This is a genomic window from Bradyrhizobium sp. dw_78, from assembly GCF_018449525.1.
GTDB lineage: Bacteria > Pseudomonadota > Alphaproteobacteria > Rhizobiales > Xanthobacteraceae > Bradyrhizobium.
Genome location: NZ_JAAVUS010000004.1, coordinates 171442 through 226124, shown reverse-complemented (window position 1 = coordinate 226124; position 54683 = coordinate 171442). Strand labels below are relative to the sequence as shown.

The following is a 54683-nucleotide window of genomic DNA, read 5'->3' as shown; positions in this document are numbered from 1 at the left end:
GTGCGGTACGGCCTGCGGGTGCCCGGCCGCAGCATCGGCGAGATGTACGAGAACACCCGCGCCGAGGGTTTCGGCCCGGAAGTGCGCCGCCGCATCATGATCGGCACCTATGTGCTGTCCGCCGGCTATTACGACGCCTATTACCTGCGCGCGCAGAAGGTGCGCACCCTGATCAAGAAAGACTTCGAGGATTGTTTCGCCAGGGGCGTACACGCGATCCTGACGCCGGCGACGCCGTCGGCCGCGTTCGGCATCGGTGAAAAAGGCGGCGTCGATCCGGTCGAGATGTATCTCAACGACATCTTCACGGTGACGGTGAACATGGCGGGTCTGCCGGGCATCGCGGTTCCCGCCGGCAAGGATTCGCAGGGCCTGCCGCTCGGCCTGCAATTGATCGGCCGTCCGTTCGATGAAGAGACGCTGTTCTCGCTCGGCGAGGTGGTCGAGCAGGCGGCGGGACGATTTACGCCGTCGAGGTGGTGGTGAGCACGGCGGATTTCAAAGCTAGCCTGCCGGGCGCGGCGCCCGCGCCAGACCTCGACGCGCCGCTCGCCGCACTGTGGTGGGCCGCGAAGGGCCGATGGGACGAGGCGCACCGGATCATCCAGGACGAAGACAGCGCCGACGCGGCCTGGGTCCATGCCCATCTGCATCGCGTCGAAGGCGATCTCGGCAATGCCGGCTATTGGTACCGGCAGGCCGGCAGACCGGTGGCGCAGGATTCGCTGGAAGCCGAATGGGAGCGGATCGCCGCCGACTTGATCGGGAGTGGAAGAGCATGAGCGTGATGGGCCGGAATCTGATCAAGGGCGCCACCGGCGACTGGGAAATCGTCGTCGGCATGGAAGTCCATGCCCAGGTCACCTCGAATTCAAAACTGTTCTCCGGCGCCTCGACCGAATTCGGCGGTGAGCCGAATTCGCATGTCTCGCTGATCGATGCGGCGATGCCGGGCATGCTGCCGGTCATCAACGAGGAGTGCATCAGGCAGGCGGTCCGCACCGGCCTCGGGCTGAACGCCAGGATCAATCTGCGCTCGGTGTTCGACCGCAAGAACTATTTCTATCCGGATCTGCCGCAGGGCTACCAGATCAGCCAGTACAAGTCGCCGATCGTGGGCGAGGGCGAGGTGATCGTCGAGCTCGCCGGCGGCGAGACCGCCACTGTCGGCATCGAGCGGCTGCATCTGGAACAGGACGCCGGCAAGTCGCTGCACGACCAGAGCCCGACCATGTCGTTCGTCGACCTCAACCGCTCCGGCGTCGCCCTGATGGAGATCGTGTCGAGGCCGGACATCCGCTCCTCGGAGCAGGCCAAGGCCTATGTGTCGAAGCTGCGCTCGATCCTGCGCTATCTCGGCACCTGCGACGGCGACATGGAGAAGGGCAGCCTGCGCGCCGACGTCAACGTCTCCGTGCGCAAGCCGGGCGGCCCGCTCGGCACCCGCTGCGAGATCAAGAACATGAACTCGATCAACTTCATCGGCCAGGCGATCGAATACGAAGCGCGCCGCCAGATCGAGATCATCGAGGACGGCGGCACGATCGGCCAGGAAACGCGGCTGTTCGATCCGAACAAGGGCGAGACCCGCTCGATGCGCTCCAAGGAGGAGGCGCACGACTACCGTTACTTCCCGGATCCCGATTTGTTGCCGCTGGAGTTCAGCGAAGCCTTTGTCGCCGGTCTCAAGGCCGATCTGCCGGAACTGCCGGACCAGAAGAAGGCGCGCTTCGTCGCCGCGTTCGGCCTGTCGGCCTATGACGCCGGCGTGCTGGTGGCCGAACGGGAGAGCGCGGAATTTTATGAAGCGGTGCTGACGGCGCTTGCCAACAAGGAGCGCGACGGCAAGCTCGCGGCCAACTGGGTCATCAACGAGCTGTTCGGGCGCCTCAACAAGGAAGGCCGCGACATCCCGGCGTCGCCGGTATCGGCGGCGCAGCTTGCGGCAATCGTCGATCTGATCGGCGAGGGCACGATCTCCGGCAAGATCGCCAAGGACCTGTTCGAGATCGTCTGGCAGGAGGGCGGCGATCCGCGCGCACTGGTCGAAGAGCGCGGCATGAAGCAGGTCACCGACCTCGGCGCGATCGAGAAGGTGGTCGACGACATCATCGCCGCCAATCCGGACAAGGTCGCGCAAGCTCGCGAGAAGCCGCAACTGATCGGCTGGTTCGTCGGTCAGGTGATGAAATCATCCGGCGGCAAGGCCAATCCGCAAGCCGTGAACGACCTGCTCAAGTCGAAACTTGGCATCTGAACGGCGCGCGACGTCGCATCGGCGTCGTCGCAGCAGCGTCGCATCAGGATGCGCGGATACTGCGTCGCTCGCCGCCAGGTTCGCTGTTCATTGTCACCGCGCGACCATCGGGCCTCTCCGAATCGGCCGTCTGCGATTCGCGCCAAAACCGGTTTTGGCGAACCGTGGCGAGACCTAACGCCGTGGCGAGTGAAAATTTTTTCATTGCCAAAAAGGGCGACTCAGACTCCGCACAAGGCGCCTTCGCCCCCTGCCGGTGAGTCGTGATCGTGCCGATCATGCGAAGAACTTCGTCTATGCAAATTACAAAAATGCCCGTGGCACAGGCGTTTCCTTCGATCTTGACAAATGCAAGTGTCGGATTTCCGCACACTACTTGCATCGTCGCGCAGAAGAACTTGTGTGTTGCGGATCACGGCGCGGTGCGCGCGCTGTCATTGCTCCGTCAACACTTCCTTAAGCTGGACGCTGTTTTTTTCAATGTGTTGGTGTATTCGGGAGATAGTGCATTTCGATTCCCGAATGCACGCAGCGGTTAAGCCATCTCACTACATTGGAGGGCACTATGGCTAAGAAGGCAAAGAAGGCGAAGAAAGCGAAGAGCGCAGTGAAGAAGACTGCGAAGAAGACCCGCAAGGTCGCCAAGAAGAAGAAGTAAATCTCGCTTAAGAAAATGCCGGCGGCTTGATGCCGGCGACGTCACAAGAGCCTGAAGGACGATTTGCTCTCCGGAGCAGGTTTCAGCCCGGCGGCTCTGGTCGACGAAAGAGGGTGTCGGCGAGACATCAGGTCAAACGGCTGGATCGTCCTTTCGAAGAGTTCGCTCCAAAAGAGCTCGCTCTGAGAACACCGGTCCGGCAGAAGAAACGAGTTTTCTTCGTTCGGTGCGGATCCGTGGTCCGCAATTTCATCGGGCGTAAAGCCTCAGGTGAAATCTGGTCCTGACGTGTTCGCCGACGCCCTCGTTCCTGTTGGCGCCAGGTTTGGCGCTGCGATCTCCCAAATTCCATTTCGGCCGCCCGCATCCGCGTGGTGACGCTGGTTTCGGCGGTGACAGTTGGCTGCACCTGGACGGACTTGCCCGACAGGGCCGCATGCGCGGCCAGTTGCGGCGGATGGTTATCGTTTCGCGAAGCCTGAGGGTAAACGGAATCCGCCGACGGGCCGGTAATCCCTGTCAAACCGGCACTTTTGCGATTTCACGGGGCGCGCAGCCGGGCGCGGCATTCACACTCGATTCATCCCGATACTTAAACTGCTCTTCAAACTTGATCGTCATGGTTATCCCGACAGCCGGTCAACGGCGCGGGAATAACAGGACGTTTCAAGCTTTGGACAGGGCCGCGCTCGGCAAGCGGGACGGCGCAAAAATCAAAAAGGAGAAAAGGGATGTTTCAGGGACAAATCGATCTGGAGACGGCGACGCCGGTGGAAGCCAATGCGATCCCGGACGCGCTGTTCGAGCGCGGCCTGTACTGGGCCAGCGGGCGCTCCGGCGTGGTCAATCTGGTCGCCGCGCATAAGTGGTTCAATCTTGCCGCCTTGAAGGGCCGCACGGATGCGATTGCGCTGCGCCGCGAAGTTGCCGAGATGATGTCCGAGGCCGAGATCGCCGCGGCCCAGCGCGAAGCCCGGGCCTGGATGACGGCGCACTGAACCAACAATCGGTGGGCGTTTGCCCGCTGTCGCGGACTTCAAACGAATTCAGGGGCCTGCGGATTGATTCCGTGGCCCCCGAACAACGATATTACTATCGGATTTCCCGCCGATGGTGGTGACGCGGTAGCCGTGGCCGTGGCTCTTGCGCGAAAGCGAACCACGGATTGGCGCCGCAATACGAGAACGTGCCCGACGCCGTGGCCTCGCATTGCTGATAGCTGCTGAATTCACAGAGACCCGGTGTGCCATATTCCCTGCCTTGTAAGCAGTAGGGATATTCGGCTTCCTCCGTATAACCGAAGCCGGCCGCCGAAGCTGGCGAACCAGCAAAACCGAGAACGCCGAGCGTTGCGAGAAGTAAAAGGCTGCGCATGGACCCTCCTTGATAGGGTAGGCATTTTGATAGGGTAGGCATTTATTTTGATACGCTCGATACTTATTCTTTGTTTGCCTGCAATCAATGACTGCTCTGTTGCTGAGTTCTGTTTAACGGCTAACAGAATCGTGAGCCTTTAAATTCCGCGGCGTTTTCGGCGGCGATGTGAAGCCTCGCTATGGCACGGCATTCTCGTGCCTCGGGTACGACCTGTTACCCATATTTGAGAAGGGTACCCATAATAGCATGAGGGCCGGGCACAGAAGCTTGCTGGCGGAGACGGAGGGATTCGAACCCTCGATAGGGCTTTACAACCCTATAACGGTTTAGCAAACCGCCGCCTTCAGCCACTCGGCCACGTCTCCGGCAAGGCCGATATGCCCGACACGGGGGCGAGCCGCAAGCGGCAGATTTGAGGCGGGCGGGTTTCTGGACGATGAGCGTCCTGGTTTTGAAGATTCGGTTAAAGGCTCCGAGCCCGATATCGACGGTCCGAGTGGCCGTGCTTTCAGAATCTTTCAGCCCTGTCGGCGCGGAATGCCGGGTTGGGCCTTATCCAAAAGCCGATAGATTTTTGAAGATTCCTGGGGAAATTCGAGTCGGTCAATGCTGTTTCCAGTTGCCTGATTCGGTGTCGATCGGTGCGTGAACGAGGGATAGTTGGCCGGGCCAGCCGATCAGGGCCGCAATTCTCGGCAAATCGGCCCTATAAAAAACTGTCATAAAAAACAAACACTTGCTGCAGCGTCGAGGGCGCATTTGCGTGCCATTTGTGCAACACCCATCCAAAAACAGATTAGCGTGAGTGCTCTGAAGTGGTTCCTTTGTTGCGTGTGCAGGGGCCTTCGGTAATTGTGATGTTGCGACGGAGGGGGGCATCCCGAGGTCGTCCCGTTTTAGGTAGCTCGCTTAAGTCCCTCGCGTTCATGCGGGTGTGTCCGAAGGCGCGATGCGACTGTGAGCGGGTTTTGGGGGACGGGGTTACCAACCTCAGGGCGCTTTGCCCGGCGGATACGGAACCCTCCCTGTAGAGCAACTTGGAGGTTACCATGAAGACGATTAAGAGCCTTATCCTCGGCTCTGCGGCGGTTGTTGTCGCCGTGGGCGGGGCACAGGCGGCTGATCTTCCCGTAAAGGCCAAAGCGGTCGAATACGTGCGGATCTGCTCCCTGTATGGTGCTGGATTCTTCTACATCCCGGGCACCGACACCTGCGTCAAGATCGGCGGTTATCTGCGTGCCGACCTGACCGTCAACGGCGGCAACGGCGGTGCGCCGTTCACCTCCGGCAGCGGTGCGTATCATGACCGCTACACCAACTACTATAACGACTACTCGCGCTTCGCTCTGACCTTGGATACCCGCACCGCGACCGAATATGGCGTGGTCCGTACCTTCGGTCAGGCCGACTTCACCTTCGGCACCGAAGGCTTCAACGGCATCAACCAGCAGTCGACGCTCAACACGAACTCGGCGCAGGGCAACGTCAGCAGCAACTACGCTGGTCAGGGCTCTCTCGGCGTTGAATACGCCTTCATCCAGTTCGCGGGCTTCACCTTCGGTAAGTCGGCTTCGGCCTACACGACCCCGTGGCAGGGCTATCCGGGCAATATCAGCGGTTCTCTGGTTGGCGGCTACGACACTGTCACCGGCATCAACAACGTGCAATACACCGCCCAGTTCGGCAACGGTGTGTCGGCCTCGTTCGGTGTCGACGACAGCAGCGCCAACGACTTCAACCGTACGCAGTTGCTCGATGCTGCTGCGACTAACGCCGCTGCCGGCAACTGGGGCCTGTACGGTGCGCCGACCTCCGCCGTTACGTCGGTCGGTACGGCCTATACCGGCACTTACATTCCTGACTTCGTCGGCAACGTCCGCGTCGATCAGGCTTGGGGTGTCTTCCAGCTGTCGGGTGCGCTGCACTACGTCGATGGTGGCTACTTCCAGAACGCCAATACCCTGGGTGGCCAGTTTGCCAATGGCTCGCCCAACACCAACGCCATGGATTCCGGCCATCCGGACGGCAAGTTCGGTGGTGCCGTCAGCGCGGCCTTGCAGATCAAGAACCTCCCGACGGGTCCCGGCGACGACATCAAGATCGAAGGTACCTGGGCTAAGGGTGCGACCAAGTATGCTCTTGGTACTTCGGGTGCGCTCGGCGGTTCGTACTTCATGATCAAGAACGCCACCGGTGGCGTTGGCGGTGACATCTCGATCGGTGCCATCAGCGACGGTATCTATGGCGGTCCGGGCAAAACCGGCATCCAGCTCACCGACTCCTGGGGCTTCCGTGGTGCGTTCAACCACAATTGGGATCCCTACTGGTCGAGCAGCCTGTTCGGCGCTGTTGCCGGCGTACACTACGGCAGCACGGCAAAGACCCTGTGGTGCGGCAACTATGCCCTTGCTGCTACGAGCGTGGCTGGTATCACGAACTGCGATCCCGGCTTCACCTTGTCTCAAGTCGGCGTGACCACCCGCTGGACCCCGGTCAAGAACCTGACGTTCTCGAGCGAAGTCATGTACGCCTATCTCGACACCAACATGAAGGGTTCGGTGACTGGTACGGTGACCTCTGCCTACCCGCTCACGACTGGTACCTACCAGTTCAAGAACATGGGCACCGTGGAAGTCGAATTCCGCGCTCAGCGTAACTTCTGATCCCGAAAATCTGACACGATCCAAAAGAACCCCCGGCAAGGAATTGCCGGGGGTTTTTCTTTGCGTGGTTTGCCGGGGATGTAGGTTCCAAGAGTCGTCCGGCAGTCGCGCGGTGCTTCGGCCAAATTGGTTGCGGGTGTTCAGAAGCCTTGTCGGTTCTGACGGAATCAGAATCAGGCTCTTATATCTTTGATGTGCTTCCTTCGCGCGAACCGGAAGTCACCCCGCGATCCAGGTCCGGGGCAGGTTCTCGCTCGAAACGGCATCGATCGATTTGGAAATGAAGGGGCTTCGCAAGGAAAGACCGACCGGCCGCCTATTCCAGGGAGCCGCGATGCAGGTCGGCTTCGATCTGAAGCCGCGTTCCGCCGCCAAACCGCGCCCGATAGACCTGCAAGTTCTCCATGATGCGCTGCACGTAATTGCGGGTCTCGGAGAATGGAATCTGTTCGACCCAGTCGACCGCGTCGACATTGGGATCGCGCGGATCGCCATAGCGTTCGATCCACTTCTTGACGCTGCCGCGGCCGGCATTATAGGCCGCGAACGTCATGATATAGGAGCCGCGGTAATCCTCCAGCAGGCCTCCGAGTTCGGCGGCGCCCAGCGCTGCGTTGTAGACGGGATCGGCCTTCATCCGCTGGATATCGAAATCCACGCCGTATTTCTTGCAGACATAGCGGCCCGCGTCCGGCGTCACCTGCATCAGGCCATAGGCCTGGGCCGGCGAGACCACCGCCGGATTGAAGGCGCTTTCCTGCCGGGCGATCGCGAAGACGACGCTCTGCTCGACGTCAGGCCCGATCGACTTGAACGACGGGATGCCGTTCACCGGATAGGCATAGAAGTCGAACGGCAGCCCGCGATTGAGCGCAGCCTTGCCGAGCAACAGCGTGCCGCGCGCATCGCCGTTGCGGGAGGCCAGTTCGCCGAGTCCCACCAGCGCGTCGGGATCGCCATTGTCGCCCATGTCGGCAAAGATCGGGACCGCGATCTCGCGCTCGTCCAGCGCGTATAGCAGTTGCACGGCGCGTACGATTTCCAGCCGCTCGACATTGCGTCCGCGCGCGGACGGCGCGCCCTTCAGTTCGATTTGCGGCAAGCCGAGTTTCGCGCGCGCCAGCTGGCCGTAGTAGCTGGTTGATTGTTCGGCCGCCGACGCATAGGCCGCGCGGGCCTCCTGCGGGCGTCCGGCAGCCTCGGCGGCCCGTCCTTGCCAATAGCCGGCGCGCGCGAGCGCGGTCGGATTGGTGCTGCCGACCCCGATGCGGACAAAATGCTGCGCGGCCGTCGCCGGATCCTTCAGGAAACGCAGGGCAATCCAGCCAGCGGTGAATTCCTGCTCGGTCTTGTAGATGTCGCGTGCGGGAAGGGCTGCGTCGCGCGCGATCAGATAAGCGGTGCGGTACTCGCCGATATCGAGCATCTTGCGCGACATCAGCCGCCGCTCGATCCACCATTCGTCGACATTGTACAGGCGGCCAGGGTCCCGTGGCGCGCTCAGCATCAGTTGTGCGGCTTCCGCGAATTTCTCTTCGCGGCGAAGCAACTGGATCCTGGCGAAGATGTAGCCGGCATCGCCGTGCAACTCGCGCGGCACCTGATCGAGCAGGGCGCGCGCATTGGACGCCTTGTGCGAGGATGCGATGCGCGCTTTCGCCAGCGCCAATTCGCCGCCGCCAAGCCGCTTTGCGGCGCGCAACGCGATGTCACGCTCGTCGCCATAGAGGAAAAAATCCATCCTCGCCTTGTGGTCGCCGGGCACGATCAGGGCGCCGAACAGGTCAAGCGCGCTGTTTTCGGTCTCCTCCGACATCGGATCGTTGCGCCAGGCATCGCGCACCAGACGCTCTGCATTGGCCCGGTCGCCGCGCGCGAGCATCGCCCGCGCCAGGGCGAACTTGCCCTTGGCCGACAAGGGCTGTTCATTTGCGAACCATGACGTCACGGTGGCGTCGTCGCGATGGTCGTCCCACAGCGCCGCCTCGAGACGCCGGCGCAGGAAGGTCTGCGAGGGCCAGCTCGGGTTGGCCTCGATGAATGCGCGGTAGCGTTCGACCGAGGCGCCATTGTCGTCGCTGCGCAGGATGATCCATTCGGCAAGCTTTCTTGCGACCGGATCGGATATCGCTGCTTCGACCTGCGTCGCATCCACCGGCTGGTGCTTGCGTACGAGATCGATGACATTTTCCAGCGCGTCGGCGTCGGCCTGCGAGGTCGATGACGTCGCCGCCACGGCGGCCGGGATGATCGGCTTGCGTGCCGTCGCCGGCGGCAGAGCCGCATGCTGACGGGTTGCGGGTGCAAGCGCAGGAGCGATCGGCGCGGTGGTCCCCAGGGACGCCACGTTCTTGGTCGTGCCGGTTACGCTGGCCGTCGCGGTGGGCGCGGTCTTTGCCGTGGATTTGGCCGCGGTTTTGGGGATGGCGTTGCGCGAGACCGGCCGCGGCTTCGGCAGCGGAACTTTGGATGCGGCCGCGGCTTCTGTTGCCAATGCCGACCATGCGATGGTGAGCGCCAGACCCGTCGCCAAAACCCTCGACAGAGCCGTCGTGGACAGGGCCGTCAATCGCAAGGCGTTTGGGCGGGTGAACTGGATCACGGCCTTCCTTCGCAGCGAATCATCAATAGATGATGCTCTAGGTCCATTTGAGTAAATATTCGGGAAAAATGCCAAAAACGCTGGAATTTTAGCTGTCTGCTCCATTACCGCGGCAAAATCGGGGCCGGGACCGGCTGGCGGGGGCCCTTTCGCCGCAACTTCAGACTCGATATGAATTGACCTTCATCGGTTTTATGAGACGGCAAGCCGCACGCGCTCGGAGGAAGTCCATGGCAGCCAAGACGAGTTTTCGGGGGTCATTGACCGCCTTGGTGACGCCATTCAAAGACGGCTCGCTTGATGAAGCGGCTTTCCGGGCGCTGGTGAGTTGGCAAATCGCCGAGGGTACCCACGGGCTGGTTCCCGTAGGCACCACCGGCGAAAGCCCGACACTCAGCCATGACGAACATAGGCGCGTCGTCGAATGGTGCATCGACGAGGCCAGGGGCCGCGTGCCCGTGATCGCCGGCGCCGGTTCCAATTCCACCAGGGAAGCCATCGAACTCGCCAAGCACGCCGAAAAGGCCGGCGCCGACGCGGTGCTGGTGGTGACGCCGTACTACAACAAGCCGACCCAGGAAGGCATGTACCAGCACTTCAAGGCGATCAACGACGCGATCGGAATTCCGATCCTGATTTACAACATTCCGCCGCGGTCGGTGGTGGATATGTCGGTCGAAACCATGACGCGGCTGTTCGAGTTGAAGAACATCGTCGGCGTCAAGGATGCGACCGCCAATCTGGCCCGGGTCTCGCAGCAACGCCACGCGATGGGGCCGGACTTCATTCAGCTCTCCGGCGAAGACATGACCGCGCTCGCCTATATGGCGGCAGGCGGACATGGCTGCATCTCGGTGGTGGCCAATGTGGCGCCGAAGCCCTGCGCCGAATTGATGACCGCGGTGTTGAAGGGCGACTACGCGTCAGCCCTCAAAATCCAGGATCGCCTGGTCCCGCTGCACGACGCCATCTTCAAGGAGCCGGGCCTCGCCGGCGCCAAGCACGGACTCAAGCTGTTGGGCCGCGTCCATGAAGAGGTGCGCCTGCCATTGATGCCGGTGACGCCGCCGACCGGTGCGGTGATCCGCAGCGCGATGATGTATGCGGGATTGATCAACTGAAACACCGATCAACACCGGCCTGCTTTTTTGCCTGTAAATCTTACCGTTCGGGATATTGAAGAGAGGGGGAGTGCAGATGCTCAAGGAATTCCGCGAATTCGCGATGAAGGGCAACGTGGTCGATCTCGCGGTCGGCGTCATCATCGGTGCGGCCTTCGGCGCCATCGTGAACTCGCTGGTCAGTGACGTCATCATGCCGATCATCGGAGCGATCACCGGCGGTCTCGACTTTTCAAACTACTTCATCCCGCTGGCCAAATCGGTGACGGCAAATAACCTTGCTGATGCGAAAAAGCAGGGCGCGGTGCTGGCTTACGGAAGTTTCATCACCCTGACGCTCAACTTCATCATCATCGCTTTCGTGCTGTTCGTCGTGATCCGCCTCATGAACAAGCTGAAGCGGAACGAAGAAGCCGCGCCCGCCGCGCCGCCGAAGCCGACCCGGGAGGAAGAACTGCTCACCGAGATCAGGGATCTCCTCAAGAAAGCTTGACGTGGCCGAAAAGAACGAACGCGCAATCAAGGTTGTTGCCGAAAATCGCAAAGCCCGGTTCAACTATGCGATCGAGGACACGCTGGAGGCCGGCATCGCGCTGACCGGCACCGAGGTCAAGTCGATCCGCAACGGCAAGACCACGATCGCGGAATCCTACGCGGATTCCAAGGATGGCGAGATCTGGCTGATCAACGCCAATATCCCGGAATATCTGCAAGCCAACCGTTTCAACCACGAGCCGAAACGGCCGCGGAAGTTGTTGCTGCATCGAAAGCAGATCAACAAGCTGATGGGCGCGGTCGATCGCGACGGCATGACGCTGATCCCGCTCAAGCTTTATTTCAACGAGCGCGGCCGCGCCAAGCTGTTGCTGGCGGTAGCCAAGGGCAAGAAGCTGCACGACAAGCGCGAGAGCGAAAAGAAGCGCGACTGGGGCAGGGAGAAGGGGCGCCTGCTGCGGGCGCGTGGATAAAACGGCGAATGGAGAGGAGCGAATGGCGAATAGGGAAATAATCGTCCATTGGTTCTATTCGCCGCTCGCGGATCGCTATTCGCCACTTTGAGGAACGCAAAATGGTTCAACCCAACCTGCTCGAGGTCGACTGGAGCAAAATTCCGGCGCCCGCCGATGACGGCGCGGCGGCGCATCTTGTCGGCATGACGATCCCACCAGTCGGGCTGGTCGCGACCGACGACAGCTCGGTGACGCTGGCGGCGCTGCCGGGGCGCACGGTCGTATTCGGCTATCCCAGGACCGGCGAGCCCGGCAAGATAGGGCTGGTCGATGACTGGGACATGATTCCCGGCGCGCGGGGCTGCACGCCGCAGACCTGCGCGTTCCGCGACCTGTTTGCGGAATTGAAGGCCGCGGGCGCCCGGCATGTGTTCGGTCTCTCGACGCAGAGCAACGGGTATCAGGCCGAGATGGCGTCACGGCTGCATCTGCCGTTCCCGGTGCTGTCGGACGAAAAGCTGGTGCTGACCCGCGCCCTCAACCTGCCGACGATGGAAGTGGCGGGGTTGACCCTGATCAAGCGGCTCGCGCTGATCATCGACGATGCGCGCATCACGCATGTGTTCTATCCGGTGTTTCCGCCCGATCGGAACGCCGGCGACGTGCTGGCCTGGCTGAAGGAAAATCCGGTTTAGCGCCTTTTCGGTTCTGACGGAGTCGGAACCGAGACTCTCTACTTTGGTCCGATGCGTTTTCTACGCGCGAACCGGAATCCACTTCGCTCGAAAACGCTATGGCTATCCGTCGAGGTCCGCCCGCACCCTGGCGAACACGTCGCGGAACATCTTTGGCGTCAGCACGCGCGTGTTGGTGTTGTAGCGCGAGCAATGATAGCTGTCGTAGAGCTTGATCGCGCCGGCCTGATGGACCCCGCCATGCGTAAAGGGTGCGGTGGCGGCGCGAAGCTTCAATGTTTTCAGCAGTGAATCATGGGCGATCCGCCCCAGCGCGACGATCGCGCGCAGCTCCGTCATGGCCGCGATGGTCGCGGACAGGAAGGGTCGGCAGGTATTGATTTCCGCGGGCAGCGGCTTGTTCTGCGGCGGCACGCAACGGACCGCGTTGCTGATCCGGCAATCGACCAGTGTCAGTCCGTCGTCCGGCCGCGCCAGATAGGTGCCCTTGGCAAAGCCATATTCCAACAGGGTCGCATAGAGCAGGTCGCCGGCGTAGTCGCCGGTGAAGGGCCGTCCGGTGCGGTTGGCGCCCTGCAGGCCGGGTGCAAGGCCCACGATCAGGAGCCTTGCTTCTGCGCTGCCGAACGAGGGCACCGGGGAATTGAACCAGGCCGGCTCGCGCACGCGCGCCTCGGCCCGAAAATCGGCGAGCCTCGGGCAAAGCGGGCAGTTACGGTCGGGATCGGTCAGGGAAAGAGCGCTCGCGGGCGACTGGCCGCGCGCGGCATCGTTCTCAATCGTCGAAATCCTCGTCATCGGTCCTCGTCGGCGTCATGGTGGTCGCGCGCTGCAGGAATTGCGGCGCATGATGACGCGGCTCGCGCGGGGCCGGGCGCTCGGACGGATCGCGGCCGAGCTTGGATTGCAGCTCCATCAGATCGGTGAAGACGTCGGCCTGGCGCCGAAGCTCGTCAGCGATCATCGGGGGCTGGCTTGAGATCGTCGAGATCACGGTGACGCGGACGCCGCGGCGCTGCACCGCCTCGACCAGCGACCGGAAATCGCCATCGCCGGAAAACAGCACGATCTGATCGACATGCTCGGCGAGCTCCATCGCATCGACCGCAAGCTCGATATCCATGTTGCCCTTGACCTTGCGGCGGCCGCTGGCGTCGATGAATTCCTTGGTCGCCTTGGTGACGACGGTATAGCCGTTGTAATCGAGCCAGTCGATCAACGGGCGGATCGACGAATATTCCTGATCTTCGATGATCGCGGTGTAATAGAACGCGCGCACCAGGGTCCCGCGGCTCTGGAACTCCTTCAGCAGGCGCTTGTAATCGATGTCGAAGCCGAGCGTCTTGGCCGTTGCATAGAGATTGGCGCCATCGATAAAAAGCGCAATTTTGTTGGAAGCAGATGACATCAAGTTTCTCACGTTGTTAACGTTTATGGCGCAACGGCAGCCGGCCCCGCGCATTTCACGGCAGATCGCTTAGAGTTCGGTGAATCTAACCCGGTAGTGGTTACCGCAAATGTGGTGCGGCGAGGGCGAGAAGACCCATATTTTAGATCCGCAATGATGCGATTTCGTATCCTTGACCGTATCCGGCTTATTTCTGGATATGTCAGGAGGCTCGGCCTTCTGGCTCTTTTCGTGGGTTAGCAGAGCCGGTTGCGCAGGCCAACTCACAAATTTGGCCTTGCGGAAACCTGCTCCTGCCTATAACTACCGCTCATAATCAGCATTTTCGGTCCCATTATAACGGAGCGACAGTCGATGGCGCGCGTCACCGTAGAAGATTGCATTGATAAGGTCGATAACCGGTTCGACTTGGTTCTGTTGGCGGCACATCGCGCCCGCATGATTTCGTCCGGATCGCAACTCACGGTTGACCGCGACAACGATAAAAATCCTGTCGTGTCGCTGCGCGAGATCGCTGATTCGACAATCTCGCCGGAAGACCTGCGGGAAGAACTGGTTCACTCGCTGCAGAAGTTCGTCGAGGTCGACGAACCCGAGCCCGATACGGTCCCGCTGATCGGTTCGGCCGGCGCCAGCGTCGATGCCGACGATACCGAGGTCGCCGTCGAGCGCATGACCGAGGAAGAACTGCTGAAGGGCCTCGAAGGTCTTGCTCCGCCGGAAGAGCAACCGGAAGAGGACGAATAGCTCGGCCTTATCGCGCCGCGATATCGAAAATCAGATTGATTTACCAAAGGCCCGGGCGTCTCGTCCGGGCCTTTGCCTTTATTGGCGCTTTTGTGGTTATCATGCCCATTCCGTTTAAGGGCACGGATCTTTCCGCACCGGTTGCCTTCGATTTGATCGATGGATCGCCGGTTTCGCGCTACAGTGAGCGCCGTCCCCAAAATCGAGGGTTTCTCGCCTCAACTGAGGTGTTGGCCGTTTGAGGGCGCATAGGTTGTATCGTACAGCGGGAGCGTGTCCGAAACCCGCACCAAGGCAGTGATTCGATGGCGTATTCGCGCCGCACCCCACGGCAGATGCAGGCGGCGACCGATTCGGTCGCGGTGGCGCCCGCGTCGCCTGCGCCGGCGAGAGCAAAGACGATGAGGTCGCCGCGCACCGGGATGATGCGGCAGTACGATCTGGTCGAACGCGTCCGCTCCTATAACCCCGATACCAACGAAGACCTGCTGAACCGCGCCTATGTCTACGCCATGAAGGCGCATGGCACGCAGACCCGCGCCTCCGGCGACCCGTATTTTTCGCATCCGCTCGAAGTCGCCGCCATCCTCACCGACCTCAAGCTCGACGACGCCACCATCGTTGCGGCGCTCCTGCACGACACCATCGAGGACACCGAGGCCACCCGCGCCGAAATCGACCACATCTTCGGGCATGAAATCGGCGCGCTGGTGGAAGGGCTCACCAAGCTGAAACGGCTTGAACTGGTCTCGCGCGAAGCCAAGCAGGCCGAGAACCTGCGCAAGCTGCTGCTGGCGATCGCCGATGACGTCCGCGTGCTGCTGATCAAGCTCGCCGACCGCCTGCACAACATGCGCACGCTGGAATTCGTGCCGCCCGCATCGCGCCGCCGGATCGCCGAGGAGACCCTCGACATCTACGCGCCGCTGGCCGGTCGCATGGGCATGCAGGAAATGCGGGAGGAGCTCGAAGACCTGGCGTTTCATACCCTCGATCCGGAAGCCCATGCGGTGGTGATGCAGCAGCTGGATGCGCTTACCGACCGCAACCGCAACCTGATCGGCGAAATCGAAAGCCAGCTTTCCCGCAATCTTCAGAACAACGGCATGGCCGCGCATGTTTCCGGCCGGCGCAAGAAGCCATTCTCGATCTGGACCAAGATGGAGCGCAAGTCGATCGGCTTCGAGCAGCTGTCCGACATCTTCGGATTCCGCATCGTGCTGGATAGCGTCGAGGCCTGTTATCGCGCGCTCGGCGTCGTGCATACGACCTGGCCGGTGGTGCCGGGCCGGTTCAAGGACTACATCTCGACGCCGAAGCAGAACGATTATCGCTCGATCCACACCACCGTGATCGGCCCCGGCAACCAGCGCGTCGAATTGCAGATCCGCACCGAAGAGATGGACCGGATCGCGGAGTTCGGCATCGCCGCGCACGCCTTCTACAAGGACAATGTCGGCTCTCCGACCGAACGGCTCAAGCGCGAATCCAACGCCTTCGCCTGGCTGCGCCGCACCATCGGAATTCTGTCGGAAAGCGCCAATCCGGAAGAGTTTCTCGAGCACACCAAGCTCGAATTGTTTCATGATCAGGTTTTCTGCTTCACCCCGAAGGGAAAGCTGATCGCGCTGCCGCGCAAGGCCAATGTGATCGATTTCGCCTATGCCGTGCATACCGATGTCGGCAACAGCGCCGTCGGCTGCAAGATCAACGGCAAGTTCGCGCCGCTGTCGTCCGAGCTGCAAAACGGCGATGAAGTGGAGGTGCTGACGTCCAAGGCGCAGGCCGCTCCGCCATCGGCGTGGGAAGCGCTCGCCGTCACCGGCAAGGCGCGGGCCGCGATCCGGCGCGCCACGCGGACCGCCGTGCGCGATCAATATGCCGGTCTCGGCCGGCGCATCGTCGAGCGGCTGTTTATCCGCGCCAAGATCGAATACGCCGACGACAAGCTCAAGGGCGCGCTGCCGCGGTTGGCGCGGTCTTCCATCGAAGACGTGATGGCCTCGGTCGGGCGCGGCGAGATCAAGGCGTCCGACGTCGCGCGCGCGATGTATCCCGACTACAAGGAAGAACGCATCGGCCGCTTTGGCGCGAAAAAGAATCTCGCGACCAAGCTGAAATCGCCGCCCGACGCGGCGCGCAGCACGTCGGCGATTCCGATCCGGGGTATCAATTCCGATCTGCCGGTCAAGTTCGCGCCGAACGGCGGCGCGGTGCCGGGCGATCGCATCGTCGGCATCGTGTCGCCGGGCGAGGGCATCACGATCTATCCGATCCAGTCGCCCGCGCTGAAGGATTTCGAGGAGGAGCCGGAACGCTGGCTCGACGTGCGCTGGGACGTCGACGATACCACGCCGCAGCGCTTTCCGGCCCGGATCAGGGTCGACAATGTCAACGAGCCCGGAAGCCTGGCCCAGATCGCTACCGTGATCGCCGAGCATGACGGCAATATCGACAACATCCACATGAGCCGCCAGTCACCCGACTTCACCGAACTGACCATCGATCTCGAAGTCTATGACCTGAAGCACCTCAGCGCCATTATCGCTCAGTTGCGTGCCAAGGCCGTCGTCGCGCGGGTCGAACGCGTCAATGGTTAGCGCAGAGACCTCATGGTGAAGAAGTGCTGTTGCGCCGTCTCCGGACGATGCGGAGCCTGTCATCGGGCGCGCATTCGCCCGACCCGTTGGCATCGCCTTGAGAACCATGAGGACACCATGCATGTCATCCTTCGGGACGCGGCAAAGATGCCGCTCCTCAGGATGAGACGTTTGCGGTAAGCATCTCTCAAATTCCTGTTAAAATTCCATGTGAGTCCCGCATGTCCGTTCCTCCGCTGCGTCTCGGAGTCAATGTCGATCACGTCGCCACCCTTCGCAACGCCAGGGGAGGCCGCAATCCCGATCCGGTGCGCGCCGCGCTGACGGCAATCGAGGCCGGCGCCGACGGCATTACCGCGCATCTGCGCGAGGACCGCCGCCATATCCGCGACGACGACATGGCGCGGCTGAAGGCCACCATCTCCAAGCCGCTTAATTTCGAAATGGCGGCGACCGCGGACATGCTCGGGATCGCGCTTGCGACCAGGCCCCATGCGGTGTGCCTGGTGCCGGAGCGCCGGGAGGAACTCACCACCGAGGGCGGCCTCGACGTGGTCGGCCAGCATCATGCGCTGAAGCCTTTCATCGCCCGGTTGAACGAGGCGGGCATCCGGGTGTCGCTGTTCATCGCGGCCGACCCGAGTCAGATCGAAATGGCCGCGGAGTTGCATGCGCCGGTGATCGAACTGCACACCGGCGCCTGGTGCGATGCGGCGACGGACGGGCATGAAGCCAAGGCGGAAGCCGAATGGCAGCGTATCGTCAAGGGTGCCGCGCTGGCCCGTTCCAAGGGCCTGGAGGTCCATGCGGGGCACGGGCTCGACTACATCACCGCCGAGAAGATCGCCGGCCTCGCCGAGATCACTGAGCTGAATATCGGCTATTACATGATCGGCGAGGCGCTGTTCGTTGGCCTCGGCGAGACGGTCCGCATGATGCGGGCGGCGATGGACCGGGGGCGCAAATCGATCGGAGACAAGCCGATCGGGGGTAAGTCGATTGAGGGCTTGGGCAAGGCATGATCATCGGCATCGGCTCCGACCTGATCGACATCCGCCGGGTCGCCGCGGTCATCGAGCGCCACGGCGATCGTTTCCTCGACCGGATCTTCACCGATGCCGAGCGCGCCAAGGCCGAACGCCGCGCCAGGAATGAGAAAATGGTGGTGGCGACCTACGCCAAGCGGTTCGCCGCCAAGGAGGCCTGCTCCAAGGCGCTCGGCACCGGCATCCGGCGCGGCGTCTGGTGGCGGGACATGGGGGTGGTGAACCTGCCGAGCGGCCGCCCGACGCTGCAATTGACCGGCGGGGCGCTGGCCCGGCTGGAGGCGCTGACGCCGACCGGCCATGAAGCCCGGATCGACCTTTCCATCACCGACGATTGGCCGCTGGCGCAAGCCTTCGTCATAATTTCGGCAATCGGTCCGGGCAAGCCCTGACCGCCCGCGGGCGCTGCGCCTCTGGCCGGGGATGAAACAAAAATCGTTGATCTATCAAAGGATTATAAAGTTTTGAAGCGGCCGTTGATTGCGCGGTCAACGACAAGGGTCTAAAACGCCCACGAAAGATAGACCACGGCGAGTTCGGGTTTGCGCCGGAATTTGCTTTCACTTCAGAATCGGCGAATTCCTTGACGCGAAGCGGGTGCGATTCGCGTAAGGAAGATGTTCTGCCGCCCTGCGGCAGGCGTGACGGGAATTGGGAAAGCGATGAGCGTGACATCCGGGACAAAATCTGAAAGCGGCTTGGGTGAAACCGTCCGCGTCGTCATTCATGCGCTCCTGATCGCCCTGGTGATCCGCACCTTCCTGTTCCAGCCCTTCAACATTCCCTCCGGATCGATGAAGGCCACGCTGCTGGTCGGCGACTATCTGTTCGTCTCGAAATATTCCTACGGCTATAGCCATTATTCGATCCCGCTGTCGCCGCCGCTGTTTTCGGGGCGCATCTTCGGCTCCGAGCCGAACCGCGGCGATGTTGTCGTGTTCCGGCTGCCGAAGGATGATTCCACCGACTACATCAAGCGCGTGATCGGTCTGCCCGGCGACCACGTCCAGATGAAGGGCGGCCTGCTCTATATCAACGACACGCCGGTCCAGCGCGAGCGGTTGAGCGATTTCATCGGCGAGGACCCCTGCGGCTCCGACGCGACGGCACGGGTGAAGCGCTGGAAGGAAACGCTGCCGAACGGCGTCAGCTATGAGACGCTGGATTGCATCGATAACGGTTATTATGACGACACCAACGTCTATACCGTGCCGCCCGGCAACTTCTTCATGATGGGCGACAACCGTGACAACTCGACCGACAGCCGCGTGCTTTCGGCGGTCGGTTATGTGCCGTTCGAGAACCTGATCGGCCGTGCCCAGATGATCTTCTTCTCCATTGCCGAGGGCGAACACGTCTGGATGTTCTGGCGCTGGCCGGTTGCGGTGCGCTGGAATCGCATATTCTCCTTCGTGCGATGAACGACGACGCGCGGGACATCCTGAGCCCATCTTCCGCTGGCGAAGCAAGCGCTCCGCCCGACGCCGGCGGCGAAGTGGCGGCCGTGAAGAAGAGGCGGGGCAAGGTAAGCGCCAAGGCGGCGACGGCGGCGATCGAGGCGCGCATCGGGCACAAATTCGTCGATCCCGCGCTGCTCGCCACCGCCTTGACCCATGTCTCGGCGCTGAAGTCATCGCGCAAGCGCGGCGACAGTTACCAGCGGCTCGAATTCCTCGGCGATCACGTCCTCGGCCTGGTCGTCTCGGACATGCTGTACCGCGCGTTTCCGAATGCGGACGAAGGCGAATTGTCCAAGCGTCTCGCCGATCTCGTGCGCAAGGAGAGTTGCGCCGACGTGGCGAAATCGCTGGGGCTGCTCGATGAGATCAAGCTCGGCGCGGTAGGCGCCGGGGCGGGGGCGCGGTTGCGCAAATCCGTGCTCGGCGATATCTGCGAAGCCGTGATCGGGGCGGTCTATCTCGACGGCGGCCACACCGCGGCCGCGCAGTTCGTCGAACGCAACTGGACCGAGCGGATGCACAAGCCGCGCCGGCCGCTGCGCGACCCCAAGACGGTGCTGCAGGAATGGGCCCAGGGCAAGGGCCTGCCGACGCCGGTCTATCGCGAGGTCGAGCGCACCGGGCCGCATCACGATCCGCAATTCCGCGTGGCGGTGGATCTGCCGGGCCTGGAGCCGGCCGAAGGCGTCGGCGGCAGCAAGCGCGCCGCCGAAAAGGTCGCGGCCTCGGTGATGATCGCGCGCGAAGGTGTCGGTGGCAATGACGGCTGAGATCCCCAACCATGCGGCGACGGGTCCGACGCGCTGCGGCTTCGTCGCGCTGATCGGCGCCCCCAATGTCGGCAAGTCCACCCTGGTCAACGCGCTGGTCGGCTCCAAGGTCACGATCGTCTCGCGCAAGGTGCAGACCACGCGTGCGCTGATTCGCGGTATCGTGATCGAGGACGGCGCGCAGATCATTCTGGTTGATACGCCCGGAATCTTCACCCCGAAGCGGCGGCTCGACCGCGCGATGGTGTCGACGGCGTGGAGCGGGGCGCATGATGCAGATCTCGTCTGCGTGCTGCTGGACGCCAAGGCCGGGATCGACGACGAGGCCGACGCGATCCTGAGCAAAGCCGAAACCGTCGCGCACAAGAAGATATTGGTGCTCAACAAGATCGATCTGGTGCCGCGCGAAAAGCTGCTGGCGCTGGCCAAGGCCGCCAACGAGCGCCTGCCTTTCGAAGACACCTTCATGATTTCGGCGCTGTCGGGCGACGGCGTCGACGACCTCCGCCGCACGCTTGCCCGCCTGGTGCCGCCGGGGCCGTTTCACTACCCCGAGGACCAGATGTCGGACGCGCCGATGCGGCATCTGGCGGCCGAAATCACCCGCGAAAAAATCTACCGCCATTTGCATCAGGAATTGCCGTATCAGTCCACGGTCGAGACCGACAGCTGGACCGAACGCCCGGATAAATCCGTCCGCATCGAGCAGACGATTTTCGTCGAGCGCGAGAGCCAGCGCAAGATCGTGCTCGGCAAGGGCGGCGCCACCATCAAGTCGATCGGCGCGGAATCGCGCAAGGAGGTGGCCGAGATCCTGGGGCAGCCGGTCCACCTGTTCCTGTTTGTGAAAGTGCGCGAGAACTGGGGCGAAGATCCCGACCGCTATCGCGAAATGGGACTGGAGTTCCCGAAGGAATGATCGGCGTCCCATGAATCTGCCCAGGAACGTGATGTGGTTTGAGGCGCTGCTGTACCTGTCACTGACGCTCGACTCGCTGTCGGTCGCGTTCCAGGACCGGACGCCGAGCGCCGATATGACGGAGGCCATGGTCAACACCGCGACCGTGATGGCGGCCGGCCTGATCCTGCTCCTGGTCTATCTGGTCTGGCTCGCCGCGCAGCGGCGCAAGAATTGGCCGCGCTGGGTGCTGATCGGTTCGCTGGTGCTGTCGGTCTATTCCCTGGTGGAGATCATCGCCGACACCGGCGTTGCGCTCGATAGCTGCATCGAGATCGTCTCCTGCGCGCTGACGGCGGCCGGCCTATATTACTCCTACACCGGCGACGCCAAGGGCTGGTTCAACGGGTGATCGGTTTTTTGTTGTCATTCCGGGGCGATGCAAAGCATCGAAGCCGGAATGACGGTGGTGAGATGGCTGCGCCGACCCCCGGAATCCTGTAAACTCCCGCCTGATGGAATGGACCGACGAAGGCATCGTGCTCGGGGTGCGGCGGCATGGCGAATCCAGCGCCATCGTCGAACTCCTGACGCGCGAGCACGGCCGTCACCTCGGCCTCGTGCGCGGCGGTGCCGGTTCGCGGATGCGTCCGCTGCTGCAGCCCGGCAACAGCGTCAGCGCGGTATGGCGGGCGCGGCTCGACGAGCATCTCGGCACTTACGCGATCGAGGGCACGCGCTTGCGCGCCGCGACGCTGCTGGCGTCGTCCTTTGCCGTCTATGGGGTCACGCACCTGGCCTCGCTGGCGCGGCTGTTGCCGGAGCGCGATCCGCATCAGGATATCTACGACAGGCTCGGCCTTACACTCGATGATTTCGATGATGCCGGCACCGCGGCGCTGCATCTGGTGAGGTTCGAACTTGCGATGTTGGCCGAACTCGGCTTTGGCCTCGATCTGGAAAACTGCGCCGCCACCGGCGCGACCTCCGATCTGATCTATGTTTCGCCGAAATCCGGCGGCGCGGTATCGCGGCAGGCCGGCGATCCCTGGCGCGACCGGCTGTTGCGGCTGCCGCCGTTCCTGCGCCACGGCGACGGCGGCCGGAACGACTGGTCGGATCAGGACCTGCAGGACGGGTTTCGGCTCACGGGCCTGTTTCTGTTGCGCCATGTGCTGGAGCCGCGCGGGCAGGGCCATTCCGACGCCCGCGACGGCTTCATCCACGCAGTGGCCCGGCATCGGGCGAGACCATAGCGTTTTCGCGCGAAGCAGCTTCCGGTTCGCGTGAAGAAAGCACGATAAAACAATGACATAGAGCTACGGTTCTGATTCCGTCAGAATCGAAAAGGTTCAGGCTATCCCATGATGCTGGCCGCGCCTTATTTGGCTGCCCGCCAGGGGAATGGCTGGCCTGCGTTGAGGGCGATTATCTCGTTGATATCGCCTCATTTTGGCCATCTGCAGTTTTTTAAAGCGGCCCCAGCCGGATTGATTTCCGCGCATTTCAAACCGCCGCCGCTCGGGCAGTTCATTGCCCTCTCATGAGCGGCTGTCCCGATCGCTGAAGCGATCTTTCCCCCTTCGTCTAGGAACTTCCAGTAATGCGTACTCTCTTGGCTGCGACGTTAGTGCTTTGCGTATTTGGTTCGAGCGCAGAGGCACGGTCGCACAATCATCATCGCCACTATCATCATCGTTCTCATCGCGCCGGCGGCCATTACGGCTATGCCGGTCGTCCGAGCGCATGGTGCGGCTGGTACATGCGTTCCCAGGTCGGCAGCGATCCTGGCCCGTCCTACAATCTCGCCCGGTCCTGGGCTCATTACGGATCGAATGCCGGCGGGCCGGCTGTCGGCGCCATCGTCGTCTGGCCCCACCATGTGGGCAAGATCGTTGGCCAGGAAAACGGTCAGTGGGTCGTTGAGAGCGGCAATGACGGACACGCTGTTCGCACCCGCCCGCGCTCCTTGGCCGGCGCCATCGCCTTCAGGCGGGCATAGGGGCTTCCAAAGCGCCCGAGTGGCTCCCTCTCTACAATCCAATCGATAGAGCCCTCGACGGCCTCGCCTGCGGCATCGCAAGGCGGGGCCGTTTGCTGTGGCGGGGCAGCGACGGTTGCCGCGCCCGATTCACTTCTTGCCCGATCCGGCGCTAAAGTTTAACCCCTCCACATGGGAAAAAGTCTGATTCCGCCGGAACCGGCTGAGGTTCACGAGGTGATGCTGCGCGATGCGCTCGAGGAGCGCTATCTCGCTTACGCGCTCTCGACCATCATGCACCGGGCGTTGCCGGATGCTCGCGACGGCCTGAAGCCGGTGCATCGCCGCATCCTCTACGGTATGCGGCTGCTGCGGCTAGATCCGGGCACCCCGTTCAAGAAGTCCGCCAAGATCGTCGGCGACGTGATGGGTTCGTTCCATCCGCATGGCGACCAGGCGATCTACGACGCGATGGTCCGCCTCGCGCAGGATTTCGCCTCGCGCTATCCGCTGGTCGACGGCCAGGGCAATTTCGGCAATGTCGACGGCGATAACGCCGCCGCCTATCGCTACACCGAAGCGCGCATGACCGAGGTCGCGCGGCTTCTGCTCGACGGCATCGATGAGGACGGCGTCGAGTTCCGTCCCAATTACGACGGCCAGTCAAAGGAGCCGGTGGTCCTGCCCGGCGGATTTCCGAACCTGCTCGCCAACGGCGCGCAGGGCATCGCGGTCGGCATGGCGACCTCGATCCCGCCGCACAATGTCGCCGAACTTTGCGACGCCGCGCTGCACCTGATCGACAAGCCCGACGCGAAGTCGAAGACGCTGCTGCGCTGGGTCAAGGGGCCGGATTTCCCGACCGGCGGCATCGTCATCGATTCCAAGGAAAGCATCACCGAGGCCTACATGACCGGGCGCGGCTCGTTCCGCGTCCGCGCCAAATGGAACCAGGAAGAGGGGGTTCGCGGCGCCTGGGTTGTCGTGGTCACCGAAATTCCCTGGCTGGTGCAGAAATCGCGGCTGGTCGAAAAGATCGCCGAACTGCTCAACGACAAGAAGCTGCCGCTGGTCGGCGATGTCAGGGATGAATCGGCCGAAGACATCCGCCTCGTCATCGAGCCGAAGTCGCGCACCGTCGATCCTGAATTGATGATGGAGTCGCTGTTCCGGCTGACCGAACTGGAAAGCCGGATTCCGCTGAACCTCAACGTGCTGGTGAAGGGTCGCGTTCCCAAGGTGCTGGGGCTGGCGGAGTGTTTGCGGGAATGGCTCGACCATCTCCGTGACGTGCTGGTGCGCCGCTCCAACTACCGCAAGGCGCAGATCGAGAACCGGCTGGAAGTGCTCGGCGGCTATCTGATCGCCTATCTGAACCTCGACAAGGTGATCAAGATCATCCGCACCGAGGACGAGCCGAAGCCGGCCTTGATCCAGGCGTTCAAGCTGACGGAGATCCAGGCTGACGCCATCCTCAACATGCGGTTGCGCAGTTTGCGCAAGCTCGAGGAAATGGAGATCCGCACCGAGGACAAGAACCTTCGCGGTGAGTTGAAAGGCATCAAGGCCCTGCTTGGCTCAGAGGCCGAGCAATGGTCCAGGGTCGGCGAGCAGGTGCGGAAAGTGCGTGACATCTTCGGCCCGAAGACGCCGCTCGGCAAGCGCCGCACGCAATTTGCGGATGCGCCCGAGCACGATCTCGCCGCCATCGAGGAGGCCTTTGTCGAGCGCGAGCCGGTGACCGTGGTCATTTCCGAGAAGGGCTGGGTGCGCACGCTGAAAGGCCACGTCGCCGATCTCTCCGGCCTGGCGTTCAAGACCGACGACAAGCTCGATCACGCGTTCTTTGCCGAAAGCACCTCAAAACTGCTGCTGTTCGCCACCAATGGCAGGTTCTACTCGCTCGACGTCGCCAAATTGCCGGGCGGCCGCGGTCATGGCGATCCGATCCGGATGTTCATCGACATGGAGCAGGACGCCGCGATCGTGTCGCTGTTTGTCCACAAGGGCGAACGCAAATTCCTGGTCGCCAGCAGCGAAGGCCAGGGCTTTATCGTCAAGGAAGAGGATTGCGTCGGCAACACCCGCAAGGGCAAGCAGGTGCTCAATGTCGAGATGCCGAACGAGGCCCGCGCGCTGACGACCGTGATCGGCGATACCGTTGCCCTTATCGGCGACAACCGCAAGATGCTGCTGTTTCCGCTCGATCAGGTGCCGGAGATGGCGCGTGGCCGCGGCGTCCGCCTGCAGAAGTACAAGGATGGCGGCCTGTCGGACATCACAACCTTCGATTCCAAGCAGGGTTTGACCTGGAAGGATTCCGCCGGCCGCGAATTCAGCGCCACGATCAGGGAACTGGCCGACTGGCGCGGCAACCGCGCCGACGCCGGGCGGCTGCCGCCGAAGGGTTTTCCGAAGTCGAACAAGTTCGGGCGCGCGGTGGAATAGGGCGCATATTCGCCTGGCCGATGGCCATGAGCCGTTCAAGGCATGATCCGTTTCAAGGAATGGATCATCGCCGTGCTCAGGCGCGGCGACACGTCATGGCAGTGTGATAGTATTCGGCTCTAAGCCTGCGCTATAGGCAGGTTGATGCGGTGATGTCACGGACGCAGTTCGAGGCTTCTCCCGCGCCGCTAGACCGCTTAAAGCGCAACGCTCCTTCCGGAGATGACCCCGATGCATTCGCATTCTATCGATCCGTGGACCCATGACCACGTGTTCCTTGGGGCGCGGCACGAACGCAACGAACGCCGGACATGGTTCGTGGTCGCGCTGACCATCGTCATGATGGTCGGCGAGATCGCGGCAGGCACGTTGTTCGGGTCGATGGCGCTGTTGGCCGATGGCTGGCATATGGCCACCCACGCCGCCGCGCTCGGAATCGCGGCGCTCGCCTATCTGTTCGCGCGCCAGCATGCGCGCGATTCCCGCTTCAGCTTCGGTACCGGCAAGTTCGGCGACCTCGCCGCGTTCTCCAGCGCGATCATCCTCGGGCTGATCGCGGTCCAGATCGCCTATGAAAGCGCGATCCGCCTGTTTGATCCGGTCCCGATCGCCTATGGCGAGGCGATCGCGGTGGCGGTGCTCGGTCTCTGCGTCAATCTCGTCAGCGCATGGCTGTTGAGCGACAGCCACGACCATCATCATGGCCATCATCAGGATCATGACCATGACCATGAGGATCATGATGACGGTCACGGCCATTCGCATGGCCACCATCACCACGACAACAACCTTCGCGCGGCCTATATCCACGTGCTGGCCGACGCCGCGACCTCGGTTCTGGCGATCGTGGCGCTGGTGATTGCGATGTATTCGCGCTGGGTCTGGACCGATCCGCTGGTCGGGATCGTCGGCAGTCTCGTGATCGCGAGTTGGGCGTTCGGGCTGGTCCGCGCGTCCGGCGCGGTGCTGCTCGACGTCAGCGCCGACAAGAATCTCGAAACCGTGATCCGGAATCGTCTGGAAGCCAAGGGCGACCGCGTCACCGATCTGCATTTGTGGCAGGTCGGACCCGGCCACCGCGCAGCGGTGATCTCGGTCGTCTCCGACGATCCGCTGCCGCCGGCGACCTACAAGGACCGGCTCAAGGGGCTGCACGGTCTCTGTCACGTGACGGTCGAGGTCGAACTGTGTCCGCACGATGCGCCGGCGCATGTACACTGAGTTCTGCGGTCGGGGTTTTTAAGCGGTCGTCAGGCCGCGAAGCCGGGTGGCGTGACCTATCGAGGCGATGGAATCGTTTCGCCGGTGGTCCGAGCTTCCGAAGGCTGTGACGGTTTCAATTCCGCGGCGCGGCTATGCTAGGTGGCGAAGGCGGCGGTTTCTTCGGGTTCAGCGTGCCCGCGAAATAGGACACGCCGTAAACCAGCAACAGGCCAAGCACATAGACCACATAGGATTGCGGCGGGGTGATCGCCCACTTCATCAAATCCTTGAAACTACGCGGTGGATCGGCTTGGTTTTCCATAGCGTGGTTTTGCGTGAAAAGGACTGCGATTGGAAGGGATAAATCCGTCAGACGGCTCGCGGCCCGGCCGGTTGCTGCCGTACCAAAGCCAGTGCCAGCAAGGCGGCGAGGCTGAGCGCGGAAGATACGATCAGGATGCGGGCGCCCATCGTGTCGATCAGCAATCCGAATGCCAGCGGGGCTACGGCCTGGGCCATCCGCGCCGGCGCGCCGATCAGCCCCAGGCGATAGCCGTAGTTCTCCGGGCCGAAGATCGCCAGCGGCAGCGTGCCGCGCGCAATGGTCAGGATGCCGTTGCCGGCGCCGTGGCAGATCGCGAACACACTTGCCGCGCCGCCGCCGGCCAGCGCCAGGATCGCAGCGCCGATCGGGTGGGTAAGACAGGCGAGCCGCGTCGACACCAGCGGATGATAGCGGCTCAGGAAGCTCGCCTCGGCAATACGGGCGATCACCTGTGCGGGGCCGATCAGCGCACCGGCCGTCACCGCCTGAACGCCGGTCGCTCCCGCGGCCTGAAGGATCCGGGGCAGGTGCGCGGCCATCGCGCCGGTGACGCTCCAGGCTGCGGCAAAGGCGAAAGCCAAGAGGATCATGGTGCGGTCGATGGGAATATACGGCTTGATCGGCTTGTCCGCGGTTGCCTTGGCCGCGGCTTTCACGGCCGGCAGCATCAGCAGGTTGATCGGCAGGCCGATCAACAGGTGCGCGGCCGCCCAGGCAAAGCAGGTGTCGCGCCAGCCGATCTTCTCCAGCCCCAGCGCGGTCAGCGGCCATCCGACCGTACTGGCAAAGCCCGCCAGCAGCGTGATGCCGGTAATCGGACCGCGTGCGGCGGTGCCGTAGATGCGTCCCAGCGCGGCGAAGGCGGCATCGTACAACCCAAGCCCCATGCCGATGCCGAGCAGCAGCCAGGCCGGCAGCAGAAGCGGGATCGACGATGTGAGGCCGAGCAGGACCAGTCCCGCGGCGAATGTCAGATTGGACAACGACAGCACCTGCCGCCCGCCGACCAGATCGATCTGGCGGCCGACGCGCGGGCCGAGCAGGGCCGAAAGCACCAGCGAGGCCGAGAACGCCGCAAAGATCCAGTTCGAGGAAACACCGAGATCATGCGCGATGGGGTCGGCCAGAATGGCCGGCAGATAATAACTCGAGGCCCATGCCAGCGTCTGCGTCGTGCCGAGTCCGAGAATGATGGGGAGTTGGCGTCCGCTCATGGCGACGCCTTTAGTTTTCGTCACGCTATCCGCATCCAGTCTTGCCCCGCTGCCGGGCATTTGCATCTACACGCAATAGTCGTCAACACTTGGCAAAACCTGCCTGACCATATTCGCCGGCGCCGCCAGATCGACTGCATATGTGCCGGTTTCCGGCAGCACCGGTTAGACCCTTCCGCAAACCTCGCGGTCGCGGCGGCGATCGGGTCTGTTCGTGCCCCGCGATCATCAGCAAGCTGGCGAATATCCGGTTTGACAAGCATTATTATATCTATAAATCTAGATATATGGAATCAGGGGATGCCATTCTGGCGCTGGCAGCGCTCGCCCAGCCCACCCGGCTGGACGTGTTTCGATTGCTGGTGAAGCACGAGCCGCAGGGATTGGCGGCGGGCGAAATCGCCAGAACGCTCGCGGTCCCGCAAAACACCATGTCATCGCATTTGGCGATCCTGTCCCGCGCGGGGCTGGTGTCGGCGCAGCGGCTTAGCCGCTCGATTGTCTATCGCGCCGATCTCAAGCGCTTTCAGTCCGTCGTGCTGTTCATGCTCAGGGATTGCTGCGACGGGCGGCCCGAAATCTGCGCGCCGTTGATCGACGACCTCACTTCTTGTTGTCGGCCGAAGCCGAAGAGGAAGGCCCATGTCTGAGCCGGTCTACGATGTTCTCGTCCTGTGCATCGGAAACAGCGTCCGTTCGATCCTGGCGGAATCGATCCTGCGCAAGGACGGCCACGGCGATTTCCGCGCCTTCCCCGCCGACAATTTGCGCCCGGAAGCGGCTTAACCGCCATGAGCCCGTTCGAACGTTATCTTTCGCTATGGGTGGCGCTCTGCATCGTCGCGGGCGTCATGTTGGGACATCTGCTGCCAGGGCTGTTCGCAACCATCGCGGCCGCGGAGATCGCGCAGGTCAATTTGCCGGTGGCCGGGCTGGTCTGGCTGATGATCATCCCGATGCTTCTGAAGATCGATTTCGGAGCGCTCGGCCGGGTGCGCGAGCATTGGCGCGGCGTCGGTGTCACGCTGTTCATCAACTGGGCGGTGAAACCGTTCTCGATGGCGTTGCTGGGTTCGCTGTTCATCGGCCATCTGTTTGCGCCATGGCTGTCGTCGGCCCAGATTCCGTCCTATCTCGCCGGGCTCATCCTGCTGGCGGCGGCGCCCTGTACGGCAATGGTCTTCGTGTGGTCGAACCTGTGCGAGGGCGAACCGCATTACACCCTGAGTCAGGTGGCGCTCAACGACGTCATCATGGTGTTTGCGTTCGCGCCGCTGGTAGGTCTTCTGCTCGGTGTGGCTTCGATCGTCGTGCCCTGGGCGACCCTGTTGATCTCGGTGGTGTTGTATATTGTAGTTCCTGTCATCGTCGCGCAGTTGTGGCGGCGTGCCCTGTTAGCCACAGGCCCAGCGGCGCTACAGCGGACCCAGCAGGTCCTGCAGCCGGTCTCGCTCGTCGCGCTGTTGACGACATTGGTATTGCTGTTCGGATTCCAGGGCGAACAGATCATCGCACAGCCGCTCGTGATCGTGCTGCTGGCCGTTCCTATCCTGATCCAGGTCTATCTCAACGCGGGTCTTGCCTATTGGCTGAGCCGCCGTTTCGGCGTGGCCTGGTGCGTGGCCGCGCCGGTGGCGCTGATCGGCGCCAGCAACTTCTTCGAACTCGCCGTCGCCGCCGCCATCAGCCTGTTCGGCCTCAACTCCGGAGCGGCGCTGGCCACCGTGGTCGGCGTGCTGGTCGAGGTGCCCGTCATGCTCTCGGTGGTCTATCTGGTGAAGGCGTCGCGCGGCTGGTATGAGGCCGGCCCGGCTGTTTCCGCCGACATCAGGAAGGAAGCGCAGGCGTAGGTATCTTTCTCGTTCCGCGATTGCTTTTGTGCGCCGCGCTTCATCGCGGCGCAATCGTGGTTAGTTTTTTGACAATCAGGGAGCCGCCCGAATCGTTCATGACTGTGCCTGCACGATGGCAGCACCGCTTCCCCGATGCCTGCGGTAAGACAGGCAGGGGTTCCAACCAGCTGCATTTGCAAATGAGTTGCAATAAAAGAAAAGATACGCCATCTTTGAAAAATGGATGCACGAACTCCCGGCCCGTCCCCTGACACCGCGGCCAAGGCTGCGGCGGTCCCCCGGCCGGAGGGATCGGGCTGGCGCGCCGAACGGGGCGAGCCGTCGCTGGCCGACATGTTCGCCTCGGTGCGGACGCCGAAGCAGGGCGGGTCGTTCTGGCGTAAACTGCTGGCCTTCCTGGGACCGGGCTATCTGGTCGCCGTCGGCTACATGGATCCCGGCAATTGGGCGACGTCGCTCGCCGGCGGTTCCCGGTTCGGCTACGCGCTGCTGACGGTTGCGCTGCTGTCCAACCTGATGGCGATCGTGCTGCAATCGCTGTGTACGCGGCTCGGCGTCGGTGCGGGACGCGATCTCGCCCAGGCCTGCCGCGACTCCTTTCCGCGCTTTGTGTCGCTGCCGCTGTGGCTGTCGGCGGAAATCGCGATCACCGCGACCGATCTTGCCGAAGTGATCGGCACCGCGATCGGGCTCAATCTGCTGTTTCACATTCCGCTTCAGATCGGCGTGATCATCACCGCCGCCGACGTGTTTCTCATTCTCGCATTGCAGGCGTTCGGCTTTCGCTGGATCGAGGCCTTCGTGGTGGCGATGCTGGGGGTGATCGCGGCCTGTTTCGCCGTGCAGATCGCAATGGCCGATCCCGATTGGGGGGCGGTGCTGCGCGGCTTCGCGCCCTCCACCGAGATCCTGCGTAATCCGCAAATGCTGTATCTGGCGCTCGGCATTCTCGGCGCCACCGTGATGCCGCATAACCTCTATCTGCATTCCGGCCTGGTGCAGACCCGCCGTTACGGCGACAGCGATGGTGAAAAGCGCGAAGCCATCAGGCTTGCGACCATCGATTCCTCGATCGCGCTGTGCCTGGCGCTGGTCATCAACGCCGCGATCCTGATCCTGGCGGCGGCGACCTATCACCGCGCCGGCCAGATCGATGTCGCCGAGCTCGACCAGGCGCATGCGTTCCTGGCGCCGCTGCTCGGCTCGACGCTGGCGCCGACGCTGTTTGCGATCGCGCTGTTGTGCTGCGGGCTGAATTCGACGATCACCGCGACCTTGTCGGGCCAGATCGTGATGGAGGGGTTCCTCAACCTCCGGGTTGCGCCGTGGCTGCGGCGGCTGGTGACGCGGATGATCGCGATCGTGCCGGCGGTGGTGGTCACGGTCTGGGCCGGCGAGAAGGCGACCGGTCAACTGCTGATTTTTAGCCAGGTGGTGCTCAGCCTGCAGCTGCCATTCGCCGTGGTCCCGCTGGTGATGTTCACGGCGAGCCGGGCCAAGATGGGACCGTTCGTGGCGCCGCGCTGGCTGACCGTGCTGGCGACGCTCACCGCGGCAACCATCATCGCGCTGAATGCGAAGCTGGTGTGGGATTATGTCAACGGGTAGGGAAGGGCGAATGGCGCGTAGCGAATTCGCGACTCAATCCTGCGGTTCCGACGCCACGTTGCCGGATGCATCGACGCGCAGCCAGCCGCTCGGCGCCAGCCGCTGCTGCGGCAGGAAGCGGCATTTGTAGTCCATCTTCTTCGAACCCTCGATCCAGTAGCCGAGATAGACGTAAGGCAGTCCCAGCCGCCGCGCCCGGTTGAGGTGGTCGAGGATCATGAAGGTGCCGAGCGAGCGGTTTGTCTCCGCCGGCTCGAAGAACGAATAGACCATCGACAATCCGTCGTTGAGCACGTCGGTCAGCGCGACCGCCAGCAGGTCCGCGCCGCGGCCGGTGATGCCGCTGTCAGCGTTGCGGCGGCGGTATTCGATGATGCGGGTTTCGACATGGCTGTCCTCGACCATCATGGCGTAGTCGAGCACGGTCATGTCGGCCATGCCGCCGTGACGGTGGCGCTGGTCGAGATAGGCGCGGAACACCGAATACTGCTCCGATGTCGGCACCGCGCTGCGTTGTTCGCCGATGATGTCGTCGTTGCGGGAGAGGATTTTGCGGAAGTTGCGCGAGGGCCGGAATTCGTTGGCGATGACGCGAACCGAAACGCAGGCGCGGCACTGGTCGCAGGCCGGCCGGTAGGCGATCGACTGGCTGCGCCGGAATCCGCCATGGGTCAAAAGATCGTTGAGATCGCCGGCCTTTTCGCCGACCAGATGGGTGAACACCTTCCGCTCGTGCCGGCCCGGCAGATAGGGGCAGGGCGAGGGTGCAGTGAGATAGAACTGCGGGGTGTCACGCGAATGCTGGGTCACGGGATATCGTCAGGCTCCAAAGCGGCGAATGCGGGGGTTCAAAAAAATTTCAACCTTGGCGCGAGTCCAGCAAGAGAGAATTTCTGAACCCAAATCATATTAGAACCTAAATCTTTCCAGTCTCCTTTTGAATCCGAACTTCGCTAGACCGAATTTCGCCAGGGCGATCGCCGCAACGAGGAGCAAACTTCGGAGCAGGAAACTGAAAGCGCAGCATCGCGCTGTCGTGGGGAATGGTCAATCAATTTACGGGCCGCGACATCCGGTCCGGCAGGTTCGCTCAGAACGTCCGCGCCGGCTGCGGTATCGGGACACGAACCGAGCTGTTGATGATGACGGTTCCCAGAATGATGTCGTGCAGCAGGCGCCGGCGGCCGTTGAACAGCCCGATCAGCAGCACCAACGGCGTCAGGAACGATACCGACACCCAGAACAGCAGGGCGTGGGCGGCGCCCAGCACGAAATAGCTGGGGGCGCCGTACCAGGTGCGCATCTCCAGATCCATCACCCGCATACCGAGCGTCGCCGAATGCGGCCCGCCGAGCGAAGAGCCGTAATAGACCAGCGCCCAGATCACCGAAGCCGGCGACACCAGCCAGAACAGCGCCCAGCCGAGCCCGAGCGTGATCAGGCCGAACACGGCGATGAAGATGCAGGCCAGGATCACCGGGACGGACAGCACGATCAGGTCGATCAGGAACGCGAAAACCCGCCGCGTCAACACGCCGCGAAACAATTCCGGCTGCATCCAGGGATCGAAGGCATGCGGCGAAACCCCGCCGTCACGACGCCACGCGCCGCCGCTACGATCCGAACCGCTGTAAGACATGTTCAGTCCTCCAAGAGGAAGCCTCTTTCACCGCGAGGACATGGCAATCGCCCATCTACTTGCAAGGCCTCGCTGCCATGACGAAGCGCAATATTCTGGCGATTCCGCGGCTTCTTCCCGTCATTGCGAGAAGCCTAAGGGTCGGCGCGGAGCGCCGCCCGATGATAGGCTCCGCGTGCCCACCTCTCAAAACCCGATCAGCCCGTATGGTGGGACTCGGCGCAAATGCGCTTTTGCCGGCCCTACGACTCCCGCTTCAGTTTTTCCGCCGCCTGTGGCGCGAAATAGGTGAGGATGCCGTCGGCGCCGGCGCGCTTGAATGCCACCAAGCTTTCCATCATCGCACGCTCGCCGTCGATCCAGCCATTGCCCGCCGCGCCCGCGATCATCGCGTATTCGCCGGACACCTGATAGACGAAGGTCGGCATCGCGAAGGTGTCTTTGACCCGGCGCACGATGTCGAGATAGGGCATGCCGGGCTTGACCATCACCATGTCGGCGCCTTCGGCGATATCGAGTTCGACCTCGCGCAAGGCCTCGTCGGAATTGGCGCTGTCCATCTGATAGGTGCGCTTGTCGCCGGTCAGCGTCTTCGCCGAGCCGATGGCGTCGCGGAACGGGCCATAGAAGGCGGAGGCATATTTCGCCGCATAGGCCATGATCTGCACGTCGAGGAACCCGGCGGTGTCCAGCGCCTCGCGGATGGCGCCGACGCGGCCATCCATCATGTCGGACGGCGCGATGATGTCGCAGCCGGCTTCCGCCTGCACCAGCGCCTGGCGCACCAGGACCGCCACGGTCTCGTCGTTGAGGATCCGGCCGTCCTCGATCAGCCCGTCATGGCCGTGGCTGGTGAAGGGATCGAGCGCCACGTCGCAGAGCATGCCGAGATCGGGGAATTCCTTCTTGATCGCGCGGACCGACTGGCAGACCAGATTGTCGGGATTGACGGCTTCAGAACCCTGCTCGTCGCGCAGCGAAGGCTCGGTGTAGGGGAACAGCGCAAGGCAGGGGATGTTCAGTTTCACCGCGCGCTCGGCCTCGCGCACCGCCTGATCGACGCTGAGCCGGTCCACGCCGGGCATCGAGGCCACGGCGGCGCGCTGGTTGTGGCCGCCGACCACGAAAAGCGGCCAGATCAGATCGTTTGTGGTCAGGACATTTTCCCGCACCAGGCGGCGCGCCCATTCGGCCTTGCGGTTGCGGCGGAGACGGACCGTCAGATCGAGCGGGGAGGCGGCGATGGCGGCTTTCTGCCGCGGCGCGTCGCGCACTTCGATGGGACGCCCAAATTTGATCGCCATAGCCGAATACTCCTGAAAGCGGCAGGCCAGTTCTGCGGACCGGATTTGCCGACCGATTTTGATCGATTTTAATCTAGCACCTTGCGCGGACGGCGTCACCGCAAGGCAGCCCGGATCTGACGCCCAATTGATTTCACCGTCCCGCCGGGCCAAGACTGCGCCCGGAGCGACTCTTCGTCATCGAGCAAGAGGCATCAGGCCAATTCTTTTCGCAAAATGGACGCCGTTTCACACGCCTGAGGCCCCATCCCGCGACCCTTCGCGGGATGCGATGTCGGTTGCGGCGATTTCGTCCGAACGGATCGAACCGGACGACAGCGTCTGGACCCGGAGGCTGGTGCTTTTCCTGCGCATCATGGCGATGATCTCGATCGCCGAAGGCCTCTACCATTGGGCGGAGGTCACGGGGTTCGTCGGCAGCGAGGACGAGGCGTTCGAAAACCAGAGCATGGCCTGGCAAACCGCAACCGTGTATTTCGCGGTGATCGAGCTTGTCGCTGCCGTCGGATTGTGGCTGGCGACGCCGTGGGGCGCGGTGGTCTGGCTCACCACCATCGTCTCGATGGCGGTGATCGAACTGATGTTCCCCGCAATCTATGGCGGCAGCCTGGTCGTGGTGGTGTTCGAAGCCCTGACGCTGGCAGCCTATCTGGCGCTGGCCTGGATGGCGGCGCGCGAACGGCCGCCATAAAGCGTTTTCGAGCGACGGCCCGCCCCGGAAGAGCCTGCGCCGGACCTGGAAGCGGGGGATACCGGTCGGCGTGAAGAAAGCGCGTCGGGAAGGATTGGGCAAATCCAAGTTTGCAGTGCGCAATTTTCCGCAAATTTTTCCGGTAACCTTTCAGTCACCCTGACACGGTTGCCATACCTGTTACGCGGACGTTTCCAATTTGAATGATGCTGTTTCCATATGCGACAAGTCGCACATACGAAGCGTGAACATCGCGCTTCCACCGTCAATGAAAAGTTGCAAAAAGCCCTTGTGCCAAGGGCTTAATCCGCTATTCACTGTCTTAAATTCACGATCTCTTTATTGTCTTATTTAAGCTGATCTTCAAACCGGCCCCTTAAGTTGAACCTATCAGGCGGGACAAAAGTTTCGTCGAATAAGTCGATAAAACGACAACAGGGGAAGTGTCATGATCAAAGCCGTTGCCACGGCGGTGGAAACCGCTGAGCGCGCTTCCGGCCAAGCTCCGGTGCAGTCGCTCTATCTTGAAGCGTTGACTCTGGTTGAGCGGCTGCACCGCCGCCTGCTGGATGTCATCAAGGATGAATTCGATCGCCGTGGTCGCGCGGACATCAATTCGGTGCAGGCGCTTCTGCTCTACAATATCGGCGACAAGGAACTGACCGCGGGCGAATTGCGCACGCGCGGTTACTACCTCGGCTCCAACGTTTCCTACAATTTGAAGAAGCTGGTCGAACTGGGCTTCCTCGATCATCAGCGTTCGCGCGTTGATCGCCGCTCGGTCCGTATCCGCCTGACGCCGCAGGGCCAGGAAATCCGCCGTATCGTCGAGGCGCTCTATCAGAAGCACGTCAAGACGGTGGAGCAGGTCGGCGGCATCTCGAACGAGGAGTTCGCGACCCTGAACAAGTCGCTGCACCGGCTCGAGCGGTTCTGGACCGACCAGATCCTGTACCGGCTCTGAGACCGGCGAGAACGGCCAAGCCGGCGTCCTAAGAGCATGATCCGGAAAAGTGGAATCCGGTTTTCCGAAGAGATCATGCTCAAATAAAAAAGATAGAGCTCGATGACTATTCGAAGAAAAGTCATCGAGCTCTAAAAGACCGGTGGCCCAGGTTTTTACAAGATGCTTCCCGAAAAGCGCACCGGGTTCCGATCCGGGGCGCTTTATTTTTTGGTTTTCGGCATCGCAAAAAATTGGCGTTCCGGAACGGAACCTATTTTCGGTCCCGGCTTTGTTTTTCCGTATCGGAGGACCGAAGCGATGCTGGTCGATCAGGGAATGCAGGTAATAGACGTCGGGGTGGTCGGCGATGCCTATGCCATCGCCTCGAACTATCTGCGCAAGACCGGCGCGATCCCCGCCGACGGTATTGTCCCCAACGACCGGCTGCTCCAGCTCATCGTCGGCATGTTTCACCGCGGCGAATCCAACAGGATCAAGCTCGCCAACAAGGCGATCGCGAAATTCGAAGCCGCGCTGCTTCCTTGAACCACAGCCCAGAGGATATCATGGAAGCTGCGATCGACCGCATCATGCAGACCTATGTGCTGCTGGTAAATTGCTCCGCCGCCGCCAGCGGGGAGGCGCGCGCCAAGGTAACGGAATATGTCTCGACGCTGTTCGAGGCCGGTGAAAAGGATCCGCATCGCCTCGCGGTGTGCGGCCTGACTTACTTACGCGAACGCGACGGCAGCACCGACCCGGTGAAGGCAGGCTTTACGGGGCTGTGAAAAATCTGGTCGTGCCGCGCCCTGGGTCTGCTTCGGCGGGCCTGCTGTCGCGGCCGGCTCGTTGTTCCATATCCGGTGATTTGCCTGTCCAGCCCTCTTCTTAAAAATATTTCCGTTCCGGCCCGACCCAAATCAACTTAACAACCCTCGCCATCCCGCACCCGCAAGAGGGGCGTATCGCGATCGTCACGGACGTTGGGCGCGGGAAGCGGTGGACGCGGCAGCGGCGAGAGACGAACGCCGGTGAACGCGGACGGCGAAGCCGTGTGGTCCTGACGCCCCGACGCTGGCGTCAAGTTGGTGATGATGCTTCGCATTGCACTGATGACGGTGACAATAAAGCCCGGTCACCGGGGAGAGCGCGGAGTAAGCCGTTAAAACCATTGCGCAGGGAAGGCCGGGCTGTCCCGGTGTACCTGTGGTGACGAACTCGTGTGCTTATCTATTTTGCACGCGAGGCTGCGGGTGCAACGGCCACCCGGCCTTCCCCGCGCCCTCATTTGAGGGGCGCGCTGCGCCCTCTGTTTTCGGGCGAGCGATTGCCGCATGACTCGGGCGTGTTGCGCTGCGGGAAGGTGGATGCTTGTGCGTAAACCTGGGGCCGAAAGGCATTCCTCCATTCCAGTCCCTGCCAGCGAAACCACCGGTTGTTCCGACTTTGATCCGGCCCGTCCGTACAGGCCGGTAATCCCTGGCAATATCCGGCACCCCCACCATATCTTGCATAAATATCGGGCTGTACCGCAATCGCTTGGCCATTTCCGGGCGATGTGGTAATTCCAGCGAACCAGCTTTTCGACCGCCACAAATGACCGCCCGCAACGCCTTTAACAGGCTGCGGCGGTGGGGATATTTCGCCTATGAGCTCTTCTGCCAGTGTCAAAACCACTTCAGCGCCCGACTCGTTCTTTACCGCCCCGCTTAACGAAGCCGATCCCGAGATCGCGGCTGCGATCAAGGGCGAACTGGGCCGGGAGCGGCACGAGATCGAACTGATCGCTTCGGAGAACATCGTCAGCCGCGCGGTGCTGGAAGCGCAGGGTTCGGTGCTGACCAACAAATACGCCGAGGGCTATCCGGGCCACCGTTATTACGGCGGCTGTGAATGGGTCGACGTGGTGGAGACGCTGGCGATCGATCGCGCCAAGAAATTGTTCGGCGCACAATTCGCCAATGTGCAGCCCAATTCCGGCAGTCAGATGAACCAGGCGGTATTCCTGGCGCTGCTGCAACCCGGCGATACCTTCATGGGTCTCGATCTCGCCGCCGGCGGCCATCTCACCCACGGTTCGCCCGTCAACATGTCCGGCAAATGGTTCAAGGCCTCGCACTATACGGTGCGGCGCGAGGACCAGATCATCGACATGGATGCGGTGGCGAAGCAGGCCGAACAGGTCAAGCCGAAGCTGATCATCGCCGGCGGATCGGCCTATTCGCGCGCCTGGGATTTCAAGCGCTTCCGCGAAATCGCCGACAGTGTCGGGGCCTATTTCCTGGTCGACATGGCGCATTTCGCGGGGCTCGTCGCCGGCGGCGTCCACGCCTCGCCGGTGCCGCACGCCCATGTCACCACCACCACCACGCACAAGTCGCTGCGCGGCCCCCGTGGCGGGCTCATTCTCTGCAACGATGAGGCGCTGGCCAAGAAGCTGAATTCGGCGATCTTCCCGGGCATGCAAGGCGGACCCTTGATGCATGTGATCGCGGCCAAGGCGGTCGCATTCGCCGAAGCGCTGCGCCCAGAGTTCAAAATCTACGCCAAGAATGTGGTCGAGAATGCCAAGGCGCTGGCGGAAGCGATGCGCGCCCAGGGCTTCGACATTGTGTCGGGCGGCACTGACAACCATTTGATGCTGGTGGACCTCAGGCCGAAGGGCCTGAAGGGCAACGTCTCGGAAAAGGCGCTGGTGCGCGCCGCCATCACCTGCAACAAGAACGGCATTCCCTTCGATCCGGAAAAGCCGTTCGTCACCTCGGGCCTGCGTCTGGGAGCGCCGGCCGCGACCACGCGCGGTTTCGGCGTCGCCGAATTCAAGCAGGTGGCCGGCATGATCGCCGAAGTGCTCAACGCGATTTCGCAATCGCAGGACGGGCAGGCGCCGCTGGTCGAGGCTGCGATCAAGGAACGGGTCAAGGCGCTCACCGACCGCTTCCCGATCTATCAGTGAAGGGGTGACGCCGGATGCGCTGTCCGAGTTGCAACAGCCTCGATACGCAGGTGAAGGACTCGCGTCCGACCGAGGACTCTTCCGTCATCCGGCGCCGGCGCGTCTGCATCGCGTGCAATTTCCGCTTCACCACCTTCGAGCGCGTGCAATTGCGCGAGCTCACCGTGATCAAGCGCAACGGCCGCCGCGTCCCGTTCGACCGCGACAAGCTGGTGCGCTCGCTGCAAATCTCCCTGCGCAAGCGGCCGGTCGATTCCGAGCGGGTCGAGAGGATGGTCTCGACGATCGTGCGCGAGCTCGAGAGCGGCGGCGAGGCCGAGATCTCGTCGGAGGCGATCGGCGAAATCGTGATGGAGCATCTGCGCCAGCTCGACGACGTCGCCTATGTCCGCTTCGCTTCCGTTTATCGCAATTTTCGCGAGGCAAAGGATTTCGAAACCGTGCTCGGCGAACTCTCCGGCGAGGAAGACCAGCGGCCGGTCCTGTTGCGCAAATGATCTTCCGCATCCCGGAAGACCGGCTCGCGGAAAAATCCAGGCCGCCGAAAGCCGCCGACCAGCGTTTCATGCAGCTTGCGCTGACGCTGGGCCGGCGCGGGCAGGGGCGGACCTGGCCCAATCCCGCCGTCGGCGCGGTCGTGGTCAAGGACGGTATCATCGTCGGTCGCGGCTGGACTCAACCTGGCGGCCGTCCCCATGCCGAGCCGGAGGCGCTCAAGCGCGCCGGCGAGGCCGCGCGCGGCGCCACGCTCTATGTGACGCTGGAGCCGTGCTCGCATTTCGGCAAATCGCCGCCTTGCGTCGACGCCATCATCTCAGCCGGTATCGCGCGCGTGGTCTCCGCGATCGAAGACCCCAATCCGGAAGTGGCCGGGCAAGGCCATGCCCGGCTGCGCGCCGCCGGCATCGCGGTCGATATCGGGCTCGGTGCGGCCGAGGCGGCGCATGATCATGCCGGGCATTTCCGGCGCATCCGCGACAAGCGCCCCCATGTCATCCTGAAGCTCGCGGTGTCGCAAGACGACAGGATCGGTGCCGCCGGTGGCAGGCCGGTCGCCGTCACCGGCGAAACCGCGCGGGCGCGGGTGCATCTGTTGCGCGCGCAATGCGACGCCGTTCTGACCGGCATTGGAACCGTGCTGGCCGACGATCCGCTTCTGACCTGCCGCCTGCCGGGCATGGAAGCGCGCTCGCCGGTGCGGGTGGTGCTGGATCGCGCGCTGCGCCTGCCGGGCACCAGCAAGCTCGTGCATTCCGCGCGCGAGATACCGCTATGGGTCATGACGTCGGAACTCGCCGAAGCCCCCGCCGCCGCCAAACTTGGCGCGGCCGGCGCTCAAATAATCCGCATTGCCGCCACGAGCGCATCGCCGCCCGGGCTCGATCTCGCAGCCGTGCTGAGCGCGTTGGCCGAGAAAGGTATTACGCGGTTGCTGGTGGAAGCCGGCGCCAGGGTCGCGTCGTCCTTTGTCGCCGCTGGCCTCGCCGATGAGTTCTGGCTGCTGCGCGGGCCTCGGGCGATCGGCGCCGACGGCATCGCCGCGCTGGACGCATTGCCGCTCACGGCCGTCACCCAGTCGCCGGCGTTTCGGGTTCGTGCTAGCGAAAAGCTGGATGAGGATACATTGACCATCTACGGGCGCGCCTAATGTTTACCGGCATTGTCACCGATATCGGCGAGATCACCGCCTTGACGCCAACGCGGCAGGGCCAGTTGCACCGGATGCGCATCGCCTGCCGTTACGATCGCGCCACCATCGCGGATGGCGCCTCGATCGCCTGCAACGGCGTTTGCCTGACCGTGGTTGCCTCGGGCGTCGAGCAGGGCAGGACCTGGTTCGAGGTCGATGCCGCCGCCGAAACGCTCGCCATGACCACCGCCAGGCACTGGCAGGCCGGCACCCGGCTCAATCTCGAGCGGGCGCTGAAGATCGGCGACGAACTGGGCGGCCATATCGTCGCCGGTCACGCCGATGGCATTGCCACCATCGTCCGGCGCGACGATCTGACCGACATGGCGCGGTTCGAGCTGCGAACCACGCGCGAACTGGCGCGTTTCGTCGCGATCAAGGGCTCGATCACGCTGGACGGCGTGTCGCTGACCGTGAATACGGTCGAAGACGTGGTGTTTTCGGTGCTGATCATTCCGCATACGCTCAATGTCACGATGCTCGGTGGCTGGCGTGCCGGCGGTGAGGTCAATATCGAGGTCGATCTGATGGCGCGCTACGCCGCGCGGCTGTCGGAAATGAAGTAGGTTTGGAATAGAAATAGGCTTGGACAATAAATGTGTCATACGCGGGCTTGACCCGCGTATCCATCCTCTTAACAAGATGGATTGCCGGGTCGAGCCCGGCAATGACGTTTTTGGATAACAATTGATGGCAGACGCACGGCGCGCACCGTTAAAAGACCAGACCGACATTTCAGGCGCGCGCGCGCTGATCGTCGAGGCGCGCTTCTATGACGACATCCAGGATGCCCTGATGGAAGGCGCGGTCTCGGAACTGAAAGCCGCGGGCCTCACCCATGACGTGATCACGGTTCCCGGCGCGCTCGAAATTCCGGCGGCGGTGGCGATCGCGCTCGATGCGGCCGCGGGCCGCGGCAAGCCTTATGACGCCGTGATCGCGCTGGGCTGCGTGGTGCGCGGCGACACCATCCATTTCGAGATTGTCTCGATGGAGTCCTCGCGTGCGCTGATGGACCTGGCGGTAGCCCGGAAAATTCCGCTCGGCAACGGCATCATCACCGTCAACACCGACGCGCAGGCCTGGGCGAGGGCGCGCGCCAGCGAACTCGACAAGGGCGGCGACGCGGCGCGGGCGGCGCTGGCGATGCTGCGGATCAAGCGCCGGCTGGCAAAGACCTGATCATGGCCGATAACCCGAACAAAGCTGTGAAAGCCCCGGAAAAGAAGGCCAACCGGCGCGGCGCCGCGCGGCTCGCGGCGGTGCAGGCGCTGTATCAGATGGATATTGCAGGCGCCGGCCTCAACGACATCTTCGCCGAATTCGAAAGCCATTGGCTCGGCAACGAGGTCGAAGGCGACACATACCTGCCGGCGGAGGCGGCGTTCTTCCGCGACGTCGTCTCCGGCGTGGTGCGCGATCAGACCAAGCTCGATCCGTTGATCGACGAGGCGCTCTCCAAAGGCTGGCCGCTGAAGCGGATCGACGCCATCCTGCGTGCGGTCCTGCGCGCCGGTTCATATGAACTGGAGCATCGCAAGGATGTTCCCGCACGCGTCGTCGTATCCGAATATGTCGATGTCGCGCACGCCTTCGTCGAAAAGGACGAGACCGGCATGGTGAACGCGGTGCTCGACCAGATCGCACGCCAGTTCCGCGCCGACGAGTTCGTTCGTGGCTAGCGTGCGGCACGCATCCGGCGAAGACTCGCTGATCGCGCGCTATTTCAAGCCGATTGCGACCGATCCCGGCGCGTTCGCACTCAATGACGATGCGGCGGCGCTGAAGGCATCAGACGACGATATCGTGGTAACGACGGACGCCATTATAGAAGGCGTTCATTTCCTGCCGGGCGATCCGCCCGGCACGCTGGCGCGCAAGGCGCTGCGGGTCAATCTCTCGGATCTCGCGGCGAAGGGCGCTGCGCCGGCGGGCTTTGTGCTGACGCTGGCGTTGCGCGCGGCCGATGAAGCCTGGCTCAGTTCCTTTGCCTCGGCACTCGGCGAGGACGCGCGGCAATTCGGCTGTCCGCTGCTTGGCGGCGATACGGTTTCCACGCCGGGTCCGTTGATGATCTCGGTGACCGCGTTTGGACGCATCGCACCGGACCGGATGGTGCATCGCAGCGGCGCGCAGCCCGGCGACCGTGTCGTGGTGACGGGCACAATTGGGGACGCTGCGCTGGGGCTCGCGGTTCTGAAAGGCGGTCCGGTTGCCACCGCGCTTGCCGGCGACGCAGCCGCCCATGAAATGCTCGCCGGGCGTTATCGCGTGCCGCAGCCGCGCAACGCCCTGGCGAACGCCGTCCGTGATTTCGCCACCGCGGCGATGGACGTCTCCGACGGTCTTGCCGGCGATCTCGCCAAGCTCTGCGAGGCGTCCGGCGTGTCGGCAGCCGTCAACGTCGTCGATATCCCGTTATCGGTTCCTGCGGCCGGCTTGCTCGCGCGCGGCATCGTCGGCGTTGAAGCCCTGATCACCGGCGGGGATGATTACGAGATTTTATGCGCGATCCCGGAGAGCCGTTTTGAGGCCTTCGTCCGGGCGGCTGCGGTTGCGGCGGTGCCGGTGACCTCGATCGGCGTCATTCAAGCGGGCTCCGCGGCTGCGAGATTTATCGACGCCGAGGGCCAGGAATTGGCGCTGCAACGCCTGTCCTACAGTCATTTCTAGGATTCCGGCGAAAACGGCAGTCTCCTCGGCAGAACCTTTCGAAAATCGATGGGTTTAATCTTTGGCGCACATTGCGCGGTGGTTGTGATTTTGGCATGGTTTCGCACGATTTGGGGGCGCCCTTTATAGACGGATAAGCCCCCATTAAATGTGCTCACCGCTGTTGCGGGAAGGGCGCGGGGGAAAACATCAGGGATCCGAGGCAAATTCCATGACAGCATTATGGGTGATTGTGCTCTGCGGGGCGCTGTCCATTCTTTACGCGATCTGGGCCACGACATCGGTTTTGAAAGCGGACGCCGGCAGTCCGCGAATGCAGGAAATTGCGGCGGCGGTGCGCGAAGGCGCGCAGGCCTATCTCAAGCGCCAATACACCACGATCGGTCTGGTCGGCATCGTGATCTTCGCGCTGCTCGCCTACTTCCTCGGCGCACTGGTCGCGATCGGCTTTGCGATCGGCGCGATCCTGTCGGGCGCCGCCGGCTTCATCGGCATGAACGTCTCGGTCCGCGCCAATGTGCGCACCGCGCAGGCCGCCATCACGTCGCTCGCGGGCGGGCTCGAGCTTGCGTTCAAGGCCGGTGCGATCACCGGGATGCTCGTCGCCGGTCTGGCGCTGCTCGGCGTCACCATCTATTTCGCCGTTCTCACCCATATTCTGAATCTGCCGCCGAACAGCCGCACCGTTGTCGACGCGATGGTCGCGCTCGGCTTCGGCGCGTCGCTGATTTCGATCTTCGCGCGCCTCGGCGGCGGCATTTTCACCAAGGGCGCCGACGTCGGCGGTGATCTCGTCGGCAAGGTCGAAGCCGGCATTCCCGAGGACGATCCGCGCAACCCGGCCACCATCGCCGATAATGTCGGCGACAATGTCGGCGATTGCGCCGGCATGGCGGCCGACCTGTTCGAGACCTATGCGGTGACTGCGGTCGCCACCATGGTCCTTGCCGCGATCTTCTTCGCCAAATCGCCGCTGCTCGCCAACATGATGACGCTGCCGCTCGCGATCGGCGGCATCTGCATCATCACCTCGATCATCGGCACTTTCTTCGTCAAGCTCGGCGCCAGCCAGTCGATCATGGGGGCGCTCTACAAGGGGTTGATCGCAACCGGCATCCTGTCGCTCGTGGGTGTCGCGGGCGCGATCTACTGGCTGGTCGGCTTCGACAAGCTCGCCGGCGTCGACTACACCGGCATGGCGCTGTTCGAGTGCGGCGTCGTCGGTCTCGTGGTCACCGGCCTGATCATCTGGATCACCGAATATTATACCGGCACCGACTATCGCCCGGTGAAGTCGATCGCAGCCGCTTCGGTCACCGGTCACGGTACCAACGTGATCCAGGGCCTCGCGATCTCGATGGAATCGACCGCCCTGCCGGCGCTCGTCATCATCGCCGGCATCCTCGTCACCTACAGCCTGGCCGGCCTGTTCGGCATCGCGATTGCGACCACAACCATGCTGGCGCTGGCCGGCATGATCGTCGCGCTCGACGCCTTCGGCCCGGTGACCGACAACGCCGGCGGCATCGCCGAGATGGCCGGCCTGCCGAAGGAGGTGCGCAAATCGACCGACGCGCTGGACGCGGTCGGCAACACCACCAAGGCGGTCACCAAGGGTTACGCGATCGGCTCGGCCGGCCTTGGCGCGCTGGTGCTGTTTGCGGCCTACAATCAGGATCTCAAATTCTTTATTGGAGACTCTGCCAACCATCCCTATTTTGCCGGCGTCAATCCGGACTTCTCGCTTAACAATCCCTATGTGGTTGTCGGCCTCTTGTTCGGCGGCCTGCTGCCATATCTATTCGGTGCGATGGGCATGACCGCGGTCGGCCGCGCGGCCGGCGCGATCGTCGAGGAAGTGCGGCGTCAATTCCGCGAGAAGCCCGGCATCATGCAGGGCACCGACAAGCCCGATTACGGCAAGGCGGTCGACTTGCTCACCAAGGCCGCGATCAAGGAAATGATCATTCCGTCGCTGTTGCCGGTGTTGTCGCCGATCGTCGTCTACTTCCTGATCTACGTGATCGCCGGCGGCGGCGCGGCCGGCAAGTCGGCCGCGTTCTCGGCGGTGGGGGCGATGCTGTTGGGCGTGATCGTGACCGGCCTGTTCGTGGCGATCTCGATGACCTCGGGCGGCGGCGCCTGGGACAACGCCAAGAAATACATCGAAGACGGCCATTACGGCGGCAAGGGCTCCGACGCCCATAAGGCGGCGGTCACCGGCGATACCGTCGGCGATCCCTACAAGGATACGGCGGGTCCTGCCGTCAACCCGATGATCAAGATCACCAACATCGTGGCGCTGCTGCTGCTGGCGATCCTTGCGCGCTGAGCGGCGGTAGCGGATCAAGAAAAACCCGCAGGCGTGGCCTGCGGGTTTTCTTTCCGGAGCGAGTCGGGGTTCGGCAGCCGACGATCTTAATTGAAGCTCATCAGCTTGAACAATGGCGTCAGGTAGCTCATTTCCTGTCCCGAGGTCGGGGTGGTCCGGCTGATGAAGTCGAAGATCTTGCCGTCCTTCAGCCCGTAATTGGCGAGCCGGCGGACCTGACGATTCTTGTCGAAATAGATGGCGATCACCCTCTGGTCGGTGATCCTGTCCTCCATGAACGCCAGCGGCCGCTCGGCGCGCTGGGAGATGTAATAAAACACCTCGCCATCGAGGGTCGCGACGGTGGAGGGCGTCCCCATCACGATCAACACCTGATCCTGGCTGGCGCCGATCGGAATTTGCTCGAGAGCGCCCGGCGGCAGGATATAGCCTCTTTGAAACTGCTCGCCGGTGAGGCTCAGGCAGCCGCCCAAAGTCGCGCACATCAGGGCGATGGCCACGGCCGTACCGGCGGCATGCCAGCGCGTGGCCGGACGGCGTTGCGAACGCGCGCGTGTCAGACTACTCGTCTCAGTCATTCCGGAACCGGTCCCGTCCCCTTGCATCGCGTCTGGCGTTGACGTACCGGGCTGCACGCAGGATTGCAACATGCGCCGGCCCGACGGCTTCTCGCGCGGAAACCACAATGCCCTGGCCGTTCAACCACTTTAGAAAACCCCGGATGGCCGCGCGCGGCACCATTGAGGCCATCTATGGCATGATCGTGACGCAAGCGCGAGAACCGGCATTTTATCGGGATTTGGCCGTGCCGGATACGGTTAACGGCCGTTTTGACCTGCTGGTGCTGCATTTGTGGATGGTGTTGCGGCGGCTGAACTCGGCCGAGGGCGGCGTCGAGCTTTCCCAGGCGCTGTTCGACCGTTTCTGTGTCGATATGGACGATAATCTGCGCGAGATGGGCGTGGGCGATCTCACGGTGCCGAAGCGAATGCAGGCCTTTGGCGAAGCCTTCTATGGGCGCGCCGCAGCCTATGATCGCGCGCTGACGGCGGGTGAGGAGGCGCTGGCGCAGGCGATCTGCAAGAATATATTGAATGGAGAAGGGATCGAAAAAGCGCGGCAGCTTGCCCGCTATGCCGAGGCGGCTATCGCAACCCTGATGGAATATGACGACGCGGCGTTAAAGGGCGCATCGTGCAAGTTTCCTTTGCCGGCCAACCCGGACACGCAGCCATGAACAGGACGGACCGCATGACCGATAGAGCAAATCCCTGGCGCCTTCCGGTCGCGGTCGCGCAGATACCGGAGACCGGATTGCAGCGCGACCTGGAAGCCGACCGCGCCACGCTGGATGCAATGGCAGCCGTTGCGGGCCTGCGCGAGATCCTCTCGGCCAATGCTTCGTTCGAGGTGACCCCCCAGAGTGGCGGTCGTTTCCATGTCGCGGGAAGGGTACGGGCGCGGGTTGGACAGACCTGTGTGGTAACGCTCGATCCGATCGAGAACGATATCGATGAGACAATCGACCTGATTTTCGCCCCGCCGGAGCAAATTCCGCAACTGGCCACCCTGGTCGACGATGCGGCCGAAAGCGAGGACGATATTCCTGACCCGCCGGAGCCGATCGAAAATGGCATGATCGACCTTGGCCGGTTAGCGACCGATGTGCTCTTCCTGGCCATCGATCCCTATCCACGCAAGCCGGACGCGGTGTTCGAGCCGGTGGTCGTTGCCGCCGATCCCGAAGATCATCCGTTCGCGGCTCTCAAGGCGCTGCAGCTCGACGACAAGCCCTCCAGCGGGAAAAAGCCGGGCAAGCGCTGAAGCGGGGATGAAGATTGTTGATCTCGCATTGCGGTTGAAGCGGGTCCGGATGCGGCTCCACAGTTCAACATAACATGTTGAATTGTCTTGACTTGTTTTCCTGCTCCGATTCTGTCAGGGAACAGCGAGATGACCAAAAGACAGCGGTCAAGAGGTTGTGTCGGGGTGAAGACACGCTATTGTCGCGGCCCGGCTGGGGCGCACAACGTGGCGTTTCGCCGATCGCCGCTGTCAGCGGTGTTTTCAGATTTCGCGGCCGAGCGTTTCGGTTCCGCAAAGGGATCAGGCTTCCGGGACGTTCATGCCTCAAAAGGTTCGAATCGCGCTTGACGCCATGGGTGGTGATGTCGGCGCATCGGTCGTCATTCCCGGCGCCGCGGTTTCGCTGTCCCGGCATCCAGATACGGAATTTCTGTTGTTCGGCGACCGCGCGGCGATCGAGCCCGAGCTCGCCAAGCATCCGGCCATGAAAGCCGCGTCGCGTGTCATCCACACCGACGTCGCCATCAGCATGAAGGAAAAGCCCAGCCAGGCCTTGCGCCGTGGCCGCAAGGCCTCGTCGATGTGGCTCGCCATCGATGCCGTCAAGAAAGGCGAAGCCGACGTCGCGGTATCCGCGGGCAATACCGGCGCCTTGATGGCGATGGCGCGCTTCAACCTGCATATGCTTCCCGGCATCGACCGGCCCGCGATCGCGGCCATGTGGCCGACGCTGCGCGGTGATTCCGTCGTGCTCGACCTGGGGGCCACCATCGGCGGCGATGCTCATCATCTGATGACGCTGGCGGTGATGGGTAGCGCCATGGCCAGCGTGTTGTTCGATCTGGAGCGGCCGACCGTCGGACTGCTCAATATCGGCGTCGAGGAAGTGAAGGGCGGCGAGGAGATCCGCAAGGCCGCGGAGCTGTTGCGTGCGATGGATCTTCCCCAGCTCGAATATATCGGTTTCGTGGAAGGCGACGGCATCGGCAGGGGGGTTGCCGATGTCATCGTGACCGAGGGATTCAGCGGCAACATCGCGCTGAAGGCCGCCGAAGGCACCGCGCGGCAGATGGCGGAATTCCTGCGCGCCTCCATGAGGAAGACCTGGCGTTCGCGTATCGGTTATCTCTTCGCCAAGGATGCTTTCCAGGCGCTGCGCAACAAGATGGATCCCACCAGATCCAACGGCGGCGTGCTGCTCGGATTAAGGGGGATCGTCGTCAAAAGCCACGGCGGAGCCGATGCCGAAGGCTTTGCCTATGCGGTCGACGTTGGCTATGAGATGGTCCACGATAATCTCCTGACCAAGATCAATCAGATGCTCAATCGCAACGGCAGCGCACTCGCTCCGGCCGCGCAGGAGGCTGTCTCGTGACTGCAATACGCTCGGTCGTGCTCGGCTGCGGCTCCTATCTGCCGCAGCAGATCCTGACCAATGCCCAACTGGCTGACCGGATCGACACCTCCGACGAGTGGATCGTGCAGCGCACCGGAATCCGGCAGCGTCATATTGCCGCTGAAGGCGAGTTCACGTCGCATCTGGCGATCAACGCCGCACAGGCGGCGCTTGCCAATGCCGGGGTCGACGCGCAATCGATCGACCTTATCGTGCTCGCGACCTCGACGCCGGACAACACCTTTCCCGCCACCGCGGTCGCCGTGCAGAACGGTCTTGGCATCAATCACGGCGCCGCCTTCGATCTGCAGGCGGTATGTTCGGGATTCGTCTTCGCGCTGGCCACCGCGGACAATTTCCTGCGCAGTGGCTCGTTCAAGCGCGCGCTGGTGATCGGCGCCGAAACCTTCTCGCGGATTCTCGACTGGAACGACCGCGGCACCTGCGTGCTGTTCGGCGATGGCGCCGGCGCCATCGTGCTCGAAGCGCAGGAGCAACCCGGAAAATCTTCCGACCGCGGCGTTTTGACGACGCATTTGCGCTCGGATGGCCGGCATAAATCGAAGCTCTATGTCGACGGCGGCCCGTCCTCGACGCAGACGGTCGGCCATCTCCGGATGGAAGGCCGCGAAGTGTTCAAGCATGCCGTCGGCATGATCACCGACGTGATCGTGGATGCGTTCAGCGCCACCGGCGTGACCGCCGAGGATGTCGACTGGTTCATTCCGCACCAGGCCAACAAACGAATCATCGATGCTTCGGCGCACAAGCTGCATATTGCACCGCCGAAGGTCGTGCTGACCGTCGATCTGCACGGCAATACGTCAGCGGCTTCGATCCCGCTGGCGATCTCGGTGGCGGTTGCCGATGGCCGTGTTAAGAAGGGCGATCTGGTGTTGCTGGAAGCCATGGGCGGCGGCTTCACCTGGGGTTCGGCGCTGCTGCGCTGGTAAGCGTTGCGTTAAGAAGTTCTTGCATTTTGCAGTGGTCATTCATGCCGCTGCATTGATCGCGCTGTTGACCATCGTGCGTTAAGCTCATAATTTTGGTACAGAAATTGTTCGCTGAGAGTGCGGGGCAGGCGATGACCGGAACCGGAAAAACAGTCACACGCGTCGATCTGTGCGAGGCGGTCTACCAAAAGGTGGGCCTGTCACGCACGGAATCATCCGCCTTTGTCGAGCTTGTCCTGAAGGAGATCACCGATTGCCTCGAGAAGGGCGAGACGGTGAAATTGTCCTCTTTCGGCTCGTTCATGGTACGCAAAAAAGGTCAGCGGATCGGTCGTAATCCGAAAACCGGCACCGAGGTGCCGATTTCGCCGCGGCGCGTGATGGTGTTCAAGCCGTCGGCGATCCTGAAGCAGCGGATCAACGGTCACGCCGTCACCAACGGCGAAGCCAAGGCCGATTCCTTGGAAGGTTGAGCGGTCCCGGCTGATCGGCGATCAGCCGATCGCATATTCGTCAAACGGGGCGATCGAACAGGAGCGAGCCTTTGGACAAGGCGCCGGATGCGTTCCGAACCATCAGCGAGGTCGCCGACGATCTCGACATTCCCCAGCACGTGCTGCGGTTCTGGGAAACACGGTTCGCCCAGATCAAGCCGATGAAGCGAAGCGGCGGCCGGCGTTATTACCGTCCGGACGACGTCGATTTGCTCAGGGGTATCCGCCGTCTGCTTTACGGCGAGGGCTACACCATCCGCGGGGTGCAGCGCATTCTCAAGGAGCACGGCATCAAGTCGGTTCAGGCGCTGGCGGATGCATCGGCGCCGGCCTCGTTCGGCGCCATCGAAGCGGCGGTCGGGCGCAGCCTCCAGGATGAGGATCACGATGGCGATCATGGCATCGACGCCGACGATGATGATTATGAAGGCGCGGAGGAGCGCGCGGCCTCCCCGCGTACCGCAGCGGACGAGGACGAAGATTTCGATGATGACGACGGCGCCATAGCCGGCGTCGCCGATCTGGTGCTTCCGTCCGGCACCGAACGGCTGGAAGCCGTATTGCAGGAATTGATCGCTTGCCGGCAATTGCTCGATCAGGCGCTGAAGGAAGGCTAAGCCGCCCGGTTCCGTAAAATTGGGCGTTGTCCTGCCCGCCGCCGGATAGGGCGGCTTTTTGGTCGGAGCGAGAGGATTTGAACCTCCGACCCCTAGTCTCCCAGACTAGTGCGCTAACCGGGCTGCGCCACGCTCCGATACCGTTCCCTTAGCTTCGTTCAGGGTTTCGCGCAAGGAGCCCTAAACGGGGCTTTTTATATGTCTGGCTATCTTAACAGCCGCAGCAGGCTCCGGCCGGCCCTGCCGGATAGCTCCTTCGCATCGAGCGTGCCGTCATTATCCGGATTCGCCGCGTGAAAACGCTGCTGGACGACGGCCAAATATTCGTCCTTGGTCAAGGTTCCGTCATGGTCGGGATCGGCGTCTGCGAATTCTTTCGCGCTCAACCGGCCTGCGAGCTCCCGCTTGTCGAGCGTGCCGTCATGATCGCGGTCCAGCCCGTCGAACAAGTCCGAGGCCGCTTTTTTGGCTTCATCGAGATCGACGGTGCCGTCATTGTCGGTATCCAGCACCTGGATCGGATTGCTGTGGCGTGATTTTCCAAATGCCGGAAAGCAACCGCCGATCACGGTTGCGGCCGTCAGGCTGTGTAGAAGAACGGTCCGTCGTGATATCGTCACATCATCCTCCATATGCGTTTTCTGTCCGTGGCCTCGTTTTGGGCAAGGATTTTTAGCAAGGATATTGGCAAGGGCTTTGCTGCGGCGACAGGCTACGTGAAGCTTCAAGAGGTGCAAGGATTGTTTGGGTGCAAGGATTGTTTCCCGGAACCGGGCCGGCCGTCGGATCGACGCATGGCGGCATTCCTATTGGCGTCACGACAGGGCCGATGGTATGTAGGCGCATCGCAGGGAGCATACGCATGAGAGTTTTACGCGCAGCAGCGATATTGGCGTTACTGGCCGGTCCGGCTTACGCCCAGGACGATCATGTCCAGAGATACGGCGAAGAGGACAAGGACAAGACCTACGGACAGATCCAGGCCGACAAGGCCGCGGCTCAGGCCTATAGGCATTCGCTCGGCAACATTCCGGATCAAGCGGCCCCCAACGACCCCTGGGGCAATGCGCGTGGCGCGAATACGACCCAGACGGCGGCAAAGCCCAATAAAGGCGCGAAGCCGACCAAGACCGGCAGCAATGCAAACTAGCGTTTTCGAGCGAAGTGGCTTCCGGTTCGCGTGAAGAAAACGCGTCAAAAATGTTAGAGCCCGGTTCTGATTCAATCAGAGCTGGGCTCCAGAATCTCGGTGGTCTGCCGGATCGCTTCCCGGCGTGTCGCGGCTAAACTTCGTGCGTATCGAACAGGATCATGTCAACGCCGCCGGTCGCGAACTTCTGCACATCGGCTGCGGCGGCCTTTCCCTCGGCGCTGCCGAAACCGGCCTTTATCGCGGCGAGACTGTCGAAATAAAGTGTCGCGACCAGATGAAATCCGGATGGCCCGGCGGGCGTAGCGACCGGTCCCTGGCTGATTTCAAATTTCCTCAGGCCGGGCAGTTTCTTCGCAAGCGGAACGTGGACCTCCAGATAATGCTTGTCAAAGGCGGCTGGATCCTTGGGCGTCTTGTACATCACCACGACATGGGCCATCGCGTTCCTCCTCTTTTTTCAATCGGATGCCGGTTTTCAAACCAACACCGGTCGCCGCATTTTCGGCTCACCATCATCTCCGTCAAACAACAATGATCGTTGAGGATACTTTCCCATAGATCGTGCGACAAGGGAATGCGCACTCAGTGACTGTTGGGCGGTATGAGCCTCAATCCCTGTGTACCAGATCGCCTCACTGGTCAGTCGTTGGCGTTCAGCGCCTGCAGGAGCTAGAGCGCTATCGAGAGGCCGGGGAGGCCAACCTACTTCCGCGCGACGCGCTGATAGGCGAGGCGGCTGTGGCCCGCGCAATAGGGCAGGCCCTCGACCGGCCTATTGCCGCAGAAACAAAAATCCTCGGCGCCGGGTGTGTTGATCGGCCAGCGGCATTTTTCTTCACTCAACTCGAGCAGGGAGCAGTGGTGTCCCTCGTGGATCGGCTCGTTGTCGGCCGCATGTTGCGGCCCGGCGAACACCGACTTGAGCACCGGGTACTGCCGCCGTGGCGTGGTGCCCCGGCTGAGTGGGTCGGCGGCGCGCTTTCGCGGTCCGAGGTGATCGTTTTCGTCTTTTTCGCGCGTCAGGTTGAGGCGGGAAAGCTTGCCGATAACGGCGTTGCGGCTCACGCCGATGTCGGCCGCGATTTCCCGGCAGGATAGTCCGGCTTCAAAGCAGCTCTTCAGGCGTTTGATGCGTTCTTCGGTCCAGGTAGGTTGATTGACATGCATGTTGGTGGCCCCAAGCTGCGGAGGATCTCTCCGAATCCTTGTGACCACAGCGTCAACCGAACCGCCCGGCGCCCCGCGTCCAATTACGGCGTTTTGCCGTTGTCGCGGATCGACAGCAGCCCGTCCTTGATCGCGAGCCGGATACCTTCCTCGATCAGGGTCCTGGCGACACCGGGTACGCTGGTGCCGTGGGTGCCCTGCCTCACCAGTTTTTCGAGATAGGTGATGGTCGAGAGCGCCAGGGTGATCGGAATCCGGTCGGTTTCGGCTTTTTCTGTGGCCATGCCAAAAAGCTAGACTTTAATTGAGGTACTTAAAAGTAACTTTTTAGACTCTATTAAGATATTTGATTGAGTCAATGGCGCTGACTGTTTAGACGCCTTCCTATTGAAATCGTTGAGAAAAAATCGATCTCTTTGATAGCCCTCCGGTTTCACGGGAACCCGGAAGGCATGCCGGGGATCTGAGGGGCGGGGCGCTCCGGAGTCGCCCCGATCGAGGCCATGTCTCGCCAAGCGGCCATGTCTCGCCAAAATGATCGCCGGAACTGCGCGAAGCCGAGTGTCGACGGATGGATACGCAAGCCAAGCCCGCGTATGAAACGGAACGTGAATCGCCGCCGCAGTCGATATCCAAAGGACACCTCCTTGTTTTTTGCGCTTTCCAAGACCGTGGGCATCATGTTGCTGCCGTCCAATTTATTCATCGCAATCGGTCTCTTGGGCGTGGTGCTGTCGGCCACCCGATTGGCGTCCTTCGGCCGCAGGCTCATGATTGCCTCGATCGTCCTACTTGCGATCGGCGGGCTTTCACCGCTTGGGAATTGGCTGCTCTACCCGCTGGAGTCGCGGTTTCCGCCGTGGGATGCGGCGCAGGGCGCGCCCGACGGCATTATCGTGCTCGGCGGCCCGATCGATGCCGATCTGTCGGCCGCGCATGACGCCACGGTGGTCAGGACCGCGGCTGACCGCATTTTCGCGAC

General features: G+C 62.5%; 62 protein-coding genes and 2 tRNA genes (2 of these 64 only partly in view). 47 read left to right on the top strand and 17 right to left on the bottom strand.

The window, feature by feature from the left end; genetic code table 11:
- The 3 genes in view from gatA to gatB are tightly spaced (each overlapping or abutting the next) and all read left to right on the top strand, a layout consistent with a single transcriptional unit that may run on beyond the window.
- Positions 1-486, top strand: the 3' portion of a protein-coding gene (gatA, locus tag HB630_RS12930; RefSeq protein WP_213772639.1) for an Asp-tRNA(Asn)/Glu-tRNA(Gln) amidotransferase subunit GatA. Its footprint begins 990 nt before the window's first position; the window shows 486 of its 1476 coding nt (coding positions 991-1476); the start codon falls outside the window, past its left edge; it ends in the stop codon at positions 484-486.
- Positions 477-782 carry a hypothetical protein gene (locus tag HB630_RS12925; RefSeq protein ID WP_213772638.1) on the top strand — a complete coding sequence of 102 codons (306 nt, stop codon included), beginning with the start codon at positions 477-479 and terminating at the stop codon, positions 780-782. Before gatA ends, HB630_RS12925 begins: the two co-directional genes overlap by 10 nt.
- Positions 779-2257 carry an Asp-tRNA(Asn)/Glu-tRNA(Gln) amidotransferase subunit GatB gene (gatB, locus tag HB630_RS12920; protein WP_213772637.1) on the top strand — a complete coding sequence of 493 codons (1479 nt, stop codon included), beginning with the start codon at positions 779-781 and terminating at the stop codon, positions 2255-2257. The genes HB630_RS12925 and gatB overlap by 4 nt, the downstream gene beginning before the upstream one ends.
- Before the next feature lie 43 nt (positions 2258-2300).
- Here the strand turns inward: gatB and HB630_RS12915 are convergent, their stop codons facing one another.
- Positions 2301-2537 (bottom strand): hypothetical protein, encoded by a 237-nt coding sequence (locus HB630_RS12915; protein ID WP_213772636.1) that lies wholly within the window; start codon positions 2535-2537, stop codon positions 2301-2303.
- Positions 2538-3646: 1109 nt separating this feature from the next.
- On the opposite strand from HB630_RS12915, the gene HB630_RS12910 reads away from it, so the two are divergent.
- Positions 3647-3913, top strand: coding sequence for a hypothetical protein (locus HB630_RS12910; protein ID WP_213772635.1), 267 nt, complete (start codon positions 3647-3649; stop codon positions 3911-3913).
- A 94-nt stretch (positions 3914-4007) separates the two neighbouring features.
- Here the strand turns inward: HB630_RS12910 and HB630_RS12905 are convergent, their stop codons facing one another.
- Both HB630_RS12905 and HB630_RS12900 read right to left on the bottom strand, forming a co-directional pair.
- Positions 4008-4289: a DUF3551 domain-containing protein gene (locus HB630_RS12905; RefSeq protein ID WP_213772634.1), complete on the bottom strand. Its 282-nt coding sequence runs from the start codon at positions 4287-4289 to the stop codon at positions 4008-4010.
- 274 nt (positions 4290-4563) lie between these two features.
- Positions 4564-4657, bottom strand: a tRNA-Ser gene (locus tag HB630_RS12900).
- 684 nt (positions 4658-5341) lie between these two features.
- Here HB630_RS12900 and HB630_RS12895 point away from each other — a divergent pair.
- Positions 5342-6955: a porin gene (locus HB630_RS12895; protein WP_213772633.1), complete on the top strand. Its 1614-nt coding sequence runs from the start codon at positions 5342-5344 to the stop codon at positions 6953-6955.
- Between the two features lie 316 nt (positions 6956-7271).
- On the opposite strand, the gene HB630_RS12890 is transcribed toward HB630_RS12895, so the two are convergent.
- Positions 7272-9302 carry a lytic transglycosylase domain-containing protein gene (locus HB630_RS12890; RefSeq protein ID WP_346656085.1) on the bottom strand — a complete coding sequence of 677 codons (2031 nt, stop codon included), beginning with the start codon at positions 9300-9302 and terminating at the stop codon, positions 7272-7274.
- A 4-nt stretch (positions 9303-9306) separates the two neighbouring features.
- Between HB630_RS12890 and HB630_RS28360 the strand changes: the two genes are divergently transcribed.
- The 5 genes from HB630_RS28360 (at position 9307) to HB630_RS12870 (ending at position 12323) form a co-directional block, all read left to right on the top strand.
- A complete protein-coding gene (locus tag HB630_RS28360) occupies positions 9307-9612 on the top strand; it encodes a hypothetical protein (RefSeq protein WP_249780832.1) in 306 nt (101 codons plus the stop codon).
- 175 nt (positions 9613-9787) lie between these two features.
- Positions 9788-10678, top strand: a complete 891-nt coding sequence (dapA, locus tag HB630_RS12885; RefSeq protein ID WP_213772631.1) for a 4-hydroxy-tetrahydrodipicolinate synthase — start codon at positions 9788-9790, stop codon at positions 10676-10678.
- A 76-nt stretch (positions 10679-10754) separates the two neighbouring features.
- Positions 10755-11171 (top strand): large conductance mechanosensitive channel protein MscL, encoded by a 417-nt coding sequence (mscL, locus tag HB630_RS12880; RefSeq protein WP_213772630.1) that lies wholly within the window; start codon positions 10755-10757, stop codon positions 11169-11171.
- Between the two features lies 1 nt (position 11172).
- Positions 11173-11646 (top strand): SsrA-binding protein SmpB, encoded by a 474-nt coding sequence (gene smpB, locus HB630_RS12875; RefSeq protein WP_213772629.1) that lies wholly within the window; start codon positions 11173-11175, stop codon positions 11644-11646.
- A gap of 101 nt (positions 11647-11747) precedes the next feature.
- Positions 11748-12323: a peroxiredoxin gene (locus HB630_RS12870; protein WP_213772628.1), complete on the top strand. Its 576-nt coding sequence runs from the start codon at positions 11748-11750 to the stop codon at positions 12321-12323.
- A gap of 102 nt (positions 12324-12425) precedes the next feature.
- On the opposite strand, the gene HB630_RS12865 is transcribed toward HB630_RS12870, so the two are convergent.
- Together HB630_RS12865 and HB630_RS12860 are read right to left on the bottom strand one after the other, a co-directional pair.
- Entirely contained in the window at positions 12426-13121 is a 696-nt protein-coding gene (locus tag HB630_RS12865) for a uracil-DNA glycosylase (RefSeq protein ID WP_213772627.1), read from the bottom strand.
- Entirely contained in the window at positions 13099-13731 is a 633-nt protein-coding gene (locus tag HB630_RS12860) for an NYN domain-containing protein (RefSeq protein WP_213772626.1), read from the bottom strand. Before HB630_RS12860 ends, HB630_RS12865 begins: the two co-directional genes overlap by 23 nt.
- A gap of 354 nt (positions 13732-14085) precedes the next feature.
- Between HB630_RS12860 and rpoZ the strand changes: the two genes are divergently transcribed.
- The 13 genes from rpoZ (at position 14086) to dmeF (ending at position 26902) form a co-directional block, all read left to right on the top strand.
- Positions 14086-14478 (top strand): DNA-directed RNA polymerase subunit omega, encoded by a 393-nt coding sequence (gene rpoZ, locus HB630_RS12855; protein WP_024512695.1) that lies wholly within the window; start codon positions 14086-14088, stop codon positions 14476-14478.
- 305 nt (positions 14479-14783) lie between these two features.
- Positions 14784-17078, top strand: a complete 2295-nt coding sequence (locus HB630_RS12850; protein ID WP_213772625.1) for a bifunctional (p)ppGpp synthetase/guanosine-3',5'-bis(diphosphate) 3'-pyrophosphohydrolase — start codon at positions 14784-14786, stop codon at positions 17076-17078.
- Between the two features lie 221 nt (positions 17079-17299).
- Positions 17300-18100 carry a pyridoxine 5'-phosphate synthase gene (locus tag HB630_RS12845; RefSeq protein ID WP_213772624.1) on the top strand — a complete coding sequence of 267 codons (801 nt, stop codon included), beginning with the start codon at positions 17300-17302 and terminating at the stop codon, positions 18098-18100.
- On the top strand, positions 18097-18516 hold the full coding sequence (gene acpS / locus HB630_RS12840) for a holo-ACP synthase (RefSeq protein WP_213772623.1): 420 nt from the start codon (positions 18097-18099) through the stop codon (positions 18514-18516). Before HB630_RS12845 ends, acpS begins: the two co-directional genes overlap by 4 nt.
- Positions 18517-18786: 270 nt before the next feature.
- Positions 18787-19545, top strand: a complete 759-nt coding sequence (gene lepB / locus HB630_RS12835) for a signal peptidase I (protein ID WP_213772622.1) — start codon at positions 18787-18789, stop codon at positions 19543-19545.
- Complete coding sequence (gene rnc / locus HB630_RS12830) at positions 19542-20354, top strand: ribonuclease III (protein ID WP_213772621.1); 813 nt, start codon at positions 19542-19544, stop codon at positions 20352-20354. The genes lepB and rnc overlap by 4 nt, the downstream gene beginning before the upstream one ends.
- The gene (gene era / locus HB630_RS12825; RefSeq protein WP_213772620.1) at positions 20344-21273 is read left to right on the top strand and encodes a GTPase Era; all 930 of its coding nucleotides are present in this window, start codon (positions 20344-20346) and stop codon (positions 21271-21273) included. The genes rnc and era overlap by 11 nt, the downstream gene beginning before the upstream one ends.
- A gap of 10 nt (positions 21274-21283) precedes the next feature.
- Positions 21284-21664 (top strand): hypothetical protein, encoded by a 381-nt coding sequence (locus tag HB630_RS12820; protein ID WP_213772619.1) that lies wholly within the window; start codon positions 21284-21286, stop codon positions 21662-21664.
- Positions 21665-21767: 103 nt separating this feature from the next.
- The gene (gene recO, locus HB630_RS12815) at positions 21768-22508 is read left to right on the top strand and encodes a DNA repair protein RecO (protein ID WP_213772618.1); all 741 of its coding nucleotides are present in this window, start codon (positions 21768-21770) and stop codon (positions 22506-22508) included.
- 108 nt (positions 22509-22616) lie between these two features.
- Entirely contained in the window at positions 22617-22799 is a 183-nt protein-coding gene (locus tag HB630_RS12810) for a hypothetical protein (protein WP_213772617.1), read from the top strand.
- 215 nt (positions 22800-23014) lie between these two features.
- Positions 23015-23254, top strand: coding sequence for a hypothetical protein (locus HB630_RS12805; RefSeq protein WP_213772616.1), 240 nt, complete (start codon positions 23015-23017; stop codon positions 23252-23254).
- Positions 23255-23425: 171 nt separating this feature from the next.
- Positions 23426-25681, top strand: a complete 2256-nt coding sequence (gene parC / locus HB630_RS12800) for a DNA topoisomerase IV subunit A (protein WP_213772615.1) — start codon at positions 23426-23428, stop codon at positions 25679-25681.
- Positions 25682-25912: 231 nt separating this feature from the next.
- Complete coding sequence (gene dmeF / locus HB630_RS12795; protein ID WP_213772614.1) at positions 25913-26902, top strand: CDF family Co(II)/Ni(II) efflux transporter DmeF; 990 nt, start codon at positions 25913-25915, stop codon at positions 26900-26902.
- 115 nt (positions 26903-27017) lie between these two features.
- Here the strand turns inward: dmeF and HB630_RS12790 are convergent, their stop codons facing one another.
- Together HB630_RS12790 and HB630_RS12785 are read right to left on the bottom strand one after the other, a co-directional pair.
- A complete protein-coding gene (locus HB630_RS12790; RefSeq protein ID WP_346656084.1) occupies positions 27018-27164 on the bottom strand; it encodes a hypothetical protein in 147 nt (48 codons plus the stop codon).
- Positions 27165-27253: 89 nt separating this feature from the next.
- On the bottom strand, positions 27254-28423 hold the full coding sequence (locus tag HB630_RS12785; protein WP_213772911.1) for an MFS transporter: 1170 nt from the start codon (positions 28421-28423) through the stop codon (positions 27254-27256).
- A gap of 287 nt (positions 28424-28710) precedes the next feature.
- Here HB630_RS12785 and HB630_RS12780 point away from each other — a divergent pair, with 287 nt between their 5' ends.
- The 4 genes from HB630_RS12780 (at position 28711) to HB630_RS12765 (ending at position 31884) form a co-directional block, all read left to right on the top strand.
- Complete coding sequence (locus tag HB630_RS12780; RefSeq protein WP_213772612.1) at positions 28711-29073, top strand: metalloregulator ArsR/SmtB family transcription factor; 363 nt, start codon at positions 28711-28713, stop codon at positions 29071-29073.
- A complete protein-coding gene (locus HB630_RS12775) occupies positions 29066-29209 on the top strand; it encodes a hypothetical protein (RefSeq protein ID WP_213772611.1) in 144 nt (47 codons plus the stop codon). Before HB630_RS12780 ends, HB630_RS12775 begins: the two co-directional genes overlap by 8 nt.
- Before the next feature lie 5 nt (positions 29210-29214).
- Positions 29215-30273, top strand: a complete 1059-nt coding sequence (gene arsB / locus HB630_RS12770) for an ACR3 family arsenite efflux transporter (RefSeq protein ID WP_213772610.1) — start codon at positions 29215-29217, stop codon at positions 30271-30273.
- A gap of 222 nt (positions 30274-30495) precedes the next feature.
- The gene (locus HB630_RS12765; protein WP_213772609.1) at positions 30496-31884 is read left to right on the top strand and encodes an Nramp family divalent metal transporter; all 1389 of its coding nucleotides are present in this window, start codon (positions 30496-30498) and stop codon (positions 31882-31884) included.
- 33 nt (positions 31885-31917) lie between these two features.
- On the opposite strand, the gene HB630_RS12760 is transcribed toward HB630_RS12765, so the two are convergent.
- The 3 genes from HB630_RS12760 to hemB form a co-directional block, all read right to left on the bottom strand.
- Positions 31918-32694 (bottom strand): arginyltransferase, encoded by a 777-nt coding sequence (locus tag HB630_RS12760; protein ID WP_213772608.1) that lies wholly within the window; start codon positions 32692-32694, stop codon positions 31918-31920.
- Positions 32695-32974: 280 nt separating this feature from the next.
- Entirely contained in the window at positions 32975-33523 is a 549-nt protein-coding gene (locus HB630_RS12755) for an RDD family protein (RefSeq protein WP_213772607.1), read from the bottom strand.
- Positions 33524-33765: 242 nt separating this feature from the next.
- Entirely contained in the window at positions 33766-34827 is a 1062-nt protein-coding gene (hemB, locus tag HB630_RS12750; RefSeq protein ID WP_213772606.1) for a porphobilinogen synthase, read from the bottom strand.
- 271 nt (positions 34828-35098) lie between these two features.
- On the opposite strand from hemB, the gene HB630_RS12745 reads away from it, so the two are divergent.
- The 12 genes from HB630_RS12745 to HB630_RS12690 all read left to right on the top strand — a co-directional run bounded on the left by HB630_RS12745 (position 35099) and on the right by HB630_RS12690 (position 46115).
- On the top strand, positions 35099-35518 hold the full coding sequence (locus HB630_RS12745) for a DUF6163 family protein (RefSeq protein WP_213772605.1): 420 nt from the start codon (positions 35099-35101) through the stop codon (positions 35516-35518).
- 448 nt (positions 35519-35966) lie between these two features.
- Complete coding sequence (locus tag HB630_RS12740) at positions 35967-36482, top strand: MarR family winged helix-turn-helix transcriptional regulator (RefSeq protein ID WP_213772604.1); 516 nt, start codon at positions 35967-35969, stop codon at positions 36480-36482.
- 300 nt (positions 36483-36782) lie between these two features.
- On the top strand, positions 36783-37010 hold the full coding sequence (locus HB630_RS12735) for a hypothetical protein (protein ID WP_213772603.1): 228 nt from the start codon (positions 36783-36785) through the stop codon (positions 37008-37010).
- Positions 37011-37030: 20 nt separating this feature from the next.
- Positions 37031-37252 carry a hypothetical protein gene (locus HB630_RS12730; protein ID WP_213772602.1) on the top strand — a complete coding sequence of 74 codons (222 nt, stop codon included), beginning with the start codon at positions 37031-37033 and terminating at the stop codon, positions 37250-37252.
- 860 nt (positions 37253-38112) lie between these two features.
- Positions 38113-39420: a serine hydroxymethyltransferase gene (glyA, locus tag HB630_RS12725; protein WP_213772601.1), complete on the top strand. Its 1308-nt coding sequence runs from the start codon at positions 38113-38115 to the stop codon at positions 39418-39420.
- Positions 39421-39434: 14 nt separating this feature from the next.
- Positions 39435-39917, top strand: a complete 483-nt coding sequence (gene nrdR / locus HB630_RS12720) for a transcriptional regulator NrdR (RefSeq protein WP_213772600.1) — start codon at positions 39435-39437, stop codon at positions 39915-39917.
- Positions 39914-41068, top strand: a complete 1155-nt coding sequence (gene ribD, locus HB630_RS12715; RefSeq protein ID WP_213772599.1) for a bifunctional diaminohydroxyphosphoribosylaminopyrimidine deaminase/5-amino-6-(5-phosphoribosylamino)uracil reductase RibD — start codon at positions 39914-39916, stop codon at positions 41066-41068. The genes nrdR and ribD overlap by 4 nt, the downstream gene beginning before the upstream one ends.
- A complete protein-coding gene (locus HB630_RS12710) occupies positions 41068-41676 on the top strand; it encodes a riboflavin synthase (protein WP_213772598.1) in 609 nt (202 codons plus the stop codon). Before ribD ends, HB630_RS12710 begins: the two co-directional genes overlap by 1 nt.
- Positions 41677-41800: 124 nt before the next feature.
- Positions 41801-42292: a 6,7-dimethyl-8-ribityllumazine synthase gene (gene ribH, locus HB630_RS12705; protein ID WP_213772597.1), complete on the top strand. Its 492-nt coding sequence runs from the start codon at positions 41801-41803 to the stop codon at positions 42290-42292.
- 2 nt (positions 42293-42294) lie between these two features.
- On the top strand, positions 42295-42792 hold the full coding sequence (gene nusB, locus HB630_RS12700) for a transcription antitermination factor NusB (protein ID WP_213772596.1): 498 nt from the start codon (positions 42295-42297) through the stop codon (positions 42790-42792).
- Positions 42785-43783, top strand: coding sequence for a thiamine-phosphate kinase (thiL, locus tag HB630_RS12695; RefSeq protein WP_213772595.1), 999 nt, complete (start codon positions 42785-42787; stop codon positions 43781-43783). Before nusB ends, thiL begins: the two co-directional genes overlap by 8 nt.
- A gap of 211 nt (positions 43784-43994) precedes the next feature.
- On the top strand, positions 43995-46115 hold the full coding sequence (locus HB630_RS12690; protein WP_213772594.1) for a sodium-translocating pyrophosphatase: 2121 nt from the start codon (positions 43995-43997) through the stop codon (positions 46113-46115).
- A gap of 86 nt (positions 46116-46201) precedes the next feature.
- Here HB630_RS12690 and bamE read toward each other — a convergent pair whose 3' ends face one another.
- Positions 46202-46693 (bottom strand): outer membrane protein assembly factor BamE, encoded by a 492-nt coding sequence (gene bamE, locus HB630_RS12685; protein WP_213772593.1) that lies wholly within the window; start codon positions 46691-46693, stop codon positions 46202-46204.
- Between the two features lie 107 nt (positions 46694-46800).
- On the opposite strand from bamE, the gene HB630_RS12680 reads away from it, so the two are divergent.
- The 6 genes from HB630_RS12680 to HB630_RS12655 all read left to right on the top strand — a co-directional run bounded on the left by HB630_RS12680 (position 46801) and on the right by HB630_RS12655 (position 51381).
- Entirely contained in the window at positions 46801-47352 is a 552-nt protein-coding gene (locus HB630_RS12680) for a ubiquinol-cytochrome C chaperone family protein (protein ID WP_213772592.1), read from the top strand.
- A 14-nt stretch (positions 47353-47366) separates the two neighbouring features.
- Complete coding sequence (locus HB630_RS12675; RefSeq protein ID WP_213772591.1) at positions 47367-47939, top strand: DUF177 domain-containing protein; 573 nt, start codon at positions 47367-47369, stop codon at positions 47937-47939.
- Positions 47940-48240: 301 nt separating this feature from the next.
- Positions 48241-49296, top strand: coding sequence for a phosphate acyltransferase PlsX (plsX, locus tag HB630_RS12670; protein ID WP_213772590.1), 1056 nt, complete (start codon positions 48241-48243; stop codon positions 49294-49296).
- Entirely contained in the window at positions 49293-50270 is a 978-nt protein-coding gene (locus tag HB630_RS12665; protein WP_213772589.1) for a beta-ketoacyl-ACP synthase 3, read from the top strand. Before plsX ends, HB630_RS12665 begins: the two co-directional genes overlap by 4 nt.
- A gap of 131 nt (positions 50271-50401) precedes the next feature.
- Positions 50402-50743 (top strand): integration host factor subunit alpha, encoded by a 342-nt coding sequence (locus HB630_RS12660; protein ID WP_213772588.1) that lies wholly within the window; start codon positions 50402-50404, stop codon positions 50741-50743.
- Positions 50744-50814: 71 nt separating this feature from the next.
- Entirely contained in the window at positions 50815-51381 is a 567-nt protein-coding gene (locus HB630_RS12655) for a MerR family transcriptional regulator (protein WP_213772587.1), read from the top strand.
- Between the two features lie 59 nt (positions 51382-51440).
- Here the strand turns inward: HB630_RS12655 and HB630_RS12650 are convergent.
- Both HB630_RS12650 and HB630_RS12645 read right to left on the bottom strand, forming a co-directional pair.
- A tRNA-Pro gene (locus tag HB630_RS12650) sits at positions 51441-51518 on the bottom strand.
- Between the two features lie 69 nt (positions 51519-51587).
- Positions 51588-52013 carry an EF-hand domain-containing protein gene (locus HB630_RS12645; protein ID WP_213772586.1) on the bottom strand — a complete coding sequence of 142 codons (426 nt, stop codon included), beginning with the start codon at positions 52011-52013 and terminating at the stop codon, positions 51588-51590.
- A 230-nt stretch (positions 52014-52243) separates the two neighbouring features.
- On the opposite strand from HB630_RS12645, the gene HB630_RS12640 reads away from it, so the two are divergent.
- On the top strand, positions 52244-52531 hold the full coding sequence (locus HB630_RS12640; protein ID WP_213772585.1) for a hypothetical protein: 288 nt from the start codon (positions 52244-52246) through the stop codon (positions 52529-52531).
- Positions 52532-52664: 133 nt separating this feature from the next.
- Here HB630_RS12640 and HB630_RS12635 read toward each other — a convergent pair whose 3' ends face one another.
- The 3 genes from HB630_RS12635 to HB630_RS12625 form a co-directional block, all read right to left on the bottom strand.
- Complete coding sequence (locus HB630_RS12635; RefSeq protein WP_213772584.1) at positions 52665-52973, bottom strand: EthD family reductase; 309 nt, start codon at positions 52971-52973, stop codon at positions 52665-52667.
- Between the two features lie 263 nt (positions 52974-53236).
- A complete protein-coding gene (locus HB630_RS12630) occupies positions 53237-53701 on the bottom strand; it encodes a GcrA family cell cycle regulator (RefSeq protein ID WP_213772583.1) in 465 nt (154 codons plus the stop codon).
- An 83-nt stretch (positions 53702-53784) separates the two neighbouring features.
- Complete coding sequence (locus tag HB630_RS12625; protein WP_213772582.1) at positions 53785-53985, bottom strand: hypothetical protein; 201 nt, start codon at positions 53983-53985, stop codon at positions 53785-53787.
- Positions 53986-54348: 363 nt separating this feature from the next.
- On the opposite strand from HB630_RS12625, the gene HB630_RS12620 reads away from it, so the two are divergent.
- Positions 54349-54683, top strand: partial view of a YdcF family protein gene (locus HB630_RS12620; protein WP_213772581.1) — the 5' end (the start) only. 463 nt of this gene lie beyond the right edge of the window; the window shows 335 of its 798 coding nt (coding positions 1-335); it begins with the start codon at positions 54349-54351; the stop codon falls past the right edge of the window.

Coding starts and splice junctions, on each gene's coding strand:
- HB630_RS12675 (WP_213772591.1), top strand. CDS start 47,367: ATGACCGATAGAGCAAATCCCTGGCGCCTTCCGGTCGCGGTCGCGCAG.
- HB630_RS12805 (WP_213772616.1), top strand. CDS start 23,015: ATGCGTTCCCAGGTCGGCAGCGATCCTGGCCCGTCCTACAATCTCGCC.
- HB630_RS12785 (WP_213772911.1), bottom strand. CDS start 28,423: ATGAGCGGACGCCAACTCCCCATCATTCTCGGACTCGGCACGACGCAG.
- HB630_RS12870 (WP_213772628.1), top strand. CDS start 11,748: ATGGTTCAACCCAACCTGCTCGAGGTCGACTGGAGCAAAATTCCGGCG.
- arsB (WP_213772610.1), top strand. CDS start 29,215: ATGAGCCCGTTCGAACGTTATCTTTCGCTATGGGTGGCGCTCTGCATC.
- HB630_RS12625 (WP_213772582.1), bottom strand. CDS start 53,985: ATGGCCACAGAAAAAGCCGAAACCGACCGGATTCCGATCACCCTGGCG.
- ribD (WP_213772599.1), top strand. CDS start 39,914: ATGATCTTCCGCATCCCGGAAGACCGGCTCGCGGAAAAATCCAGGCCG.
- recO (WP_213772618.1), top strand. CDS start 21,768: ATGGAATGGACCGACGAAGGCATCGTGCTCGGGGTGCGGCGGCATGGC.
- HB630_RS12775 (WP_213772611.1), top strand. CDS start 29,066: ATGTCTGAGCCGGTCTACGATGTTCTCGTCCTGTGCATCGGAAACAGC.
- hemB (WP_213772606.1), bottom strand. CDS start 34,827: ATGGCGATCAAATTTGGGCGTCCCATCGAAGTGCGCGACGCGCCGCGG.
- rnc (WP_213772621.1), top strand. CDS start 19,542: ATGAACGACGACGCGCGGGACATCCTGAGCCCATCTTCCGCTGGCGAA.
- HB630_RS12640 (WP_213772585.1), top strand. CDS start 52,244: ATGAGAGTTTTACGCGCAGCAGCGATATTGGCGTTACTGGCCGGTCCG.
- era (WP_213772620.1), top strand. CDS start 20,344: ATGACGGCTGAGATCCCCAACCATGCGGCGACGGGTCCGACGCGCTGC.
- HB630_RS12645 (WP_213772586.1), bottom strand. CDS start 52,013: ATGGAGGATGATGTGACGATATCACGACGGACCGTTCTTCTACACAGC.
- HB630_RS12865 (WP_213772627.1), bottom strand. CDS start 13,121: ATGACGAGGATTTCGACGATTGAGAACGATGCCGCGCGCGGCCAGTCG.
- HB630_RS12690 (WP_213772594.1), top strand. CDS start 43,995: ATGACAGCATTATGGGTGATTGTGCTCTGCGGGGCGCTGTCCATTCTT.
- HB630_RS12910 (WP_213772635.1), top strand. CDS start 3,647: ATGTTTCAGGGACAAATCGATCTGGAGACGGCGACGCCGGTGGAAGCC.
- bamE (WP_213772593.1), bottom strand. CDS start 46,693: ATGACTGAGACGAGTAGTCTGACACGCGCGCGTTCGCAACGCCGTCCG.
- HB630_RS12915 (WP_213772636.1), bottom strand. CDS start 2,537: ATGATCGGCACGATCACGACTCACCGGCAGGGGGCGAAGGCGCCTTGT.
- acpS (WP_213772623.1), top strand. CDS start 18,097: ATGATCATCGGCATCGGCTCCGACCTGATCGACATCCGCCGGGTCGCC.
- plsX (WP_213772590.1), top strand. CDS start 48,241: ATGCCTCAAAAGGTTCGAATCGCGCTTGACGCCATGGGTGGTGATGTC.
- HB630_RS12755 (WP_213772607.1), bottom strand. CDS start 33,523: ATGTCTTACAGCGGTTCGGATCGTAGCGGCGGCGCGTGGCGTCGTGAC.
- HB630_RS12680 (WP_213772592.1), top strand. CDS start 46,801: ATGCCCTGGCCGTTCAACCACTTTAGAAAACCCCGGATGGCCGCGCGC.
- HB630_RS12735 (WP_213772603.1), top strand. CDS start 36,783: ATGCTGGTCGATCAGGGAATGCAGGTAATAGACGTCGGGGTGGTCGGC.
- HB630_RS12635 (WP_213772584.1), bottom strand. CDS start 52,973: ATGGCCCATGTCGTGGTGATGTACAAGACGCCCAAGGATCCAGCCGCC.
- HB630_RS12745 (WP_213772605.1), top strand. CDS start 35,099: ATGTCGGTTGCGGCGATTTCGTCCGAACGGATCGAACCGGACGACAGC.
- HB630_RS12810 (WP_213772617.1), top strand. CDS start 22,617: ATGATGCTGGCCGCGCCTTATTTGGCTGCCCGCCAGGGGAATGGCTGG.
- nusB (WP_213772596.1), top strand. CDS start 42,295: ATGGCCGATAACCCGAACAAAGCTGTGAAAGCCCCGGAAAAGAAGGCC.
- HB630_RS12740 (WP_213772604.1), top strand. CDS start 35,967: ATGATCAAAGCCGTTGCCACGGCGGTGGAAACCGCTGAGCGCGCTTCC.
- parC (WP_213772615.1), top strand. CDS start 23,426: ATGGGAAAAAGTCTGATTCCGCCGGAACCGGCTGAGGTTCACGAGGTG.
- HB630_RS12845 (WP_213772624.1), top strand. CDS start 17,300: ATGTCCGTTCCTCCGCTGCGTCTCGGAGTCAATGTCGATCACGTCGCC.
- lepB (WP_213772622.1), top strand. CDS start 18,787: ATGAGCGTGACATCCGGGACAAAATCTGAAAGCGGCTTGGGTGAAACC.
- nrdR (WP_213772600.1), top strand. CDS start 39,435: ATGCGCTGTCCGAGTTGCAACAGCCTCGATACGCAGGTGAAGGACTCG.
- HB630_RS12730 (WP_213772602.1), top strand. CDS start 37,031: ATGGAAGCTGCGATCGACCGCATCATGCAGACCTATGTGCTGCTGGTA.
- HB630_RS12765 (WP_213772609.1), top strand. CDS start 30,496: ATGGATGCACGAACTCCCGGCCCGTCCCCTGACACCGCGGCCAAGGCT.
- dapA (WP_213772631.1), top strand. CDS start 9,788: ATGGCAGCCAAGACGAGTTTTCGGGGGTCATTGACCGCCTTGGTGACG.
- HB630_RS12710 (WP_213772598.1), top strand. CDS start 41,068: ATGTTTACCGGCATTGTCACCGATATCGGCGAGATCACCGCCTTGACG.
- HB630_RS12850 (WP_213772625.1), top strand. CDS start 14,784: ATGGCGTATTCGCGCCGCACCCCACGGCAGATGCAGGCGGCGACCGAT.
- mscL (WP_213772630.1), top strand. CDS start 10,755: ATGCTCAAGGAATTCCGCGAATTCGCGATGAAGGGCAACGTGGTCGAT.
- HB630_RS12630 (WP_213772583.1), bottom strand. CDS start 53,701: ATGCATGTCAATCAACCTACCTGGACCGAAGAACGCATCAAACGCCTG.
- dmeF (WP_213772614.1), top strand. CDS start 25,913: ATGCATTCGCATTCTATCGATCCGTGGACCCATGACCACGTGTTCCTT.
- gatB (WP_213772637.1), top strand. CDS start 779: ATGAGCGTGATGGGCCGGAATCTGATCAAGGGCGCCACCGGCGACTGG.
- HB630_RS12790 (WP_346656084.1), bottom strand. CDS start 27,164: ATGAAGTGGGCGATCACCCCGCCGCAATCCTATGTGGTCTATGTGCTT.
- HB630_RS12860 (WP_213772626.1), bottom strand. CDS start 13,731: ATGTCATCTGCTTCCAACAAAATTGCGCTTTTTATCGATGGCGCCAAT.
- HB630_RS12905 (WP_213772634.1), bottom strand. CDS start 4,289: ATGCGCAGCCTTTTACTTCTCGCAACGCTCGGCGTTCTCGGTTTTGCT.
- rpoZ (WP_024512695.1), top strand. CDS start 14,086: ATGGCGCGCGTCACCGTAGAAGATTGCATTGATAAGGTCGATAACCGG.
- HB630_RS12820 (WP_213772619.1), top strand. CDS start 21,284: ATGAATCTGCCCAGGAACGTGATGTGGTTTGAGGCGCTGCTGTACCTG.
- glyA (WP_213772601.1), top strand. CDS start 38,113: ATGAGCTCTTCTGCCAGTGTCAAAACCACTTCAGCGCCCGACTCGTTC.
- HB630_RS12780 (WP_213772612.1), top strand. CDS start 28,711: ATGGAATCAGGGGATGCCATTCTGGCGCTGGCAGCGCTCGCCCAGCCC.
- HB630_RS12660 (WP_213772588.1), top strand. CDS start 50,402: ATGACCGGAACCGGAAAAACAGTCACACGCGTCGATCTGTGCGAGGCG.
- HB630_RS12895 (WP_213772633.1), top strand. CDS start 5,342: ATGAAGACGATTAAGAGCCTTATCCTCGGCTCTGCGGCGGTTGTTGTC.
- ribH (WP_213772597.1), top strand. CDS start 41,801: ATGGCAGACGCACGGCGCGCACCGTTAAAAGACCAGACCGACATTTCA.